Source organism: Blautia sp. An46 (assembly GCF_002161645.1).
Taxonomy (GTDB): Bacteria; Bacillota; Clostridia; order Lachnospirales; family Lachnospiraceae; genus Blautia; species Blautia ornithocaccae.
In genome coordinates this window covers 1-54,878 of the sequence record NZ_NFIF01000009.1, presented here as the reverse complement: position 1 = coordinate 54,878, position 54,878 = coordinate 1, and the positions used below count along the sequence as shown (strand labels likewise).

The 54,878-nt window shown below is 44.8% G+C and carries 67 protein-coding genes, 1 riboswitch and 1 other annotated feature; of the genes, 5 read left to right on the top strand and 62 right to left on the bottom strand.

Annotated elements, in window-relative coordinates; all coding sequences use genetic code 11:
* Positions 1-31: 31 nt before the first annotated feature.
* The 34 genes from B5G00_RS08990 to B5G00_RS08825 form a co-directional block, all read right to left on the bottom strand.
* Positions 32-991 (bottom strand): DNA-directed RNA polymerase subunit alpha, encoded by a 960-nt coding sequence (locus B5G00_RS08990; protein WP_087271740.1) that lies wholly within the window; start codon positions 989-991, stop codon positions 32-34.
* 34 nt (positions 992-1,025) lie between these two features.
* On the bottom strand, positions 1,026-1,619 hold the full coding sequence (gene rpsD / locus B5G00_RS08985) for a 30S ribosomal protein S4 (RefSeq protein ID WP_087271737.1): 594 nt from the start codon (positions 1,617-1,619) through the stop codon (positions 1,026-1,028).
* Between the two features lie 18 nt (positions 1,620-1,637).
* Positions 1,638-2,030: a 30S ribosomal protein S11 gene (gene rpsK, locus B5G00_RS08980; protein ID WP_087271734.1), complete on the bottom strand. Its 393-nt coding sequence runs from the start codon at positions 2,028-2,030 to the stop codon at positions 1,638-1,640.
* A 68-nt stretch (positions 2,031-2,098) separates the two neighbouring features.
* On the bottom strand, positions 2,099-2,470 hold the full coding sequence (gene rpsM / locus B5G00_RS08975; protein WP_087271731.1) for a 30S ribosomal protein S13: 372 nt from the start codon (positions 2,468-2,470) through the stop codon (positions 2,099-2,101).
* A 112-nt stretch (positions 2,471-2,582) separates the two neighbouring features.
* Entirely contained in the window at positions 2,583-2,711 is a 129-nt protein-coding gene (locus tag B5G00_RS19505) for a hypothetical protein (protein WP_275532368.1), read from the bottom strand.
* Between the two features lie 97 nt (positions 2,712-2,808).
* Entirely contained in the window at positions 2,809-2,922 is a 114-nt protein-coding gene (gene rpmJ / locus B5G00_RS08970) for a 50S ribosomal protein L36 (protein ID WP_003022746.1), read from the bottom strand.
* Positions 2,923-3,097: 175 nt separating this feature from the next.
* Positions 3,098-3,316 carry a translation initiation factor IF-1 gene (gene infA, locus B5G00_RS08965; protein ID WP_087271728.1) on the bottom strand — a complete coding sequence of 73 codons (219 nt, stop codon included), beginning with the start codon at positions 3,314-3,316 and terminating at the stop codon, positions 3,098-3,100.
* A gap of 5 nt (positions 3,317-3,321) precedes the next feature.
* Positions 3,322-3,597, bottom strand: a complete 276-nt coding sequence (locus tag B5G00_RS08960; protein WP_087271725.1) for a KOW domain-containing RNA-binding protein — start codon at positions 3,595-3,597, stop codon at positions 3,322-3,324.
* An 11-nt stretch (positions 3,598-3,608) separates the two neighbouring features.
* Positions 3,609-4,364, bottom strand: coding sequence for a type I methionyl aminopeptidase (map, locus tag B5G00_RS08955; RefSeq protein ID WP_087271723.1), 756 nt, complete (start codon positions 4,362-4,364; stop codon positions 3,609-3,611).
* A 5-nt stretch (positions 4,365-4,369) separates the two neighbouring features.
* Positions 4,370-5,014 (bottom strand): adenylate kinase, encoded by a 645-nt coding sequence (locus B5G00_RS08950; RefSeq protein ID WP_087271720.1) that lies wholly within the window; start codon positions 5,012-5,014, stop codon positions 4,370-4,372.
* A 232-nt stretch (positions 5,015-5,246) separates the two neighbouring features.
* Positions 5,247-6,563 (bottom strand): preprotein translocase subunit SecY, encoded by a 1,317-nt coding sequence (secY, locus tag B5G00_RS08945; RefSeq protein ID WP_087271716.1) that lies wholly within the window; start codon positions 6,561-6,563, stop codon positions 5,247-5,249.
* The gene (rplO, locus tag B5G00_RS08940) at positions 6,563-7,003 is read right to left on the bottom strand and encodes a 50S ribosomal protein L15 (RefSeq protein ID WP_087271712.1); all 441 of its coding nucleotides are present in this window, start codon (positions 7,001-7,003) and stop codon (positions 6,563-6,565) included. Before rplO ends, secY begins: the two co-directional genes overlap by 1 nt.
* Positions 7,004-7,029: 26 nt before the next feature.
* Complete coding sequence (gene rpmD / locus B5G00_RS08935) at positions 7,030-7,212, bottom strand: 50S ribosomal protein L30 (RefSeq protein ID WP_087271709.1); 183 nt, start codon at positions 7,210-7,212, stop codon at positions 7,030-7,032.
* Positions 7,213-7,225: 13 nt separating this feature from the next.
* Positions 7,226-7,735 (bottom strand): 30S ribosomal protein S5, encoded by a 510-nt coding sequence (rpsE, locus tag B5G00_RS08930; protein ID WP_087271705.1) that lies wholly within the window; start codon positions 7,733-7,735, stop codon positions 7,226-7,228.
* A 19-nt stretch (positions 7,736-7,754) separates the two neighbouring features.
* Positions 7,755-8,123, bottom strand: coding sequence for a 50S ribosomal protein L18 (rplR, locus tag B5G00_RS08925; protein ID WP_087271702.1), 369 nt, complete (start codon positions 8,121-8,123; stop codon positions 7,755-7,757).
* Positions 8,124-8,140: 17 nt separating this feature from the next.
* Positions 8,141-8,680 (bottom strand): 50S ribosomal protein L6, encoded by a 540-nt coding sequence (gene rplF / locus B5G00_RS08920; RefSeq protein ID WP_087271699.1) that lies wholly within the window; start codon positions 8,678-8,680, stop codon positions 8,141-8,143.
* Between the two features lie 73 nt (positions 8,681-8,753).
* Complete coding sequence (gene rpsH / locus B5G00_RS08915; RefSeq protein ID WP_087271696.1) at positions 8,754-9,155, bottom strand: 30S ribosomal protein S8; 402 nt, start codon at positions 9,153-9,155, stop codon at positions 8,754-8,756.
* Between the two features lie 254 nt (positions 9,156-9,409).
* On the bottom strand, positions 9,410-9,595 hold the full coding sequence (locus B5G00_RS08910; RefSeq protein WP_087271693.1) for a type Z 30S ribosomal protein S14: 186 nt from the start codon (positions 9,593-9,595) through the stop codon (positions 9,410-9,412).
* 18 nt (positions 9,596-9,613) lie between these two features.
* The gene (gene rplE / locus B5G00_RS08905; protein ID WP_087271683.1) at positions 9,614-10,153 is read right to left on the bottom strand and encodes a 50S ribosomal protein L5; all 540 of its coding nucleotides are present in this window, start codon (positions 10,151-10,153) and stop codon (positions 9,614-9,616) included.
* Between the two features lie 20 nt (positions 10,154-10,173).
* The gene (rplX, locus tag B5G00_RS08900; protein ID WP_087271680.1) at positions 10,174-10,479 is read right to left on the bottom strand and encodes a 50S ribosomal protein L24; all 306 of its coding nucleotides are present in this window, start codon (positions 10,477-10,479) and stop codon (positions 10,174-10,176) included.
* Positions 10,480-10,491: 12 nt separating this feature from the next.
* The gene (gene rplN, locus B5G00_RS08895; protein WP_087271677.1) at positions 10,492-10,860 is read right to left on the bottom strand and encodes a 50S ribosomal protein L14; all 369 of its coding nucleotides are present in this window, start codon (positions 10,858-10,860) and stop codon (positions 10,492-10,494) included.
* Between the two features lie 56 nt (positions 10,861-10,916).
* Positions 10,917-11,171, bottom strand: a complete 255-nt coding sequence (gene rpsQ / locus B5G00_RS08890; protein WP_087271674.1) for a 30S ribosomal protein S17 — start codon at positions 11,169-11,171, stop codon at positions 10,917-10,919.
* 39 nt (positions 11,172-11,210) lie between these two features.
* Complete coding sequence (rpmC, locus tag B5G00_RS08885; protein WP_087271671.1) at positions 11,211-11,414, bottom strand: 50S ribosomal protein L29; 204 nt, start codon at positions 11,412-11,414, stop codon at positions 11,211-11,213.
* The gene (rplP, locus tag B5G00_RS08880; protein WP_087271669.1) at positions 11,404-11,841 is read right to left on the bottom strand and encodes a 50S ribosomal protein L16; all 438 of its coding nucleotides are present in this window, start codon (positions 11,839-11,841) and stop codon (positions 11,404-11,406) included. Before rplP ends, rpmC begins: the two co-directional genes overlap by 11 nt.
* A 2-nt stretch (positions 11,842-11,843) precedes the next feature.
* Complete coding sequence (rpsC, locus tag B5G00_RS08875) at positions 11,844-12,500, bottom strand: 30S ribosomal protein S3 (RefSeq protein WP_087271666.1); 657 nt, start codon at positions 12,498-12,500, stop codon at positions 11,844-11,846.
* Between the two features lie 11 nt (positions 12,501-12,511).
* Entirely contained in the window at positions 12,512-12,898 is a 387-nt protein-coding gene (gene rplV, locus B5G00_RS08870; RefSeq protein ID WP_087271663.1) for a 50S ribosomal protein L22, read from the bottom strand.
* Positions 12,899-12,920: 22 nt separating this feature from the next.
* Positions 12,921-13,202: a 30S ribosomal protein S19 gene (gene rpsS, locus B5G00_RS08865; protein ID WP_087271660.1), complete on the bottom strand. Its 282-nt coding sequence runs from the start codon at positions 13,200-13,202 to the stop codon at positions 12,921-12,923.
* 14 nt (positions 13,203-13,216) lie between these two features.
* Entirely contained in the window at positions 13,217-14,062 is an 846-nt protein-coding gene (rplB, locus tag B5G00_RS08860; RefSeq protein WP_087271657.1) for a 50S ribosomal protein L2, read from the bottom strand.
* A 177-nt stretch (positions 14,063-14,239) separates the two neighbouring features.
* Positions 14,240-14,539, bottom strand: a complete 300-nt coding sequence (gene rplW / locus B5G00_RS08855) for a 50S ribosomal protein L23 (protein WP_087271654.1) — start codon at positions 14,537-14,539, stop codon at positions 14,240-14,242.
* The gene (rplD, locus tag B5G00_RS08850; RefSeq protein ID WP_087271651.1) at positions 14,539-15,159 is read right to left on the bottom strand and encodes a 50S ribosomal protein L4; all 621 of its coding nucleotides are present in this window, start codon (positions 15,157-15,159) and stop codon (positions 14,539-14,541) included. Before rplD ends, rplW begins: the two co-directional genes overlap by 1 nt.
* Positions 15,160-15,188: 29 nt before the next feature.
* On the bottom strand, positions 15,189-15,818 hold the full coding sequence (rplC, locus tag B5G00_RS08845; protein ID WP_087271648.1) for a 50S ribosomal protein L3: 630 nt from the start codon (positions 15,816-15,818) through the stop codon (positions 15,189-15,191).
* A 117-nt stretch (positions 15,819-15,935) separates the two neighbouring features.
* A complete protein-coding gene (gene rpsJ / locus B5G00_RS08840) occupies positions 15,936-16,253 on the bottom strand; it encodes a 30S ribosomal protein S10 (RefSeq protein ID WP_087271645.1) in 318 nt (105 codons plus the stop codon).
* A 393-nt stretch (positions 16,254-16,646) separates the two neighbouring features.
* Entirely contained in the window at positions 16,647-17,852 is a 1,206-nt protein-coding gene (locus tag B5G00_RS18880; RefSeq protein WP_162613499.1) for a hypothetical protein, read from the bottom strand.
* A 109-nt stretch (positions 17,853-17,961) separates the two neighbouring features.
* Positions 17,962-19,335, bottom strand: a complete 1,374-nt coding sequence (locus B5G00_RS08825; protein WP_087271639.1) for an aminopeptidase — start codon at positions 19,333-19,335, stop codon at positions 17,962-17,964.
* 141 nt (positions 19,336-19,476) lie between these two features.
* Between B5G00_RS08825 and B5G00_RS08820 the strand changes: the two genes are divergently transcribed.
* Positions 19,477-20,235, top strand: coding sequence for a GNAT family N-acetyltransferase (locus B5G00_RS08820; protein ID WP_087271636.1), 759 nt, complete (start codon positions 19,477-19,479; stop codon positions 20,233-20,235).
* 120 nt (positions 20,236-20,355) lie between these two features.
* Here the strand turns inward: B5G00_RS08820 and B5G00_RS08815 are convergent, their stop codons facing one another.
* The 18 genes from B5G00_RS08815 to B5G00_RS08735 form a co-directional block, all read right to left on the bottom strand.
* The gene (locus tag B5G00_RS08815) at positions 20,356-20,619 is read right to left on the bottom strand and encodes an HPr family phosphocarrier protein (protein WP_087271633.1); all 264 of its coding nucleotides are present in this window, start codon (positions 20,617-20,619) and stop codon (positions 20,356-20,358) included.
* Positions 20,616-21,575 (bottom strand): DNA-binding protein WhiA, encoded by a 960-nt coding sequence (gene whiA, locus B5G00_RS08810; protein ID WP_087271630.1) that lies wholly within the window; start codon positions 21,573-21,575, stop codon positions 20,616-20,618. Before whiA ends, B5G00_RS08815 begins: the two co-directional genes overlap by 4 nt.
* Positions 21,575-22,444, bottom strand: coding sequence for an RNase adapter RapZ (rapZ, locus tag B5G00_RS08805; RefSeq protein ID WP_087271627.1), 870 nt, complete (start codon positions 22,442-22,444; stop codon positions 21,575-21,577). The genes whiA and rapZ overlap by 1 nt, the downstream gene beginning before the upstream one ends.
* An 8-nt stretch (positions 22,445-22,452) precedes the next feature.
* Positions 22,453-23,367, bottom strand: coding sequence for a UDP-N-acetylmuramate dehydrogenase (murB, locus tag B5G00_RS08800; protein ID WP_087271941.1), 915 nt, complete (start codon positions 23,365-23,367; stop codon positions 22,453-22,455).
* 4 nt (positions 23,368-23,371) lie between these two features.
* Positions 23,372-24,142, bottom strand: a complete 771-nt coding sequence (locus B5G00_RS08795; RefSeq protein WP_087271624.1) for a tRNA threonylcarbamoyladenosine dehydratase — start codon at positions 24,140-24,142, stop codon at positions 23,372-23,374.
* Between the two features lie 157 nt (positions 24,143-24,299).
* On the bottom strand, positions 24,300-24,656 hold the full coding sequence (gene spoVAE, locus B5G00_RS08790; protein WP_087271621.1) for a stage V sporulation protein AE: 357 nt from the start codon (positions 24,654-24,656) through the stop codon (positions 24,300-24,302).
* Positions 24,657-24,667: 11 nt separating this feature from the next.
* Positions 24,668-25,681 carry a stage V sporulation protein AD gene (locus B5G00_RS08785; protein WP_087271617.1) on the bottom strand — a complete coding sequence of 338 codons (1,014 nt, stop codon included), beginning with the start codon at positions 25,679-25,681 and terminating at the stop codon, positions 24,668-24,670.
* Positions 25,681-26,157, bottom strand: a complete 477-nt coding sequence (locus B5G00_RS08780; protein ID WP_191385689.1) for a SpoVA/SpoVAEb family sporulation membrane protein — start codon at positions 26,155-26,157, stop codon at positions 25,681-25,683. The genes B5G00_RS08785 and B5G00_RS08780 overlap by 1 nt, the downstream gene beginning before the upstream one ends.
* Positions 26,158-26,211: 54 nt before the next feature.
* The gene (locus B5G00_RS08775; RefSeq protein WP_087271614.1) at positions 26,212-26,622 is read right to left on the bottom strand and encodes a stage V sporulation protein AB; all 411 of its coding nucleotides are present in this window, start codon (positions 26,620-26,622) and stop codon (positions 26,212-26,214) included.
* The gene (locus B5G00_RS08770) at positions 26,619-27,242 is read right to left on the bottom strand and encodes a stage V sporulation protein AA (protein ID WP_087271611.1); all 624 of its coding nucleotides are present in this window, start codon (positions 27,240-27,242) and stop codon (positions 26,619-26,621) included. The genes B5G00_RS08775 and B5G00_RS08770 overlap by 4 nt, the downstream gene beginning before the upstream one ends.
* Positions 27,243-27,305: 63 nt before the next feature.
* The gene (locus B5G00_RS08765; RefSeq protein WP_087271607.1) at positions 27,306-28,019 is read right to left on the bottom strand and encodes a SigB/SigF/SigG family RNA polymerase sigma factor; all 714 of its coding nucleotides are present in this window, start codon (positions 28,017-28,019) and stop codon (positions 27,306-27,308) included.
* Positions 28,020-28,027: 8 nt separating this feature from the next.
* Positions 28,028-28,471 carry an anti-sigma F factor gene (gene spoIIAB / locus B5G00_RS08760; protein ID WP_087271603.1) on the bottom strand — a complete coding sequence of 148 codons (444 nt, stop codon included), beginning with the start codon at positions 28,469-28,471 and terminating at the stop codon, positions 28,028-28,030.
* A 12-nt stretch (positions 28,472-28,483) separates the two neighbouring features.
* The gene (locus tag B5G00_RS08755) at positions 28,484-28,819 is read right to left on the bottom strand and encodes an STAS domain-containing protein (RefSeq protein WP_087271600.1); all 336 of its coding nucleotides are present in this window, start codon (positions 28,817-28,819) and stop codon (positions 28,484-28,486) included.
* A 129-nt stretch (positions 28,820-28,948) separates the two neighbouring features.
* Complete coding sequence (locus B5G00_RS08750; RefSeq protein WP_087271597.1) at positions 28,949-30,439, bottom strand: tetratricopeptide repeat protein; 1,491 nt, start codon at positions 30,437-30,439, stop codon at positions 28,949-28,951.
* An 11-nt stretch (positions 30,440-30,450) separates the two neighbouring features.
* Complete coding sequence (locus tag B5G00_RS19000; RefSeq protein ID WP_164496691.1) at positions 30,451-30,600, bottom strand: hypothetical protein; 150 nt, start codon at positions 30,598-30,600, stop codon at positions 30,451-30,453.
* Positions 30,593-31,894: a bifunctional folylpolyglutamate synthase/dihydrofolate synthase gene (locus B5G00_RS08745; protein ID WP_087271594.1), complete on the bottom strand. Its 1,302-nt coding sequence runs from the start codon at positions 31,892-31,894 to the stop codon at positions 30,593-30,595. Before B5G00_RS08745 ends, B5G00_RS19000 begins: the two co-directional genes overlap by 8 nt.
* 559 nt (positions 31,895-32,453) lie before the next feature.
* Positions 32,454-34,559, bottom strand: coding sequence for an LTA synthase family protein (locus B5G00_RS08740; protein WP_087271591.1), 2,106 nt, complete (start codon positions 34,557-34,559; stop codon positions 32,454-32,456).
* Positions 34,560-34,600: 41 nt separating this feature from the next.
* Complete coding sequence (locus B5G00_RS08735; protein WP_087271588.1) at positions 34,601-37,246, bottom strand: valine--tRNA ligase; 2,646 nt, start codon at positions 37,244-37,246, stop codon at positions 34,601-34,603.
* Positions 37,247-37,344: 98 nt separating this feature from the next.
* Positions 37,345-37,570, bottom strand: a binding site (T-box leader).
* A gap of 209 nt (positions 37,571-37,779) precedes the next feature.
* Between B5G00_RS08735 and B5G00_RS08730 the strand changes: the two genes are divergently transcribed.
* Positions 37,780-38,868, top strand: a complete 1,089-nt coding sequence (locus B5G00_RS08730; RefSeq protein ID WP_087271585.1) for an endonuclease/exonuclease/phosphatase family protein — start codon at positions 37,780-37,782, stop codon at positions 38,866-38,868.
* On the opposite strand, the gene B5G00_RS08725 is transcribed toward B5G00_RS08730, so the two are convergent.
* The 10 genes from B5G00_RS08725 to B5G00_RS08680 form a co-directional block, all read right to left on the bottom strand.
* Positions 38,865-40,265, bottom strand: coding sequence for an MATE family efflux transporter (locus tag B5G00_RS08725; RefSeq protein ID WP_087271582.1), 1,401 nt, complete (start codon positions 40,263-40,265; stop codon positions 38,865-38,867). The genes B5G00_RS08730 and B5G00_RS08725 overlap by 4 nt on opposite strands.
* Positions 40,266-40,644: 379 nt before the next feature.
* Positions 40,645-40,840: riboswitch (cobalamin riboswitch) on the bottom strand.
* Positions 40,841-40,875: 35 nt separating this feature from the next.
* Positions 40,876-41,100, bottom strand: a complete 225-nt coding sequence (locus tag B5G00_RS08720) for a small, acid-soluble spore protein, alpha/beta type (protein WP_087271579.1) — start codon at positions 41,098-41,100, stop codon at positions 40,876-40,878.
* A gap of 83 nt (positions 41,101-41,183) precedes the next feature.
* Positions 41,184-41,369: a PspC domain-containing protein gene (locus B5G00_RS08715; protein WP_087271575.1), complete on the bottom strand. Its 186-nt coding sequence runs from the start codon at positions 41,367-41,369 to the stop codon at positions 41,184-41,186.
* A gap of 15 nt (positions 41,370-41,384) precedes the next feature.
* Positions 41,385-42,281 (bottom strand): DUF4097 family beta strand repeat-containing protein, encoded by an 897-nt coding sequence (locus B5G00_RS08710; protein ID WP_087271573.1) that lies wholly within the window; start codon positions 42,279-42,281, stop codon positions 41,385-41,387.
* Positions 42,278-43,090, bottom strand: coding sequence for a DUF1700 domain-containing protein (locus B5G00_RS08705; protein WP_087271570.1), 813 nt, complete (start codon positions 43,088-43,090; stop codon positions 42,278-42,280). Before B5G00_RS08705 ends, B5G00_RS08710 begins: the two co-directional genes overlap by 4 nt.
* On the bottom strand, positions 43,087-43,410 hold the full coding sequence (locus B5G00_RS08700) for a PadR family transcriptional regulator (RefSeq protein ID WP_087271567.1): 324 nt from the start codon (positions 43,408-43,410) through the stop codon (positions 43,087-43,089). Before B5G00_RS08700 ends, B5G00_RS08705 begins: the two co-directional genes overlap by 4 nt.
* Positions 43,411-43,531: 121 nt before the next feature.
* Positions 43,532-47,257, bottom strand: coding sequence for a helicase-exonuclease AddAB subunit AddA (gene addA / locus B5G00_RS08695; protein ID WP_087271564.1), 3,726 nt, complete (start codon positions 47,255-47,257; stop codon positions 43,532-43,534).
* Between the two features lie 2 nt (positions 47,258-47,259).
* Positions 47,260-50,703 carry a helicase-exonuclease AddAB subunit AddB gene (addB, locus tag B5G00_RS08690; protein ID WP_087271560.1) on the bottom strand — a complete coding sequence of 1,148 codons (3,444 nt, stop codon included), beginning with the start codon at positions 50,701-50,703 and terminating at the stop codon, positions 47,260-47,262.
* Positions 50,704-50,771: 68 nt separating this feature from the next.
* Positions 50,772-51,581, bottom strand: coding sequence for a Cof-type HAD-IIB family hydrolase (locus B5G00_RS08685; RefSeq protein ID WP_087271557.1), 810 nt, complete (start codon positions 51,579-51,581; stop codon positions 50,772-50,774).
* An 86-nt stretch (positions 51,582-51,667) separates the two neighbouring features.
* Positions 51,668-52,531, bottom strand: a complete 864-nt coding sequence (locus tag B5G00_RS08680) for a hypothetical protein (protein WP_140403137.1) — start codon at positions 52,529-52,531, stop codon at positions 51,668-51,670.
* A 336-nt stretch (positions 52,532-52,867) separates the two neighbouring features.
* Here B5G00_RS08680 and B5G00_RS08675 point away from each other — a divergent pair, with 336 nt between their 5' ends.
* The 3 genes from B5G00_RS08675 (at position 52,868) to B5G00_RS08665 (ending at position 54,795) form a co-directional block, all read left to right on the top strand.
* Positions 52,868-53,305: a hypothetical protein gene (locus B5G00_RS08675; RefSeq protein ID WP_087271552.1), complete on the top strand. Its 438-nt coding sequence runs from the start codon at positions 52,868-52,870 to the stop codon at positions 53,303-53,305.
* 370 nt (positions 53,306-53,675) lie between these two features.
* On the top strand, positions 53,676-53,939 hold the full coding sequence (locus B5G00_RS08670) for a CD3324 family protein (RefSeq protein ID WP_087271549.1): 264 nt from the start codon (positions 53,676-53,678) through the stop codon (positions 53,937-53,939).
* Positions 53,940-54,138: 199 nt separating this feature from the next.
* Positions 54,139-54,795: a CatB-related O-acetyltransferase gene (locus B5G00_RS08665; RefSeq protein ID WP_087271546.1), complete on the top strand. Its 657-nt coding sequence runs from the start codon at positions 54,139-54,141 to the stop codon at positions 54,793-54,795.
* Positions 54,796-54,878 lie beyond the last annotated feature (83 nt).

The window sequence follows — 54,878 nt, the reverse complement described above, 5'->3', positions numbered from 1 at the left end:
GTATTGCTTTATTTCCATAATGTTATATGGCTTACTCTTCGCTTGGATTTAACTGTAAGCCTAATTCTTTCAGCTTCGCCAGTACTTCTTCCAGAGACTTCCGGCCCAGATTACGAACCTTCATCATATCTTCCGGCGTACGGTTGCAAAGCTCTTCAACAGTATTGATGCCAGCACGTTTTAAGCAGTTATAGGAACGAACAGAAAGCTCCAGCTCATCAATGTTCATCTCCAGTACTTTTTCTTTCTCATTGTCTTCTTTCTCGATCATGACTTCTGCAGTCTTTGCACTCTCAGAAAGATCGACGAAGAGGCTTAAATGCTCGCTGAGCACTTTCGCAGCAAGACTTACAGCCTCGTCTGCATCCAGTGTTCCGTTTGTATAGATATCCAGTGTCAGTTTATCAAAGTCAGTCACCTGACCTACACGGGTATTTTCTACAGACATATTGACACGCTCTACAGGAGTGTAGATCGCATCTACTGCGATCACGCCGATTGGCATGTCGTCTGTTTTTCCTTTATCAGCACTTACATATCCACGGCCTTTTGTAATTGTCAGCTCTGCATTAAATTTGCAGTCTGCTCCGCCGTTTAAGGTTGCAATCACCTGATCTGGATTCAGAATCTCAAGATCCTGGTCAACCTGGATATCAGCGCCGGTAACAACACCTTCGCCTTCAAACTCAATATAAGCAGTTTTCGGCTCATTGCTGTCGCTTAAGTTCTTAATTGCCAGATTCTTCAGGTTCATGACGATTTCCGTCACATCTTCCTTTACTCCCGGAATAGAACTGAATTCATGGAGAACCCCATCAATTTTCACCTGGCTTACGGCAGCTCCCGGCAAAGAAGAAAGCATGATCCTTCTTAAAGAATTTCCCAGTGTAATGCCATATCCTCTTTCCAGCGGCTCTACCACAAATTTCCCATATCTCTTATCATCAGACATCTCTGTGATTTGAATTTTGGGTTTATTAAAATCGAACATGCAAAGCCCTCCTTGCTACGTGCATAATCCTTAATTATTTGGAGTACAACTCGACGATTAACATTTCATTTACAGGTACGTCGATCTCTTCTCTTGTAGGAAGCGCCTTCACTTCACCTTTCAGAGCTTCCTGGTCAACATCCAGCCAAGCCGGAACAAGACGTCCGCCAGTTACTTCCAGAATATCTTTATATCTCTGAGAGCCTTTGCATTTCTCTTTGATTTCAATAACATCTCCAGCCTTTACCAGGTAAGAAGGAATGTTCACCTGTTTTCCGTTTACTAATACGTGTTTGTGGTCAACGATCTGTCTTGCTTCTTTTCTTGTTCTTGCGAATCCAAGACGGAAGATCACGTTGTCCAGACGTGTTTCCAGCATAACCATCAGGTTTTCACCTGTCTGTCCTGGTTTCTGATCTGCTTTCTTATAGTAGTTGCGGAATGGTTTTTCCAGAACGCCATAGATGAATTTTGCTTTCTGTTTTTCTTTTAACTGAAGTCCGTACTCAGACACTTTTCTGTTTGATCTTTTTAACTGTCTGGTAGATTTTTTATCTATTCCTAAATATACCGGGTCCAGACCTAAGGACCTGCATCTTTTCAGAACTGGTACTCTATTTACTGCCATGATTATTTGACCTCCTAATTAGACTCTTCTGCGTTTTGGTGGACGGCAACCATTGTGAGGAACCGGTGTTACGTCTTTAATGCTTGTAACTTCGATGCCGCATGCTGCCAGTGCACGGATTGCTGCTTCTCTTCCTGAACCAGGTCCTTTTACAAAAACGTCAACAGTCTTCAGACCATGAACAATTGCTGCTTTTGCAGCTGTTTCTGCAGCCATCTGAGCTGCATATGGAGTAGATTTCCTTGAACCTTTAAATCCCAGACCACCGGCACTTGCCCAAGATAAAGCATTTCCCTCAGCATCTGTCAATGTAACGATTGTGTTATTGAAAGAAGACTGGATATGTGCCTGTCCGCGTTCAACGTTTTTCTTAACACGCTTTTTTGTCACTTTTTTTGTAACTTTAGCCATTTCTAAACTAACCTACTTTCTCTAATATTCAAACTCTTGGTAAATTTCTAAATCAAACAGTCCGCTTATTATTTCTTCTTGTTAGCAACTGTTCTCTTAGGACCTTTTCTTGTTCTTGCATTTGTCTTAGTCTTCTGTCCACGAACAGGAAGTCCTTTACGATGACGGATACCTCTGTAGCATCCAATCTCCTGAAGTCTCTTGATATTCAGAGCGATCTCTCTTCTCAGATCACCTTCTACCGGGATCTCTAACTCTTCAATCGCATCACGGATCTTTCCAACTTCTTCGTCAGTGATATCTCTGACACGAGTGTCAGGATTTACGCCTGCTTTTTCCAGGATACGGTCTGCACTTGCTCTTCCGATTCCGTAGATATATGTCAGACCGATCTCAATACGTTTTTCTCTTGGTAAGTCTACACCAGCTATACGAGCCATGTATTTTTTCCTCCATTTTCTGTTAATATTGTTCCTAATTGAGACACATAAAATTGACGGGGTTCTATGCGTCCAGCCGCTGAAAGGAAAGTTCTGCCTTCCTTTTATAATTTTACGCAGCCTTTCCGGTATTGGCGTATACCGGTATTAAGCAATATTCTTCCGCTGTCCTCTCGGTACAGACAGCCACAGGAGATGATACCTTGTGTATCATACTAATATTACTATATTTGATCAGCATGAACAACGCCTCCTGGCGGTTCATACTGCAGCCGCACTAAAATTAACACAAACAAATCGTCAGTAACTAATCTTTGTCATTATTCAGTCTTCAAAAATTAGCCCTGACGCTGTTTGTGTTTTGGGTTTTCACAGATAATTCTGATGCTTCCCTTTCTTTTGATAACCTTGCACTTTTCGCAAATTGGTTTTACAGATGATCTTACCTTCACTGTTCTTCCTCCTTTCTGAGCATAAAAGTACATTTGATATAATAACACCTCTATGACAAGAATGCAAGAACTTTTTTATGAATTTTTAATTTTTGCAGCTTTTCAGGCTAAAAGAAGAATTGAAAACACCCTGTGTGAAGCGGACTGAAACTGCTTCTTACAGGGTGTCTGCAATTTATTTATCTCTCCAGATGATCCTTCCCTTGCTCAGATCGTAAGGTGACATTTCAATGGTAACTTTGTCTCCCGGAAGGATACGGATGAAGTTCATCCTTAACTTTCCGCTGATATGAGCCAGGATCACATGTTTATTTTCCAGTTCTACTTTAAACATGGCGTTTGGCAATTTTTCAACTACCGTTCCTTCTACTTCAATAACATCTGCCTTTGACATAAAACTTAAACCTCCTGTTGATTTTTATAGTCTTTAATGGCTTTTTTTATCTGTTCATCTTTAAGTTCCTGTTCTGTTTCCAGGGCCTTTGCAAGAACCATGGGAATATGATAATTGATCTGAATGTGTTTCTGTTTCTTTTTCTTAGGCTGGCAGACACTGCGGTTCTTTCCGTCTGCAAGATATACATATTCCTGGTCAGCTTTTATCACCACATATAATCTGCCTTTATCATGTCCGGCCTTGGATACAGCCAGCATCCCCGTTTTAAAGTCTCTCATAGTTTCTCCTTCTATCTGGAAAGAGTGAGGATTTCCGGCTCGTCCTCTGTGATCAGAATGGTATTTTCGTAATGGGCAGACAGAGAACCGTCCTGGGTTACCACTGTCCAGTCATCATCCAGCCATTCCACATCGGCTCTTCCCTGATTGATCATAGGTTCGATAGCCAAAGTCATACCGGGGATCAATCGAATTCCCCTTCTCTTCTGAGGAAAATTGGGAATCTGCGGATCTTCATGAAGATGGGTACCGATACCGTGTCCTACCAGGTCCCGTACTACTCCATATCCGAATTGCCCAGCGTAATTGCCGATAGCAGCAGATATATCATGAAGATGGTTTCCTGCTTTGGCATATTTGATTCCTTCAAAGAAGCTCTCCCTTGTCACATTGATCAGCTGCTGAGCCTCCGGGGAAATTTTCCCCACAGCATGAGTTCTGGCTGCATCTGAATGATACCCTTTATAAATCAGTCCTGCATCCAGACTGACGATATCTCCCTCCTGAAGGATCCTGTTCTTTTTGGGAATACCATGGACCACTTCATCGTTTACCGACACACAGATAGAAGCCGGATAGCCATTGTAGTTTAAAAAATTGGGAGTACAGCCCAGGCTCCTGATAAGCTTTTCTCCGAACCTGTCAATATCCAGAGTACTGATTCCCGGTTTGACAAAATCGGCCAGTTCATCATGTACTTTTTCCAGAAGTCTGCCTGCCTCTCTCATAAGTTCAATCTCTCTGGCAGTTTTTATTGTTACTGACATGTTTATTACGCTCCTAATATATCCACGATAGCCTGGAACACGTCCTCCATGTCAACAGTACCGTCAACTTCTTTGAGCACTCCGGCTTTTCCGTAGTAATCGATAAGAGGCTGGGTCTGGTCATGATATACGCCAAGGCGCTTCTGAACAGTTTCCGGCTTATCATCATCTCTTAAAATCAGCTTCTCGCCGCATGCATCGCAGACATCCTCTGTCTTTGGAGGATTATACTTAATATGATAAGTAGCTCCGCAGCCTACACAGGCTCTTCTGCCTGACATACGGTTAATAATGTTCTCATCAGGAACTTCAACGTTGATAGCATAATCTACTTTCTGTCCCATCTTTGCAAGGGCTGCATCCAGGCTCTCTGCCTGGGGGATTGTTCTTGGAAATCCGTCCAGGATATATCCGTTTTTACAGTCTTCCTGGTTTACTCTGTCAATTACCAGATCCACCGTCAGCTCATCGGGAACCAGAAGTCCCTGATCCATATAAGTTTTTGCTTTCTTTCCTAATTCTGTCCCATTTTTGATGTTTGCCCGGAAAATATCTCCGGTAGAAATATGGGGAATTCCATATTTCTGGGCAATTTTCTTTGCCTGTGTGCCTTTTCCCGCACCAGGTGCGCCTAACATGATAATCTTCATACCTTTTCCCCTTTCTGCTACAATGTGGCGGATTTTGGCTGCAGTACGCTCCCAAAGCTCCGCTTTAGCCGGCGCCAGTCAGGCGCCCTGACATCATAATACACCAATTACAGATTTTTCGCCATATAATATTTTAGAGACAGCCACAGAAACTGAAGATTTTACAGTTACTGAAAATCTGCCATTCCTGCGACGGTCTCTTTCCTATAGGGTTTTATCTTTTCAAACCCTCTTATTCACTTAAAAAGCCTCTGTAGTTACGCACCAGCATACGTGATTCAATCTGTTTCAATGTTTCCAATACAACACCTACAACAATGATGAGAGATGTTCCGCCAAAGGAAACATTGGCACCGAAAACTCCGTTAAAGAAGAAAGGAATCACCGCTACGATAACAAGTCCCGCAGCACCTATGAAGATAATGTAACTCAGGATTTTCTCCAGATATTCCTGGGTTGGTTTTCCGGGACGGATACCCGGGACAAAGCCACCCTGCTTTTTCATATTGTCTGCTACTTCCATGGGATTGAAAGTAATAGACGTATAGAAATAAGCAAAAAAGATTACCAGTACAATATACAGTACCAGTCCCAGGGAATATATTGGCTGACTGGGGTTAAACCAGTTGCTGGAAGTCAAACCTCTCATAATCTGGCTTCCAATGCCTGTTCCATCTGTCTTACCCAGAAAACTTGCGATGATCACAGGGAAAGACATCAGCGAAGAGGCAAAGATAATGGGAATAACACCGGCAGTATTTACTTTCAACGGAATAGAGCTGGACTGTCCGCCCATAACTTTTCTTCCAACCATCTTCTTAGAATACTGTACCGGAATTCTGCGGATACCGCCGTTCAGGATCAATACCAGGACTACCACAAGAAGAATGATCGCTGCAATGATCAAAGCCGCTAAAGCGCCTCTGGCAATGGTTTTTCCCTGTACAAAGGTCTGAAACAGGCTAACCAGATCATTGGGGATCCTGGATACGATATTGATCATCAGGACAATAGATATACCATTACCCACACCGTTCTCAGTAATCCGCTCACCAATCCACATCAGCATACTGGAGCCTGCGGTCAGGCAAGCTACTACCACAATACCTTTTACCACTGTCATATCCGGAATCAGCCCTCTGTTTCCGAAGCCTACAGTCATAGCAACAGACTGGAAAAGAGCCAGACCTACCGTAACATAACGGGTAATTGCTGTAAGTTTCTTCCTTCCCTCTTCACCATCGCGATGCATTTCCTCTAACTGTGGAATTGCAATAGTCAAAAGCTGGATAATAATGGAAGAAGTAATGTACGGCGTGATATTTAATGCAAATATGGACATTTCGGTAAAGGAACCGCCAGTGAATGCATCAAAAAAATTGAATGCATCACTGGACTGGCTCTCAAACCATTCTTTAAAGTAATCGCTGTCTACTCCCGGAATGGGAAGCTGGGAACCTATACGGATGATCACCAGCATCAGCAGTACATAAAAAATTCGACGTCTTACATCCTTTATCTTAAAGGCATTTTTAAGAGTCTGCAGCATTAGATCACCTCTACTGTTCCACCTGCGGCTTCAATCTTTGCCTTAGCGCTTTCGCTTACAGCATTAACTTTTACATTCAGCTTCTTTGTTAACTCACCGTTGCCCAGAAGTTTTACACCGTCTCCTAATTTAGAGATAGCGCCGGAAGCCAGTAAAGCTGCTGGAGTAACCTCTGCTCCATCCTCAAATCTGTTTAAAATATCAACGTTTACTGCAATGATCTCCTTAGAGTTTCTGCATTTGAAGCCTCTCTTTGGAAGTCTTCTGTATAAAGGCATCTGACCGCCTTCGAAACCTGGTCTTTTAGCTCCGGAACGAGCCTTCTGTCCTTTATGGCCTTTACCTGCTGTCTTACCGTTTCCTGAACCATGGCCACGGCCTCTTCTGAAGTTATCGCTCTGTCTGGAGCCTTCTGCTGGTCTTAAATTTGATAAATCCATGTTGGCACCTCCTTTTTCTGCTGATCTTAGATTTCTTCTACTTTCACTAAGTGTCTAACCTGCTGGATCATTCCGCGCACTGCTGCGTTATCCGGCATTTCCACTGTTTTGTTCAGTTTTCTTAAACCTAAAGCTTCTACTGTTTTTTTATGTTTCGGAACAGCACCGATTGTAGATTTCACCAGAGTGATTTTTAATTTATCTGCCATTTTTCAATCCTCCTTATGCAAAAATCTCGTCTACAGATTTTCCACGAAGTTTTGCAACTTCTTCCGGAGTCTTTAACTGGCTTAAACCTGCGATGGTAGCCAGAACAACGTTCTGTTTGTTACGGGAACCCATACATTTTGTACGGATATTCTTAATACCTGCAAGTTCAATTACCGCACGAGCTGGACCTCCGGCAATAACACCAGTACCTTCAGGAGCTTTCTTCATCAGCATCTGAGCGCTTCCGAATTTTCCTACGAAGTCATGGGTAATACTTCCGTTTTCATCTCTTGCTACAGTAATCAATTTTTTCATAGCATCTTCTTTTCCTTTGCGGATCGCTTCAGGAATTTCAGCTGCTTTACCTAAACCAGCGCCAACATGTCCGTTGCCGTCACCAACAACAACTAAAGCTGAAAAACGGAAGTTACGACCACCTTTAACAACCTTTGTTACACGCTTGATTGATACTACTTTTTCTTCTAATTCAAGCTGACTAGCATCAATAATAGAACGTTTCATGTGTTCTTTTCCTCCCTTATTAGAATTCTAACCCAGCTTCTCTTGCTGCGTCTGCTAAAGCTTTGATTTTTCCATGATATATAAAACCGCCTCTGTCAAAGACAACTTCTTTGATTCCAGCTTCGATTGCTCTCTTAGCAATAACTGTACCTAAATATGCTGCGGCGTCAACGTTATTGGTTTTTTCTAATTCAGCTTTTACATCTTTCTGAGTTGTAGAAGCAGAAACCAGAGTTTTTCCAACTGTATCGTCAATAATTTGAGCATACATATGATTATTGCTGCGGAATACTGCTAAACGAGGTGTAGCAGCGGTGCCGCTGAGATGATTACGTATTCTTCTATGCTTTTTTGCGCGAACTTTCGCTCTTGATACTTTACTAACCATTTTTACACTCTCCTTAATTATTTCTTACCAGTCTTACCAACTTTACGTCTGATAACTTCATCAGCATATTTAATACCTTTACCTTTGTAAGGTTCAGGTTTTCTCTTATCTCTGATTTCAGCAGCATACTGGCCGACTCTTTCTTTATCGATACCGGATACGATGATCTTATTTCCGTCTACCTTGGACTCCAGACCTTCTGGATCTTCCATTTCAACGGGATGAGAGTATCCTAAGTTCAGGACTAATTTCTTACCCTGTTTTGCTGCTCTGTAACCTACACCGTTTACTTCCAGAGTTTTTTCATATCCCTGGCTGACACCGATTACCATGTTCTGGATCAGGGTTCTTGTTAAACCGTGTAAAGATTTCATTTTCTTTAAATCATTTGGTCTTGTTACAACAACATGACCATCTTCAACTTTGATTGACATTTCAACAGGTAACGCTCTTTCAAGTGTTCCCTTAGGACCTTTTACAGTCACTACATTGTTCTCAGCTACTTTTACTTCTACTCCAGCTGGAACAGCTACAGGCAGTCTTCCAATACGTGACATACCAATTTCCTCCTTACTTAGATTTTCGGAAGGGCCTATTATGGTTCCCTTCTGTTTTCAGTATCTCGATAAATTACCAAACAAATGCCAGAACTTCGCCGCCTACGTGGAGCTTTCTAGCTTCTTTGTCTGTGATCACACCCTGGTTGGTGGAAAGGATGGCAATTCCCAGTCCTCCTAATACTCTTGGAATTTCCTGGCTGCCGGCGTAGATACGCAGACCTGGTTTAGAAATTCTCTTCAGACCTGTAATGATCTTTTCGTTTTTATCTGCACCGTATTTTAAAGTGATACGGATTGTTTTAAAGTTTCCTTCTTCCAGAACGTCATATTTTGCGATATAACCTTCTTTTAAAAGAATATCTGCGATAGCAAGTTTCATCTTAGATGATGGAACATCTACTGTGTCATGTTTTGCAGTGTTCGCGTTACGGATTCTTGTAAGCATATCTGCGATTGGATCGCTCATTGTCATGATAGTTTCCTCCTAATTTAGACTTTTCATGTTAATTACTATACTGTCAGATGGCTTGCATCTGTATAGGGGTGTTGGCAACGGTTCGGCACACCACTCTCACTAAATTCAGCCTTCGCTAAAAGTTATCGGGGTGTCTTCCCTCAACTAAGCTCATCTCTCGCCTTCGGCTCGGCTTCGCTAAGGTTCGGGAAGGGCCTCGCACTAAGTTCAAGCTGCGCCTTTCGGCTTGCTTTCACTAAGTTGCTTTCGGCCTACCAGCTTGCTTTTTTTACTCCTGGGATCTGGCCTTTGTATGCCAGCTCACGGAAGCAGATACGGCAGATACCGTATTTTCTTAAATATGCATGTGGACGTCCACAGATACGGCAGCGGCTGTACTCTCTTGTGGAGAATTTCTGTTTACGCTGCTGTTTTACTTTCATTGCTGTTTTAGCCATGAATTTTCCCTCCTATAATTACTTTGCAAATGGCATGTTGAATAATGTCAATAATTCACGAGCTTCTTCGTCTGTTTTAGCAGTGGTTACGAAAATAACATCCATACCTCTTACTTTATCGACTTTATCATATTCCACTTCAGGGAAAATCAGCTGCTCTTTGATTCCAAGGGCATAATTTCCTCTTCCGTCAAATGCGTTAGGATTTACACCACGGAAGTCACGTACACGAGGCAGTGCCAGGTTGATGAGACGATCTGCAAACTCATACATTTTCTCGCCTCTTAATGTTACTTTACAACCAATTGGCATACCCTCACGGATCTTGAAGTTAGCAATGGAATTTTTCGCTTTTGTTGTCACAGCCTTCTGGCCTGTGATCAGCTCCATATCAGCAACCGCTGCATCCAGAACTTTTGCGTTGTCCTTTGCTTCGCCTACACCCATGTTTACAACGATCTTATCGAGTTTCGGCACTTCCATGATATTTTTATAACCAAACTTTTTGATCATAGCATCTACGATCTCATTTTTATACATATCTTTAAGTCTGCTCATTTGTTGGCCTCCTCTCTCAATTAATCGATCACTTTGCCTGTAGTCTTAGCCACACGCACTTTCTTGCCATCCTCAACTTTAAAGCCGATTCTGGTAACTTTACCTTCATGCATAACCATTACATTGGAGGCATCGATCCAAGCTTCTTTGTTTACGATACCGCCCTGCTGATTGCTCATGGATGGTTTTGTGTGTTTTGTGACCATGTTTACGCCTTCAACCAGAACAGCGCCTTTTTTCGGATTAACAGAGATTACTTTTCCTTCTTTGTCTTTATCTTTGCCGGCGATAACTTTAACAGTATCGCCTTTTTTAATCTTAAACATCAGGCTTACCTCCTATAATACTTCTGGAGCTAAGGAAACAATCTTCATAAACTGTTTCTCACGAAGCTCTCTGGCTACTGGTCCAAAAATACGGGTTCCTCTTGGTGTCTTGTCATCTTTGATGATAACGGCTGCATTTTCATCAAATTTGATGTAAGAGCCGTCTTTACGGCGAACGCCTTTAACAGTACGAACAACAACTGCCTTTACAACGTCACCTTTTTTCACAACACCGCCTGGTGTTGCATCTTTGACCGTAGCAACGATAACATCGCCGATATTGGCATATCTTCTAGTAGAACCGCCCATAACACGGATGCAGAGGATTTCTTTTGCGCCAGTGTTGTCAGCGACTCTAAGTCTACTTTCCTGTTGAATCATGCTGGGATTCCTCCTTCACGAATTTCCAAACTATATTCCAATAACTGGAAGACCAATTATTTCACTCTTTCTACAACTTCTACAAGTCTCCATCTCTTGTCTTTGGACAGAGGTCTTGTTTCCATAACCTTTACGGTATCACCGATGTTGCAGGTATTCTCTTCGTCATGTGCTTTTAATTTATAGGTTCTCTTTACGATCTTTTTGTAAAGAGGATGTTTTACGTGGTCTTCGATAGCAACTACAATAGTTTTGTCCATCTTGTTGCTGACAACTTTACCAACACGTGTTTTTCTCAGATTTCTTTCCACGATTATGCTGCTCCTTTCTATCTAATAGGAATTTCTTCCTTACGCATTTGCCTTCTGAGCAATCAGAGTCTGGATTCTAGCGATGTTCTTGCGAACTTCTTTAATTCTGCTTGTGTTGTCCAGCTGATTTGTTGCATTCTGAAATCTCAAGTTAAAGAGTTCCTTCTTAGCAGCTACTAATTCTTCCTGTAATTCTGCAGCTGATTTTGTTCTTAAATCTTCTACATAATTTTTAATTTTCACTGTTATCACCGCCTTCTAAGTCTGCACGAGAAACGATTTTACATTTAACTGGCAACTTGTGCATGGCAAGACGCAGAGCCTCACGAGCTGTTTCCTCAGGAACGCCTGCGATCTCAAACATTACTCTGCCTGGCTTTACAACTGCTACCCAGTATTCTAAGGCACCTTTTCCGGAACCCATACGTGTTTCTGCTGGTTTTGCTGTTACTGGTTTATCTGGGAAAATTTTAATCCATACTTTACCGCCACGTTTGATATAACGAGTCATGGCAACACGGGCAGCCTCAATCTGGTTGGATCTGATCCAGCAAGGCTCTGTTGCAACCAGACCGAATTCACCGTAGTTGATCTTATTTCCTCTTAACGCTTTTCCTCTCATGGAGCCACGGAATTGTTTACGACGTTTTACTCTTTTTGGCATTAACATAATTATTTATCGCTCCCTTCCTTAGTTCCTTTTGTTGGAAGTACTTCGCCATTGTAGACCCATGTCTTAACGCCAACTTTGCCGTAAGTGGTATCTGCTTCAGCGAAACCATAGTCGATATCTGCTCTTAAAGTCTGAAGGGGAATGGTTCCCTCGCTGTAGAACTCTGTGCGAGCCATATCAGCGCCGCCCAGACGTCCGGATACGGAGGTTTTGATTCCCTTTGCGCCGGCTTTCATTGTTCTGGACATTGCAGACTTCATAGCACGACGGAAGGAAATACGGTTCTCAAGCTGAAGAGCAATGTTCTCTGCTACCAACTGAGCGTCCTTATCCGGTCTCTTTACTTCTTTGATGTCAACAACTAATTTTTTATCTGTAAATTTCTGTAATTCAGCTTTTACTTTCTCGATCTCTGAACCGCCTTTACCGATAACAACACCTGGTTTAGCAGTGTAAACAATAACTTTTACTCTGTCAGATGCTCTTTCGATCTCGATTCTGGAGATACCTGCGCTGTATAATTTCTTTTTCAGAAATGTTCTGATATTATAATCTTCCACTAAGTTGTCAGCGAAATCGCCTTCAGCATACCATTTGGAATCCCAGTCTTTGATAACGCCGACTCTGAGCCCGTGTGGGTTAACCTTCTGTCCCATGATATTCCTCCTTATCTTTCATCCAATACAACTGTGATATGGCAGTTTCTCTTTAAGATTCTGTAAGCTCTGCCCTGTGCTCTCGGTTTGATTCTCTTCATTGTAGGCGCTTTGTTTGCGTAGCATTCTGCAATGTAAAGATTTTCCGGATTCATACCATTGTTGTTCTCAGCATTTGCAATAGCTGATTCCAGTAATTTTTTGATGACGCTGGAAGCGTATCTTGGATTGTATGTTAAGATACCAAGTGCAGTCTGCACGTCTTTGCCACGGATAACATCCAGTACGTAGCAAGCTTTCTGTACGGACATTCTTGCGTAGGATAACTTTGCAGAGGGTCTTGTATCTTTATTAGCATTTCTTGCTCTTTTAATCTGACTTCTATGTCCTTTTGCCATGATAAAAGCCTCCTTTCAAATATTAACGAACACCTGATTTTTTCTCGTCTTTGCCGTGTCCTCTATAAGTTCTTGTAGCAACAAACTCACCAAGTTTGTGGCCAACCATATCTTCTGTAATATAAACCGGCACATGTTTTCTTCCGTCATGAACAGCGATTGTATGTCCAACGAAGGAAGGGAAAATTGTGGAACGACGTGACCAGGTTTTAATAACTGTCTTATCGCCGGCAGCATTCATAGCGTCTACTTTTTTCAGTAAGCTTTTATCTGCGAACGGTCCTTTTTTTAATGAACGAGCCATTGTCTTACCTCCTATTATTTAGCTAATGTTTTGCCATCTCTTCTTCTTACAATTAACTTGTTAGACTGTTTGTTTTTCTTTCTTGTCTTCAAGCCAAGAGCCGGTTTGCCCCATGGAGTACATGGACCTGGGCGTCCGATACCGGTCTTACCTTCACCACCACCATGTGGATGATCGTTGGGGTTCATAACAGAACCACGAACGGTAGGTCTGATGCCCATGTGACGTTTACGTCCTGCTTTACCGATGTTGATAAGGCTGTGCTCGCCGTTTCCTACTACGCCGATAGATGCGCGGCAGTTTAAAGGAACCATTCTCATTTCGCCTGATGGAAGACGAAGTGTTGCATATTTTCCTTCTTTTGCCATTAACTGTGCTCCGTTACCAGCAGAACGAACCAGCTGTCCGCCTTTGCCCGGATACAGTTCAATGTTGTGTACCATAGTACCAACTGGGATATTTGTCAGAGGCAGGCAGTTTCCAGGTCTTACTTCAGCGTTTTCGCCGTTCATGATCTTCATGCCAACCTTTAATCCTTCTGGAGCTAAGATGTAAGCCTTCTCACCGTCTGCATATGCGATCAGAGCGATGTTGGCTGTTCTGTTCGGATCGTATTCGATAGTCTTAACTGTTGCGGGGATATCGTCTTTTCTTCTCTTGAAGTCAACGATTCTGTATTTTGTTCTGTTTCCGCCTCCGCGGTGTCTTACTGTGATTTTACCTTGATTATTACGTCCAGCATTTTTCTTTAAGGACACAACCAGAGATTTCTCTGGAGTTGAGGTTGTGATCTCACTGAAATCAGAACCTGTCATGTGTCTTCTGGAAGGTGTATATGGGCTGTAGGTTTTAATTCCCATTACTGTCTCTCCTTTCATGTTCGCCAGTCTGCAACATATCCTGGCGTTTCTTTGCCGCAGCCAAATATCGGATTATTTTTTCTTGACTGCTGTAGTTGTCATCATAGTTTGTACGGGTATGTTCGCTCAACTAAACTCGGCTGTCGCCTTCGGCTCTGCCTCGTTAAGGTTCGTGAATTATAATCCCTCAAAAATTTCAATATCTTTGCTATCCTCTGTAAGAGTTACGATAGCTTTCTTTGTCTTAGCTGTTTTTCCGAAGGTCATTCCTCTTCTCTTTGTCTTACCATCTAAGTTCATGGTGTTGACAGATTTTACTTTTGTTCCTTCGAACATTTTTTCAACAGCTTCTTTGATCATGGTCTTGTTAGCCTCTGTGTGTACTAAGAAAGTATATTTCTTTTCGCCCATGGCTGCCATGCTCTTCTCTGTTACAATCGGTTTCAGGATTACATCATAATACTGTACGTTTGCCATTATGCGTATACCTCCTCAATTGCTGCTGCAGAAGCCTTTGTCAGGATCAGAGTATTGTATTTCAGTACATCGTATACATTGATAGTACTTGGTAATGCTGTGATCACATCCGGAATGTTTCTTGTAGATAATACTACGTTCTGATCATTGTCAGCCAGTACTACCATTGCTTTAGAAACGTTCAGGTTATTTAAAACATTCTGCATTGCTTTTGTCTTTACTTCATCTAACTTCAGATCTTCCAGAACGATGAGCTTGTTCTCCTGTACTCTGCTTGTAAGAACAGATTTCAGAGCAGCTCTTCTTTCTTTCTTATTCATTTTCTGAGAATAATCTCTTGGTGTTGGTGCGAATACTACACCGCCGCCTGTCCACTGTGGAGCTCTTGTTGAACCCTGTCTTGCATGACCAGTTCCTTTCTGTCTCCAAGGTTTTCTTCCGCCGCCAGATACTTCAGAACGTGTTTTTGCTTTCTGTGTACCCTGACGATTATTTGCAAGCTGGCGAACAACAGCTAAATGTACTAAGTGGTCGTTGATTTCTACACCGAACACCGCATCGTTTAATTCCATTGTTCCAACTTCTTTGCCTTCCATATTATAAACAGATACGTTTGCCATTTGTATGGTCCTCCTTTCCAACGAAAACTTTATTTGCCGGCTTTCACTGTTTCTTTAATTGTAACTAAGGATTTCTTAGGTCCTGGAACAGCGCCTTTAACCAGAAGCAGATTGTTTTCAGCATCTACTCTTACGATCTCAAGGTTCTGTACAGTCACTTTTACATGTCCCATCTGTCCTGGCATTCCTTTTCCTTTGAATACTTTGGACGGATCAGAACAAGCACCGTTGGAACCTGCATGACGATGGTATTTAGAACCGTGAGTCATAGGTCCTCTGGACTGTCCATGTCTCTTGATAGCACCCTGGAATCCTTTACCTTTGCTGATTGCAGTAGCGTCAATCTTGTCGCCTGCAGCAAAGATGTCAGCTTTGATTTCCTGTCCTAAGGAGTATTCGCCTTCCAGCTTTAACTCTCTTACATATCTTCTGCAGGAAACTCCGGCTTTGTCAAAGTGTCCTTTCATTGGCTTGTTCACAAGGTTTTCTCTCTTGTCGCCAAAGCCAACCTGTACTGCTTCATAGCCGTCATTGTCCATGGTCTTAACCTGTGTTACTACACAAGGACCAGCCTGCAATACAGTTACTGGAGTTAACACTCCGTCTTCGTTGAAGATTTGAGTCATTCCGACTTTAGTAGCTAAGATTGCTTTCTTCATTTTTTACCTCCTGTGAATCTACAGCGGATTACACTGTGTTGTGCAATCATCCTAGACAAACAGTCGATATATATTTCTATATCAACCTTGTAAGGATAATCTCTTCATCAAACAGAATTATTTCTGTTTCATCTTGATATCAATGTACACACCTGCAGGCATCTCCAGTCTTGCCAGAGCGTCTACTGTTTTCTGTGTTGGTGCGATGATATCGATCAGTCTTTTATGAGTCCTCTGCTCGAACTGTTCTCTGGAATCTTTGTATTTGTGAACCGCACGCAGGATTGTTACAACCTCTTTCTTTGTAGGAAGGGGAACCGGTCCGCTAACAGTTGCTCCATTCTTCTTAACAGTTTCGATGATTTTGCCTGCAGACGCATCTACTAACTGATGGTCGTAAGCTTTTAAAATGATTCTCATTACTTGACTTGCCATAAAAAAAGTCTCCTCCTTTTCGCACTTTTTGTAGTACGACAAGCGGCGACTGTACACATTCCCGTGTGTGTCATCTCAAATCTGCACACACTCCCACTCATTCGTGGTAAGTCTCTTGATGTTATACAGTGACTTGTCGTCAGTTTCCTAACTTGACATTCGCTCCACGGAAAACCTGCCACATAGGCAGCAACCTCGCGCTTCACAGCTATCATGTCACAGCACTTGTTAGTATAATAGAAGTTTTTCCAGATTGCAAGCTTTTTTTCTTCTGTTTTGTATTTTTTTTGTATTTTTTCTTATACATAAAAGAAAGCACCGGAAAGGAGAATTTCTCTTTCAGATGCTTTTCTTCTATATATAATATATTGTTCGAAACATAAGTGGATGAAATCAAAGGATGTCTGAATAATCCAGCAGTGTCACCTGATTATCTTTATCTTCTTTTACTTCCGGTGCATCTCCTGCAGCTCTTGCCTTTGCCAGGAGTTCTTCTACAGAAGGAGCATTTGGAACAGCTTCCGGATTTAGCATCCTTTCTTCCTCCTCAACCTCAGGAATCATGATTGTATCGCCTGGATCTTCAGAAGATTCCGGCTCTTCTATCTCATCCTCAGCCTCATTCTCAGACATATCCATTTCCTGAGCGTCCTCAAGTTCTGTCTCTGGCTCAGTTTCAGGAACTTCTGTTTCTACGGTTTTTGCAAGAACTTCTTCAGGGCTTTCTTCTGTCTGCTCTATTTCCTGGATATCCGGCATGACAATGGTCGCATCAGGTACCTGCTCAGGCTCACTTATCTGTGAAATTCCCATAGCTACAGAGGACATGGCCTCTTCCATTGCCTTATCAAGCTCTTCTATCTGAGAATCTCCTTCCCCGCTCTCTTCTGTCTCTGTCTCAAAAGTTTCCGGAATGTTTTCTTCCAGCTCAGCTGCTGTTTCCTCTTCCTCTTCGTCCTCCAGATAACCTTTCTTCTCCAGCTTTCTGCGGCGCTTCTCTTCTTTCTTCAGTCTTCTCCGCTCTCTCCGTGAAAGTACTTTCTCTTCATCCTCGTCGGATTCTTCCTCTTCCTGGGAGTCTTCCTCAGACTCATCTTCCTCTTCGTCCTCATCCTCTTCTTCATCTCTATCTTTTCTCCAGATTTCAGAAAGAATGAAAAGAATAATAAGAAAGACAATTCCCAATCCTACTACAATAAGACCTTCTGTACTCTGAAGAGCTATAGCCCCATATCCAATAAATGGAACTACAACTATCACACGTGAGATTGATTTCTGAATCGTAACGCTCTGGTCATCACTATTTTCATTATATGGATCCCTGACTCTGTAAGCTCCTGCACTGGCATCCATATCTGTAATCTCATAGACATAATCGCTGGAGCCTTCGCTGTAAATGATACGGTCTCCAACCTCAAGTTCCTGAGAGTTTATAGTTCTGCCGTAAGCTACAGAGCCCACAGGCAAGTTTGTATCAGTTTCTGTATTATCATTCATAACTGTATCAATGCCTGCAAAGGGCGGTACCAGCAGGGCAGCAGCTACTGCAATAGCCGCAATAACGACTAGATTCACAATTATTTTCAAAAATTTTGACATTTCTGTACTCCTTACCTTACAGCCTGGCTGCTATTTTTTGTAATTTGTTTTATCTTAACATTTTTCAGCCAAGATGTATAGAGTGAATTTTCAGTCTGAATTTTGATGGTTACATTTCTTTCAGGAAAGCACAGTAGCCTTTGTAAGCTTCATAGATGTCTACCTTGCTGGCAATTTCCCATGGAGAATGCATGTTCAGAACAGCTACGCCGCAGTCAATTACTTCCATATTATAGTTTGCCAGAATATAGGCGATGGTCCCGCCGCCTCCCTGGTCGACTTTCCCCAGTTCCGCAGTCTGGAAAGCTACCTGATTTTCTTCCATGACTTTCCGGAGTCTTGCTATGTATTCTGGATTGGCATCGTTGGAGCCGCTCTTACCTCTGGAACCTGTATATTTATTGAAAGTAATACCATGTCCCAGATAAGCTGAATTCTTTTTCTCCATTACTTCCGGATAGTTGGGGTCAAAGGCCGCACTGACATCAGAGGAAAGCATCATAGAATTTTTCAGGGCTCTTCTCAGACTCAGCTCGCTGTACTGTCCTGCTGCGTTCATAACCTCTGCTGTTGTATTTTCAAAGAAACGTGACTGCATTCCTGTAGCGCCCACGCTTCCAATTTCCTCTTTATCAACCAGAAGACACACGGAAGTATATTCCACCTTATCCTGGGCCAGCATAGCCATAAAAGAAGGATATGCGCAGACACGGTCATCATGTCCGTATGCCATGATCATACTTCTGTCCAGGCCGTAATCTTTTGCAGGCCCTGCAGGAACTACTTCTAATTCTGCTGATAAGAAATCTTCCTCTTCGATTCCATACTGTTCTTTCAGAAGCTCCAGTATCTGAGCTTTTACCGGTTCTTTTTCCTCATCGGTCAGAGGAATGCTTCCCACCAGGACATCCAGATTTTCACCTTCTACTACTTCTGCAGCATTTTTCTGCATCTGCTTACCGGAAAGATGGATCAGAAGATCGGAAATTCCTACTACCGGGTCATCTTCCTTTTCCCCGATCACTACCTGGACCACTTCGCCATCCTTCTTAACTACTACGCCGTGAAGGGCCATTGGCAGAGTCACCCACTGGTATTTCTTCACGCCTCCGTAATAATGGGTATCCATCATCGCCAGTTCTGTATCTTCATATAATGGATTCTGTTTCAGATCCAGTCTCGGAGAATCTACATGAGCTCCCAGAATCCGCATTCCCTTTTCCATAGGCTCCTGGCCTACAATGTACATGGCAAGGGTCTTTCCCATATTGTTGGCATACACTTTGTCTCCCGGCTTCAGTTCTATTCCCTGAGCAGTAATCTCATCCAAGTCTCTGTATCCTGCCTTCCGGGCCATATTTATCATTTCAGCAATACATTCCCGCTCTGTCTTACAGCGGCTCATAAACTCCTTATAGGCTCCGCAGAAGTCAAAAATTTCTTTTTTATCCGTATATTTTTTCCATGCATTTTCAGTCTTCATCCTTGTCTGCCTCCTGTCATTTGTTTTTCAGAACTATCTCGATTCTACTACAACTTCCTTCTGAATGCAAGGCAGGGCTTGCTTCTTCCTTCCTTATCTTATATAATGGGCATTAATCCCAAATGAAAGGTGGAATCTGTTTTGAAAAATAAGATTAAAACCATTGAAGACCTGTCTCTGAATGCATGGCCTTCTCACCAAATGCAGATTTATGACGGCTGGATCCTTCGTTTTTCTTATTTTTATACCCACCGGACCAACTGTATTGAACAAATCGGCCCCTCCTCTATCCCCTTGGTGGATAAGCTGGATTACTGTGAGGAAGTTTACGAAAGGTGGGGAACTCCCGCCATTTATAAGATTACTCCATTGATCAACAGTTCCTTTGATCAAAAACTTACAGAAAGAGGATACCATATTGCCCATATTACAGAAGTCATGACCATGGAGCTTGGCGGCCCTCTTCCCGGACACATCTCCTGTGAGGTAGTCCTCAGCCCCCATATCACTCCTCAGTGGCTGGAGGCACTTTTCAACATGAAAGGAACAGTTAATCAGATTCACAGAAAAATCGTCCCTTCTATGTATGCAGCCATTCCTAAGGATGTTATCGCTGCTTCTGTGTATGATAAAGGAGAGATGATCGGCACTGGACTTGGCATATTGGACCGGGACTATGTGGGACTCTATGCAATACATGTGGCAGATAAATATCGAGGGTCCCATATTGGCCGCTCCATCTGCCTTTCCCTTTTAAACGCAGCCACCAGGCAGGGGGCTTCTTCCGCCTATCTTCAGGTAGTGCAGGGCAATATACCAGCCAAAAACCTGTACCGTTCCCTTGGATTTGAAGATTTCTATACTTACTGGTTCCGGCAGCAGTATCCTGTAAAAAACTAGTACATAGCAAAACCCCGGCAGCAGCAGAAAGAATTTTCATCTCTTCCTGACTGACTGCCGGGGCATTTTTTCACATTATTCTATATCAGGGCTGATTGGTCCAAGTAAGACATTCCACCATTATTTATGGGACTTCTTGCTCAGGTATTCCTCAATTCCTTTCATGGCCTCTTCTTCATCTGCGCCTTCAATGGATACCGTTACCTTTTCTCCAGCATCAAGTCCAAGGCTCATCATTCCCATAATACTCTTCGCGTTTACCCTCTTCTCCTCATTTTCCAGATAAATACTGCTGGAATACTGGCTGGCAATCTGAACGAGCATGGCAATCGGCCTTGCCTCTAGTCCATTTGAAATTCCAATAGTTATCGGTTTCCTAATCATACTTGTTCCTCCTTGAATCCTCTAAGCTGTTCTGCTATGCTGCTGATCTTTCTGAGTCTGTGATTCACTCCCGACTTACCTATGGGAACCGAGAAAAGAGCTCCCAGCTCCTTCAGGGACGCCTGAGGGTATTCCAAACGCAGCAGCGCCGTTTCCTCCAGATTTTCAGGCAGTCTGTGAAGACCTACCGTATCTCGGATATACGCAATATCCTCCATCTGTTTTACCGCAGCATTTACAGTCTTGTTAATGTTTGCCGTTTCGCAGTTCACCTTTCTGTTCACCGTGTTCCGCATTCCCTTAAGTATCCGGACATTTTCCAGATTCATCAGAGAAACACCAGCTCCCATAAGGCCTAAAAGTTCTACGATTTGTGCGCCTTCTTTCACATAAACAACATCATACTTTTTGCGTTTCACAATCTTGGCATCAATTTCAAAAGACTGAATCAGCTCCTGCAGCTGCCGTGCCTTTTCCTGGCTGGTACAGACAATCTCAAAATGATAAAATTTTGTAGGATCGCTGATAGACCCGGAGCACAAAAAAGCCCCCCGCAGGAATGCCCGCCTACAGCAATTCTTCTGAATCACCATTTGACTGACCAGGCCCTGTACAGCCGCCGGCCTCCTGTCTGCAGTGAATAATTTCACAGTCTGGAGAACCTTTACCGTAATATCCTGATTTCCCACGTCAATTGTAAACCGGTTGTTTTTTTTGACTATTCTTTCATCAATAGAAACTTCGCCATTTATTTTAAACGTTTTTTCCAGCAATGTAAAGCACTTTCTTACAATAGCCGAATTTTCCGAGGATATTCTCAGATTTATTTCTCCCTGGGGGTCTGTATATATTTCCCCACTAAAAGCTATGATCGCAGACAATTCCGCTATCCTGCAGTGTCTGGCGCTGTCTATTTTCTTCAGCAGCTCTTCTTTTACCTCTCTGGAAAAAGACATTACTTCCCATCCTTTTCTATATCTCTATGTTCTATACGCAGTCCATATTCTTCGCTCTTCTCCAGGCGGCGGTAAAGTTCATTTGCCAGAGTCACAGAACGGTGCTTTCCTCCAGTACATCCCACCCCGATCACAAGCTGAGTCTTTCCCTCCGCAATATAATTAGGTATGAGAAAGCGTATCATGTCCTCCAGTTTATCGGAAAACTCATGGGCAAGGTCAAACCCCATTACATAATCCCGCACATGCTGATCATTCCCGCTCAGAGGCCGGAGCTGTTCTATGTAATAAGGATTTGGCAGAAAACGTACATCAAAAACAAGGTCCGCATCCTGAGGGATTCCATACTTAAACCCAAAGGACAGTACCGTCACCATAAGGTTTTTAAAGTTCCGGTTGTCTACAAAAATCTTTTCCAGCTCTTCTTTCAGTTCTCTTGTAAGGAGTTTACTGGTATCCAGGATATAATCTGCATACTGCTTCAGATCTTTCAGCCGCTCCCTCTCTCTTCTGATACCTTCGTCCACCCGTCCGCTGCCAGCCAGAGGATGGCTTCTTCTTGTCTCTTTATAGCGTTTTACCAGAGCCCTGTCATCGGCATCCAGAAAAAGGATTTCCACTTTTGTTCCCGGATACTTAATATTTTCCAATACAGATTCCAGCTCATCCAGTGACTTGCCGCTCCTCACATCAATTCCTACGGCAACCCTCTCGATTTCTCCAGGACCACCGTCTCGGATAAGCTGGATAAATTTTTCAATCAGAGGCACTGGGAGATTATCCACACAAAAGTATTCCATATCCTCCAGCATTTTTAATGCCGTACTTTTGCCTGCCCCTGACATTCCTGTAACAATTACAAACCGCATAGCCCCTCCTAAAATTCTCCCAGAAATTTCACTTCTGTTTCTAACTCCACTCCAAATTTATCCCGAACACGCTTCTGTACTTCCCGGATCAGTGTCAGCACATCATTTGCTGTGGCTTTACCAGTATTTACCACAAATCCACAGTGCTTCTCAGATATCTGGGCGCCTCCCACAGAAAAGCCCCTGAGACCTGCATCCATGATCAATTTTCCGGCAAAGTATCCCTCAGGACGCTTAAAGGTGCTGCCGGCACTGGGCATATCCAGCGGCTGTTTCTCTACCCTTCTCTGCTTCAGCTCATCCATCTTTTCTTTGATTTCTTTCCTGTCTCCTGGTTTCAGTTCCAGTGCAGCCGCCAGAACAATATATCCCTTTTCTTTTATAATACTGGTTCGGTAACCTAAATGCAGTTCTTCCTTTTTCAGAGTAAAAATTTCTCCCTGTTCATCCATGACCAGAGCTTCCTGGAGAATATCTTTCATCTCTCCTCCATAGGCTCCTGCATTCATTACTACTGCCCCTCCCAGAGTTCCGGGAATTCCTGCTGCAAATTCCATTCCGGTGAGCCCTTCTTCCAGAGCTTCCCCGGCTATTTTGGCAAGACTGGCTCCGGCCTTGGCCCGTATCCGGCATCCTTCTACAAGAATATCGCTGACATTTTTCCAGAGCTGGATCACTACGCCTCTGTAGCCCTGATCACTGACCAGAAGATTGCTGCCATTTCCAAGGATAAAATACGGCAGCTCCTCTTCCCGGCAGATTGCCACTGTCTTCTGTATTTCTTTTGCGCTGTGGGGGCAGAGATAGAAATCTGCAGGACCTCCAATGCGAAAAGTGGTATGTTTTCTCATAGGCTCATTTCTATATACATTATCGCTGCCCAGACAGGCGCAAAATTTATTTTCTATTTTATTATAATCCATTTTCCTATAATAATCCCCTTTTATCATTTTTAAAAACCAGGTCTTTTATGACTTCTCCCGCAATCATAAGGCCTGCCACTCCTGGAACAAAGGACACACTGGCCGGAACCGGCCTTCCTGTACCGCCTCTTGTCTCGGCAGGAGCTTCCTGCTCCTTTTCCTGCTGTCCCTGGCGTCTTTTTCTTTCTTTCGGCAATGGCTCTGTTGAAAAAAGAACCTTTACTTTTTTAATTTTACGCTTCTTCAGCTCTGCCCTCATTACTTTCGCCAGAGGACACACGCTGGTCTTGGAAATATCCGCGATCTGAAAACTGGAAGGATTCAGTTTATTGCCTGTTCCCATACAGGAAATAACCGGAACTCCTGCCTCTTTCGCTTTTTCTATCAGCAGCAGCTTTGCAGACACGGTGTCCACTGCATCCACAATATAGTCATAGGATGAAAAATCAAAAAGATCCGCAGTCTCAGCCCCAAAAAAGGTATCGTATGTATGCACTACCGCATCCCGATTAATATCCATTATCCGTTCTTTTGCCACCTGGACCTTCTTTCTCCCCATGGTAGAACGCAGTGCAACCAGCTGTCTGTTCAGGTTCGTCAAGCTCACTACGTCATGGTCTACTAAAGTAAGGCTCCCTACTCCGGCCCTTGCAAGGGCTTCTACTACATAAGAGCCTACTCCGCCAATCCCAAACACAGCAATCTTGGCCTCTGCCAGTATTCTTAATCCTTCTTTTCCCAAAAGTTCTTCTGAACGTGAGAATGCATGGAGCATCTTCAGTTTCCTCCCGTAAATATAGTTCAAAATCCAGCCGTGTATAAGGGGTTGCCACATGAACCCCTGCTCTATCCGCTCATGTGACAGCCCCTCTTCTCATCACTGACCTTTATACTGCTTTTTATTATACTATCATTTTGAAAAAAAGTATAGCTTAGTTTTTCATCTTAGGTTTAAAAATAAGGCTGGCCAGATATCCGAAAATAAGGGCCGCCGAAATTCCCACCGCACTGGCAGTAAAACCGCCCATAAAAATCCCCAGAAATCCGTGTTCCAGTACTGCTTTTTTCACACCATTAAAAAGTGTGTTTCCAAAGCCCAGCAGCGGTACACTGGCTCCCGCTCCGGCAAAATCAATAAGCCTGTCGTAAATTCCCAGGCTGCCCAGAAATGCCCCTGTACATACCAGAAGCACCATAACTCTCCCCGGAAGCAGCTTGGTCTTGTCCAGAAGGATCTGGACCAGGGCGCAGATAAGTCCACCTACCCAGAATGCCTGAATATATTCCATTTTCTTCTCCTTTAACAATGTTCTACTACTACAGCCTGGGCAATGCCCGGGACACTTTTTCCCTCATTATAGCTGACTTTTGACAGAAGAGCCCCTGTAGGAATAAAAAGAACTCTTTTCCATTCTCCCTTTTCTACTTTCGGAAGGATATAAGAGGCAAATGTAGCTGCGGAACATCCGCATCCGCTTCCCCCGGCATGAGTATCCTGGGTTTCATTGTCAAAAATTTCTATGCCGCAGTCCATATGCTGTCCTTCTATATCAATTCCCTGCTTTTTCAGCAGGTCGAAAAGAATCTTCTGGCCGATTTCTCCCAGGTCTCCTGTAATAATCCTGTCATAATCCTCCGGCTTTCTTCCAAAATCCCTGAGGTTTGCCTCTATGGTGCTGGATGCTGCAGGCGCCATACAGGCACCCATATTATAAGAATCTTTCAGTCCGAAATCTACAATTTTACCAGTAGTGATGCCGGTTATCCTGGCACGGCTTTTTCTGGTTCCCAGAATACAGGCGCCACTTCCTGTTACTGTCCAGGTGGCTGAAAGAGGCCTTTGGCTGCCGTAGGCCAGGGGAAAACGGAACTCTTTTTCCGCACTGCAAAAATGGCTGGAAGTAACTGCACCTACATATTCTCCATATCCTCCCGCTACCGCCATAGATGCCAGAGACAGAGCTTCTCCCATGGTGGCACAGGCACCATACAGACCATATACCGGTCTGTGAAATCCCATGATCCCGAATGATGAGGCTATAGTCTGGGCCAGCAGGTCTCCCGCATAGATCAGGCGCAGCTTCTCTTTTTCAATCCCGGATTTTTCCATAGCAATGGTAAGAGCATCTTTCTGAAGGGTACTTTCTGCCTCTTCCCAGGATGCACACCCAAAGAGGCCATCCTCTGGTCCAACCTTATCAAAATATTTACCCAGAGGTCCCTCTCCTTCTTTTTTACCCACAACTGACCCGGCGCCCAGAACATATACACTAGTGTCAAATTCTATACTTTGTGTTCCTATGGTATGTCCCATTATACAATCCCCCACATATGAAGAAAATAATAAATCAGTCCCAGAAAAGAAGATACCAGTATTCCGTAAAGAATAACCGGACCGGCGATAGTAAATATCTTACAGCCGATACCGAATACCTGGCCTTCCTTCTGATACTCAATTGCAGGCGCCGCCACAGAATTGGCAAAACCGGTAATCGGCACCAGTGTTCCGGCACCGCCCCATTTAGCCAGTTTTGGATAAATGTTCAGGCCGGTAAAAAGCACACTGAGGAAGACCAGAATCAAAGAAGTCCAGGCCCCTCCTGTCTCTTTATCCATTCCCTGCCATTGACAAAAGTTCATAATGGCCTGTCCCAATGTACAGATAAGACCTCCGCTTATAAAGGCCGCCGCCATATTTTTTGCCAGATTGTGAACTGGGGTTTTCTTTTTTACATATTCCTCATATTGCTTTGCTTTTTTCTTTTCCTGTTCTTCCTGCGACAGTTCCATGGCCTTTGCCCTCCTTGTACTGATATACTGGTAGTATGCGGACTGAGGGCTGTTTTATACACAAAACTGAAGCAGACTGCCTAAAGTTTTTCCGAAAGCTATAGACAGGATAATAAGCCCGGCACCTTCCTTCAGACCCAGATGCCTGGCTGCAATGGCAAATGCATTTACCACTTCTCCCAGGGCAATGATCCAGCTACCCAGAAAAATCCCGAAAAAAAGGCCTGCAAAAGCAGCTCCTGGATTGCCTATTCGTATAGCAAGATTATATACAGAAATAAGATTTCCTGCTATGCATCCCAGAATCAGAAAATCTTCATACAAAAGAATATGCCTTCCTGTATGAGTAATGCCTGCATATCTGGGAATAATACCCAGTCCTATGATAAAAGCTGACAGGGCTGCAGCAGCCACAGCTCCGCCGCAGAGGCCTGTGATCCCGGTAAGCAGCAGTCCCAGACTCATGTCTTTTTCTCCTTTCCTCCTCTGTTTTTCTCTGCGATCAGTGCTTTGTCCACATCCTCCTCATAGGTTCGCATCTGCACTTCTATGGGAGAAGGATCTTTTGTAGTCTTTCCATGTCCAAAGTGATTGAAAAAAAAGATAACCCCAACGCCAATTCCAATAGAATAGGCCGCTTCCAGGATTGTCCATCCCTGGGGAGTGGTTCCGGTAAGCTGATAATAAAGCCGGGGGAAAAGGGTCTGGATGTCTACATCCGTATTAAACGTCATAATAGAAAAAGCAGCGCCAAAAAAAGATAGTATACATACAAAAGCCGTCTTCATATGGTCTTTCCATCTGCCTCCCGACGGCGATTCCTTATAGGTAACTATGATATTTGCCTCCCCGATGTGAGTCACATCCACATTCTTTTCTTCCCTGGCAACGGCCCTTACCAGATCTACTGCAGAAACCACATATCTTCCCTGGGCCTTTCCCGGTATAATCATAATCCGACGTACCCTGTTCCGGTCCAATACCTTCTGGTCATTACAGGCCAGCTTGGCTACATCACCCAGGCATATCTGGGGACTGTGGACTTCCACGTTTTTTTCTGTTTGAATATACAGCATTTCGCTCATAGAAAACCTCCCTGATTTACTACGAATAGTATCTCTGTTCAGGGAGGAATTATTCCTGTCCGTCTAGAGTTTCTCTCTGAGACGGCTGAGTATTTTTTTCTCCATCCGGGAAACCTGGACCTGAGACAGTCCCATTTTTTCTCCAATATAGGCCTGTGTCTTTTCCTGAAAGAAACGCATATAAATCAATTCCCTCTCTTTAGCGCTGAGGCTTCCCAGGATTTCTTCCAGAAACATTTTGTTCAGGATTTCCTCCTGCTGGCTTTTCTCCTGAGGCAGTTTGTCTTCCAGAGAAATATCGCTGCCGTCGCTTTCATAAATGGTTTTCTGAAGAGATTCAATCTGAGCTCCTGACTCCAGGGCCATGACCAGTTCTTCTCTGGATATCCCCACTTCCCTGGCCAGTTCCTCCATGTCCGGTTCCCTGTTGTTTTTCTGCAGAAAAATTTCTCTGGCCCCGTAGGCTCTGGCCGCAGTTTCCTTCAGAGAACGGCTGACTTTCACCATCCCGTCATCCCGAAGATAACGTTTGATCTCCCCTGTGATCATAGGCACTGCATAAGTAGAGAATTTCACATCATAAGAAAGATCAAATTTATCAATGGCTTTCAAAAGTCCGATACTTCCAATCTGAAGCAGGTCCTCCATCTCTACGCCCCGGTTCTGGAATCTCCTGGCAATGCTGTGGACCAGTCCCATATTTTTCTCTACCAGTATATCTCTTGCTTCCTTATCACCTTGGTGCACACGCCCGATAAGGGCAAGGATATCGTCCATACGCCCTCCTATTCAAAAACCGGATTCTGCCGTCCTATAACTTTTTTCATGATTACCGTAGTCCCCTTTCCGGGAGTAGATTCTACCGTTACCTGATCCATAAAGGCCTCCATAAAGGCAAATCCCATTCCAGACCGGTCCTGTTCCGGCCTGGTAGTATATAAGGGCTCCATAGCCCTTTCTATATCTTCTATCCCTTTCCCGGTATCCTTCACCACCACAGTCAGCTCTCTCTTATTATTCCTGCACTCCACCCGGATTTTTTCCGTGGACGTATCATAGGCATGTACGATACAGTTGGTGATTGCTTCAGAAACTGCAGTCTTAATATCCGCTACCTCTTCCAGTGTAGGATTCAGCTGTGTGCTGAAGGCCGCCACTGCAATACGCACCAGCCCTTCATTACAGGATCTGCTCTCCACTTCTAAGATCATCTCATTTTTATTCTCCATGTTCCTCTCCTCCTATCTTTTCCTGTAATTCCATACGGGTTCCTGGCTGATCTCGATGTGTTTATAAATCCCTGAAAGCTGCATGATCCGCAGTATCCTGTCATTGACATGAATGGCGCTGACTGTGCCTCCGCTGTAGCTCAAAAGTCTTTTTCTTCCCATGATCATTCCGATTCCCGAACTGTCCATAAAATCTGTATTTGAAAAGTCAAAAACCAGCTGCCTGACCGCTCCCCTTTCCAGCTCCTGATCTATGGCTCCGGTTATCTGTTCCGCAAAATGATGATCCAGTTCTCGCGGAATATAAATAATAAGCATGGTCCCTCTTTTTTTCATATATTCTTCCATAACCCATTCCCCTTTCTATACTCTCCTCCGATTTTAAAGTCTGTCTCCTTATGTACGGAAAAAGGAGCCTTCCTTCTTTGGAAAGCCCCTTTATCTCAAGGTTTCTCTTATGCATCTGTTTATTTCAGATTATTCTTCTGTTGTTCCTTGAACGGCATCTTCATTTCCGGCAGTACTGCTGCTGTCACCCTCATTCTGGGTATCATCTTCACTGTCTGCAGAACTTATTTCATCGCTGTGGGCATCTATATAGTCCTGGGCATCCAAAGCATTCTGGGTTCCCGGATAGTTGTCCACCACCTTCTGATACCAGGCAGCAGCATTTTCCACATCGCCCTTCCCTGCATACGCCTGGGCCAGGTAATACATGGACCTTCTGTCCTGGGTTCCGATATTCACAGCTTTCTGCAGACTCTCGATGGCCGAGTCATAGTCCCCTGCATTTATATAGTTGATTCCTTTATTCCGATACTGCTGCTTCAGCGTATCTCCCACCTGGTTCATGATAGTGTCATAGATGCTCTTCCCTTCTACAGAAAGATTATCCGAATTTACCTCTGCAATGGCATTGGCTGCGTTGGTAAAATTCCCCTGCTGATATTCATCCCAGGATTTTAAAAGGTTTTCATAGTCTGTAGTCTGCTGCTGCGCCGCTTCAATCTGGCTCTGGGCTGTATCCACAGACTCCTGGGAGGCATTCATCTGCTCCTGAAGTCGCTCCAGCTCCGCTGCCTGTGTAGCCATCTGGTTGCTGTAGTCCACCACCTTTTCATTAGCCGCCTCGTTTACATTCTGAGTAATGGCAGGCACTACCAGAAACCAGAGAGCGGCAGCTCCTACAACCAGTCCAAGGATCAGGTTTATCAATGTATTGGTAATGGTCTTTTCCCGGAATTCTGGGGGCTGGATAACAACATCATTTCCCGATTTATAGATCAGACTTCCGTCTTTTCCTTCCCTCACTTTTTCTCTCATGCCGAACCTAGGTTCCAGATTAGTCCTTCTTCCTGTCTGTTCTTCCACTTCTCTCAGAAACCGGAGAGTGGTGGTATTGCTTTTATCTATTTTAGCTGCTGCTTTCAGCTGTCTTCTGGCTTTCTCATACTCTTCCTCATGGATATAGATCAGAGAGAGGAGATGATACCCTTTGATCAGCTTAGGATTGCTGGCCAGCACTTTTTTCAGCTGCAGTTTTGCCATATCTATATTGCCGCTTCTGCAGTATTCCAGGCACTGATTATATTTCTTTATGCTGTTATTTATTTCTTCCAGCCGGTTTCCGTCTTTTTGAAGCTTCTCGATATAGCCTATTGCAACATTATTCTGAGGCATCATATTCTTACTGATTACCCACTGGCTGAGAGCCGCTACCACTTCTCCGGTCTCAAAGTATACCAGTCCGAGGAGATTCCTGGCCTGTATATTCAGTTTGTTCATTTTCAGGCTTCGCTTCAGACAGGTAATGGCTCCTGACAGGTCCCTTACCTGAGCCTTCTCCAAACCCTGATTATAATAAAGGCCTGACAGAGCCCAGGCTTTTTTCTGGGCTGTCACTTTGCATCCACACTTTGGGCAATGGTCAGAGGCGTTTAGCGGCGCGTTGCATATCATACAATTCATAAATTTCACCCCTATTTATCTGAAGTGCTGCTGTTATCTTTTATCATTTCTTTCAGAATATCAATGACATCTGTCAGGTCCTGCCTGTAAATGGCGCCCTCTGCATCATCCACTTCCAGACATGGCTGAAATTTTTTCAGTTCTTCTTCAAAATTAATCATGGAACGTCCTCCTTACATAATCCTTTATCTCCCCTGCAAGATAAAGAGAACCGGCCACAAACATCAGGCCTTTTCCCTTCTGAGCATATGCCCTGTCGAAAGCTTTTCCCGGATCCGGCTCTGCATGAACATCTTCGCATCCCTCTTCTTTAAAAAGCTCTGCAAGTTCTGCTGCCGACTGCTTTCTGCTTCCCCATATCTCTGTAGTCACTACACTGGAGAAATGAAGACCCCTGCAGATTTCATGGATCATATCCCGGAAATCTTTATCTGATACTGTGGAAAACAGTAAAGTAATCGGATAGTCTTTCTGAAAATATTCCACAGTCTCCACAAATTTTGCGATTCCGTCTTCATTGTGAGCCCCATCTACGATCACTCCGGGAAGTATGGTCTCCATTCTTCCCTGCCAGCGGGTATTCCTCATTCCTCGTATCAGAGTATCTTTTTCCAGATGATGGATATTTTTCAAAACTCCCATAGTCTCAAGAGCCAGAGCCGCATTCATCATCTGATACCTGGCGATAAAAGGAATAAACAGTTCCGTTTCTCCATACACTCTGGAATCAGATACAAACTCTATGCCTTCGGGGGTAAAGTCCAGCATTCTCTGATTCTCTTCCTTCATGGCATACCACGGGCATCCCAGGCTTTCTGCCCTGGCTCTTATTACCTCAGCAGCCTCAGGATTATTTCCATCAAAGATCACCGGAACTCCTGGCTTTATGATTCCTGCTTTTTCCCCGGCTATCTGTCCTATGGTATTTCCCAGATATTCCACATGATCCAGACTGATCGATGTGATCACACAGGCTACAGGCTCTCTCACGGAATTGGTGGCATCCAGCCTTCCTCCCAGACCTGTCTCCAGTACAATATAGTCTACTTCTTCTTTTTGAAAAATCAACATGCCCATAAGGAAAAGAAATTCAAAATATGTGGGATGGTATTCTCCTCTCTCTACAAGAGAATCTGACATTTCCTTTACTCTGGAAAAAGCCTCCAGAAAGGTTTCATCAGAAACCATGACCTCATTGATCTGAAAACGCTCGTTGATCTTCATAAGATGAGGAGAGGTAAAGAGTCCGCATTTATAGCCCCCTTCCTCCAGCATGGTGGAAATAAAGGCACAGACACTGCCTTTCCCATTGGTCCCTGCTACGTGTATGATCTTCTTCCCTTTATCGGGACTTCCAAGAAGATCCAGGCACTGTCTGGTATGTTCCAGTTTATTCTTTGTTGTAAACTTTGGTATATCTTCGATATATTGAACCGCTTCTTCATAAGTGAACAAGCCGTATCCCTCCTGTTCTGTGAAATGGTAAGCAGACCTCTCGTCTCAAAAACATAGCCGTCCTGGGCTGCAAGCAGCCCGTCCGTCTCTGTTTTGAGACTTTCCGCTGCTATGAAAGCCCACGGATTGCTCCGCGCTCTGCGCTCCTGCAATCCTATCCATATTCGCAATCCGGCCTACCAGCCTTCTTGCTCATATGGATTAGCGTCTCGAAAACACAGCCGTCCTGGGCTGCAAGCAGCCCGTCCGTCTCTGTTTTGAGACTTTCCGCTGCTATGAAAGCCCACGGATTGCTCCGCGCTCTGCGCTCCCGCAATCCTATCCATATTCGCAATCCGGCCTACCAGCCTTCTTGCTCATATGGATTAGCGTCTCGAAAACACAGCCGTCCTGGGCTGCAAGCAGCCCGTCCGTCTCTGTTTTGAGACTGGGCTTTCATAATAAAATCACCACTTCTGTTATAATGGTTTGGCCCTGGCGGGCTGCCGGGGTCACTTATCATTATAATGAAGTGGTGATAATATGCAAGCAAATTATGTCGCCTGAGAAAAAAAGCTTTCTATTCTTCCTGGGTCTCTTCTGTCTGAGAATCTGTTTGAGATTCTTCCGCTGTCTGTTCCTGACTGTCTTCTCCCTCATCTGTAATCGGAGTCAGAACGGCCTCCTGGCTGCCTGCTTCAGGCTCGTGATAAATATAGCTTTCTGTTCTGGTCAGGACTCTGTGGGTAGAACTGTTGCTTCTGGTAGCAATATCCACTTCATCTCCATCCTGGAGAAGGTCCGTAAGCACAAGCAGGGTGTTCTCGTCAATAAAGGTAGCTTCTACAAGTTCCCCGTTTATTTCCAGATAAGAAGACTGGGTAAAATTAGCGCCCCGTATATAGTATCTGCCATCTGAAATTTCCTCAATGCCCTCAAACTGGGTATCCACAACGCCTAATTTCATAGCTGTTTTTTCATACGGAGTCTCTCCGTCATATACATAGTGCTCTCCGTAGAGGATATCATACTGGAGCATTTCCAAATCCACCTGATAATCCTGTGTATTCTTTCTTGCCTGATGGAAACGGAAAACATTTCCTTCATGGATTCCTACCCGGTCCATAACTTCTGCAGCCATCTGGTAGGCAGCTAAATTCTTATCCTGCTTTTCCAGTCCCATATTATCCCAGATTACATATTCTGTCTGGAAAAGATAACGGTTTTTCACGTCAGTGACTGTAAGATCCATAGTCGGCAGGTGGTCTCCATACATAACCAGTACTACATCTTCATCAATTTGAGAAAGGGCATCGATTAATTCTCCGATGAACTGGTCCATCTCATAAATCTGGTTGCAGTAGTATTCCCATTTATAATCCTGGGCCTCTGTGCTGCTGCCGGATACTGTAATCTTTGGATCTTCCAGCACCGGCTCTTCCGGATAGTCTCCATGGCCCTGTACAGAAATAGTGTATACATAATCCGGTCCTTCTGTGGATTCCATAGCCTGAAGAATGTATTTCGTCAGGTTCCGGTCACGGATCCAGTCGTTAGGGTTCGTATCATCCTGTTCTGACATATATTCTGATGAAGTAAAGGTGTCAAATCCCAGATTGGCAAACACACGTCTTCTTCCGTAGAAGTTCGCTTCGTTATTATGGATGGCATGGGTGCCGTATCCTAGTTCCTTAAGTACATAAGCTGCACTTTCACAGGTCTCTGTTTCCAGGATTCCCTTATAAGGATACTCGCCAGGTCCAAAGTAATGCATACTCATTCCTGTGATTGATTCAAACTCTGTGTTAGCCGTACCGGCTCCAACAGAAGGCACTTTATAATATCCGGAAGAATATTCCTCCATCAGTTTCCGGAAGTTCGGAATGGGATCCTCTGAAACATTCAGGTAATTTACCAGGGTAGGATCAAAAAAGGACTCCAGCTGAAGAAAAAGGATATTCGGTCTGCTTTCTCCTGTCTCCGGCAGAGACTCCGTACTCTCTGTGATATCAGCCATAGCCTCCTCTGAATAATCTCTGGGGCAGCTGATTCCTGTGTTAAAAATCGTTGTAGCCAGACAGTAGGGATAACCGTAATCCTCATAAGCAAATGCAATATTTCCAAAATAGTTGGACAGTACCCTTTTTTCCAAAGCCAGCTTTGTGGTTCCTGCAAAGGCCAAAGCTCCCACAATGATCAGGGGAATATTTACTTTATATCGAAGCTTTCCTTTATACTTTGGCCCTTTTATGAACAACAGGACCAGACCCAGCACAGCCAAAACTGCCAGGACAACCACTACCCAGAAAAAGAAAGCCGGCAGATACCGGTCCGCGATCTCAAAGGCATCTGTGATCATATGCAGGTCCGGCCCGGTAAAGGGCGTTACTCTGGTAGTCAGAAGCACGCCATTGATAATACCAAGGCCCATCCAGAAGATGGTAAGGATCACTCTCCAGAAAACTCTTCTTCTGAAAAGATATACGATCAGGGTCGTTGTAAAGATTAAAAATGTGTTATACAGAAAGACCAGAGGCCTCTCTGTCAAAAAATCCATGGCTTCCCATATAGAATGTCTGGAAATCGCTTCTATAAAGAAGTAGCCCACAAATACCGCCAGGAACTGCAGCGGTACAGAAAACATATTCAGATATTTCAGGCATAATACCTTCCTGATTTCTTTCATACTCTCTCTCCTAAACCTCTATGTGGCAGCCCCCCTGCGCATTACTGCAGCTGCGCTAATCTCTCTTTTACCTGTTCCATCATAGCGGTATAGCGTTCCAGTTTGGCCCGCTCTTCGTCAACCTTTGCCTTAGGCGCCTTGCTGATGAAACGTTCATTACCAAGCATGCCGTTTACACGAGCCAGCTCTTTTGTCAGTTTCTCTTCTTCTTTTTTCAGTCTCTCAATCTCTTTTTCCACATCAACCAGTTCTGCAAAAGGCATGTAGATTACTGCCTTAGCTGTAACGGCAGATACCGCATCATCCTCAATGCCTGTCTTATCCTTCTGAACGATTACCTGGCTTGCATGAGCCAGAGGCACAAAGAAGATTTCTCCGTTTTCAAAGATTTTCCGTATCTTCTCATCCTCGGCTGTTACAAATACCTTCGCTTTTTTGCTTGGAGGAACATTCATTCCTGTGCGTACATTTCGGATGCTTCTTACAGCCTCCTTAATGATTTCTACAGCTTCCTCCTCATTGGCAAAATTCCACTCTTCTTTAAATACCGGCCAGGAAGAGATCATAATGGATTCTTCCTCTGGATGAAGAGTACAGTAAATTTCCTCTGTAATAAAAGGCATATAGGGGTGCAGCAGCTTCAGGGCATTGCCCAGAACTGTCTTCAAAGTCCAGAGAGCTGCCCCTTTGGTGCTGTCTGTATCGCTGTAAAGCCTTGGCTTCACCATCTCAATATACCAGTCGCAGAATTCTTCCCAGATGAAATCATATACTTTCTGAACAGCAATACCCAGTTCATATTTGTCCATGTTTTCTGTCACATCTTTTGCCAGAGTATTGACTTTGGACAAAATCCACTTATCTGCTCCTGTAAGTTCTGCAAGGTTCATTTCTCCAGGAACTTCTGCTTTTTCCAGGTTCATCATAATAAATCTGGAAGCATTCCATACCTTATTGGCAAAGTTTCTGCTGGCTTCTACTCTCTCCCAGTAGAAACGCATATCATTTCCAGGAGCATTTCCTGTGATCAGAGTAAGTCTCAGTGCGTCTGCACCATACTTGTCGATAACCTCCAGAGGGTCGATACCATTTCCAAGAGACTTGCTCATCTTTCTTCCCTGAGAATCCCTCACTAATCCGTGGATCAGCACATGATGGAATGGTGTCTTTCCAGTCTGCTCCAGACCGGAGAATACCATACGGATTACCCAGAAGAAGATAATATCATATCCTGTTACCAGCACATCTGTAGGATAGAAGTACTCCATCTCCGGAGTCTTATCCGGCCATCCCAGGGTAGAGAAGGGCCACAGGGCAGAGGAAAACCAGGTATCCAGAGTATCCTCATCCTGGTGGAAATGGATACAGCCGCATTTCGGGCATTTCTCCGGCATTTCCCTGGCAACTATAGTCTCACCGCATTCGTCACAGTAATAAGCCGGGATCCGGTGTCCCCACCAGAGCTGACGGGAGATACACCAGTCTCTGATATTCTCCAGCCAGTGAAGATAGGTCTTGTCAAATCTCTCCGGTACAAATGTAAGATTTCCTTCTTTTAAAGTATCAATGGCAGCCTGAGCCATTTCCTTCATCCGTACAAACCACTGAGGCTTGATCATAGGCTCTACGGTAGTACCGCAGCGGTCATGGGTTCCTACACTGTGTGAGTGAGGAACTACCTTTACCAGAAGTCCCTGTTCTTTCAGATCTTCCACCATGGCTTTTCTGGCCTCATACCGGTCCATGCCTGCATATTTGCCTCCCAGCTCATTAATGGTGGCGTCATCATTCATAATGTTGATCTCTTCCAGATTGTGACGTTTTCCTACTTCAAAGTCATTAGGGTCATGGGCCGGAGTGATCTTTACACAGCCGGTTCCGAACTCTTTATCTACATACTCATCAGCGATCACAGGGATTTCTCTGTCTGTAAGAGGCAGCTTCAGCATTTTTCCGATGAGATGTTTATATCTTTCATCTTCCGGATTCACTGCCACTGCAGTATCGCCCAGAAGCGTTTCCGGACGGGTGGTTGCGATTTCCACAAACTGTCCTTCTTCTCCTACTACCGGGTAATTGATGTGCCAGAAAAATCCGTCCTGATCCTCATGCTCTACTTCTGCGTCAGAAATAGAAGTCTGGCATACAGGACACCAGTTGATGATCCTGGAGCCTTTATAGATATAGCCTTTCTCATAAAGCTTGATAAATACTTCCTGAACGGCCTTGGAGCAGCCTTCGTCCATGGTAAAACGCTCTCTGTCCCAGTCAGCAGAAGCCCCTAATTTCTTTAACTGATTGATGATCTTTCCGCCGTACTCTTCTTTCCAGGCCCAGGCATGTTTCAGGAATTCTTCTCTTCCGATTTCGTTTTTATCAATCCCCTGCTCTTTTAACTTTTCAATAACCTTTACCTCTGTGGCAATAGCCGCATGGTCTGTTCCCGGCTGCCACAGGGCTTCATAACCCTGCATCCTTTTAAAACGGATCAGGATATCCTGCATGGTCTCGTCCAGGGCATGTCCCATGTGAAGCTGGCCAGTTACATTTGGCGGGGGCATCACAATGGTAAAAGGTTTTTTATCTTTGTTTACTTCTGCGTGAAAATATTTGTTATCCAGCCATTTCTGATAAATGCGGTCTTCCAGACCTTTTGGGTCATAAGTTTTTGCAAGCTCTTTGCTCATAGTCTCCTCCTCTTAGTTATGTCCGGTATTTTATATCCAAAAACTTTTTTGGGAATCTGCATAAAAAATACCCTCCATAACCATCTCATTAAATAGTTACAAAGGGCGACAAAGCCGCGGTACCACCTTTTTTTATCACTCAAAGGTCCTGTAACGGGGACAAACCGGGAAAACCTACCAAATCTTACCTGCTGTCAGGTGATTTCCTTCAGTATTCCGGTTCAAAAGCTACCTTCCGCCCTTTTTCCTTAAACAATCTTTCAGCCGACGAATTGTTCTCTCTGCAAGTTCCCAGAGCGTACTCCTCTTTCTCATTACCTTTTTCTTTCGATGTCACAGATTTCTCAGCACTGCCTGCTTCCGAAATCTTTACATCTTTTCATTTCATTTATCATAGACATATTGAAAAATTTTGTCAAGATGGGAAATTGTGAATTTTTGCGGAAATTTAACAGAAGATAAACAAAAGATTTTCAAAAGAATGAGATTTTTTCCTTTTCCTATGTTACTATAATTCCATGAGGAGGATGAGCATGAAATCGAAAAAACTTTTACAGAAAACCGGGGAAAAATTCATACTTTCTTGTCTGACCGGGGCTCTGGGGGCCCTTTCCTGGTATACGCTGCGTGAATATCGCCCCCAAAAGGCAGAGTCCCTATCCCCGCCCAAAGGCCGCCGGCTCCTTTCCCCAGCAGATCCATTCCGGCTGCTTACCTGGAATATCGGATTTGCAGGTTTTGACAGTTCCATGGATTTCTTCATGGACGGAGGAAAAATGGTACGCCCCAGAAGTAAAAGTCAGGTTTTCCGAAATATGAAAGAAATTGGAAAAATCCTGACCTCCTGTACAGCCGATGCATATTTTCTCCAGGAGGTAGATCTGGATTCCTCCCGTTCCTATCATATGGATCAGCAGGATTATTTTGAGAAACGTATGGGCCTTCCTGGCGTCTTTGCCTGGAACTATAAGTGTGACTTTATCCCCTTCCCCCTTCCCCCTCTGGGAAAAATGAGCAGCGGCATCAGTACTTTTACAGATTTAAAGGTCCGTTCTGCCCGGCGTCTTGCTCTTCCCGAATCTTTCTCCTGGCCGGTAAAGACCTGTAATCTGAAACGCTGTATTCTTGAAGCCAGAATACCTGTCAAAGGCAGCAGCCGGGAACTGGTACTCCTGAATTTTCATCTGGAAGCCTATGATAAAGGAGAAGGAAAGCTGGCTCAGAGTCGGCTGCTCTCCCAGATCCTTTCCCGGGAATATGAAAAAGGCAATTATGTCATCGCCGGCGGGGATTTCAATCAGATTATAAAAGGAGAGGACAAATATCCTCTCCGTAAAAGCAAGAACTGGACCCCTGGTCTCCTGGAAAAAGACTTTCTTCCGGCCCACTTTTCCATAGCCGCCGATGATACCTGGCCCACCTGCCGGCTTCTGGACCGGCCTTACGACGGTTCTTCAGGGAAGTCCCTGGCATATGTGCTGGATGGGTTCCTGGTATCCGATAATCTGAAGATATCCCGTGTTTCTGTGATAAACACAGATTTTGCATATACGGACCACCAGCCTGTGATCCTGGAAGTGCAGTTTCTGGACAAAAACCCATACTGCCCTCAAAGTCTTTAGGATTTTCCTTTCCCAGATGTTTCTCTATACCCTACTTTGCTGGTCTGCTGGCGGAATAAGAGCAGCAGACCTCTTACGCATAATTCAATACACATTGCAGTCCACACTCCATGAAGTCCCCATTTTTCCACCAACAGCAGAGCCAGTGTAATACGCACGCCCCAAATACTGATCAGATTCAGGATACTGGGGACCAGGGAGTCTCCTGCTCCCCGGAGAGCTCCTGCAGCCACAATGGACACTCCATAAAGGGGCTCTGCAAAAAGCTGTATCCGCAGTACTTCCGCGGCAAGCTGCCGCACCTGAATATCCGGTGTCATCATATGAAAGATCCCAGGACATATGAAAAACATCAGAGATCCCGTTACTGCCATGATTCCGCCTCCCAGAAGCACAGAAAGATTGGAAAAACTTTTTGCAATCTTTTCCCTCCCGGCTCCCAGGCTCTGTCCTACCAGAGCAGTAGCTGCCTCAGCAATCCCATACCCTGGCATATAGCAGAGGCTCTCCGCTGTTACTGCAAAAGAGTTTGCTGCAATAGCCACAGTTCCCAGGGGTGCAATGATCCTGGTAGTAACGATCATAGCCCCACAGACAGCCACATGTTCAAAGGCCAGCGGAGCTCCCACCTGAAAAGCAGTGGTAAAAATCTTCTTATCCATTCCTCCCTTTTCTCCTCTGAATCGAAACACAGGGGAGCGGAAGCAAACCGCCCGGAGCATAAAAATACATACTACAGCCTGAGCAAGGGCTGTTCCTATTGCTGCTCCCAGCACACCGTAGTGCCGTATAAAGATCATATTGAAAACAATGTCCAGAAGACACATACTGGCGTTTAATATACTGGGCGTCCGCATATTTCCGCTGCACTGAAGCATGGAGCCTGCCAGCCGGTTTATCTGCACTGCAGGAAGAGAACATGCATAGACAAAGAAATAGCCTGATGCATCTGTCCAAAGCTCTTCTCCTGCTCCCAGCCATACAGGAAGTTTCCCGCTGATGGCTATTCCCACTGCCATGAGGATAAGGGAAAAACAAAGGGCTGCGGCAAGTCCGTGTTTCAGGATTTTTCTGGCATTGGCCTCTCTGCCCGCTCCAATCTGGTGTGCAGCCTGTACAGAAAAACCTGTAGCCACGCCGCTGCACAGTCCGCTAAGAAGCCAGGTGCTTGTGGAGACAACTCCAATAGATGCTGACGCCTGGGCCCCAAGGTTTCCCACCATTGCCTGGTCAATATACTGCATTAAAATAGAGGTTATCTGAGCCATGATGGCGGGAACGCTCATCTGCCAGACAATCGACAGTTTTTCCCTTCTTGTTATCTCTCCCTTTTGCCGAAAAAAAGCGGCAAGCCGCTCTTCTGGTCTGATTTTTCTCTTTTCTGTATATTCCGTCATTTTATCTGTCTCTTTCTTTTCCTTATCCTGCCCTCAATACACTAAGGACCTCTGTACAAAAAGAAGAGGGCGATAATGACCTCTTCTTTTCATAAATAAGAAATAATATGAAGTTTCCGGCGTTTCTCCCGGTTTTGTCACGATTTCTCTGTCCTGCGGAGGATGTGTATGTTCCGTTTGTTGCGGGAAAACGGATTGGATATACAGGACAACATTTAGAAACCGGGAGAACCGTCTGCCATTTAATCATGCATAATTCTATAAATTCAGGCGTTTACCTTTCGGCACTATTCCATAAAAAATTCCGCCTTCACATGAAAAGCGGAAACATATAGCCCCATCCAGGGCTACAGGGATTTCAAACTTTGCACGGAAGTTTTCACCTTACTGCTATTAAGCAGGTTTCCTGACTTATGGTTCTCCGCTTTGCCTCTCCTTCTCATACTTTCGTACAATGGATTTTGCTGACATTGCTCCCCAAATACAGTGACCGGATCGCTCAGGATTCTCACCTGATTCCCTTTTCACCAGTGTTGTGCGGTCAACGCTGATGCACTCAATAGGTTTATGGAATTACACACTTGTATAATACCACCAGCAGAGATTTGCGTCAAGAAATATTACTGTTTTCATCCACTTTTTCTTTCATCTTTTCCTCTCGTCTTCTCTTGGTCATAAGTCCTCCAATCCGTCCAGTTTCCTTAGCGGACAGACTTTTCCAGCCCCTTTCCAGAACTTTATCCAGAACCCCCAGTTCTTCTGCTATCTCATATTTCAACTGTTCCTCCTGAGGAATCTTGTTTAAATCAATTTTTTCTTCTTTTTTCTTAGACATCAAAAGCCACACTCCTTTTTCTTAGAGTATGGCCCTTTTCTTTCCCTTTATTCAGCTTTTTCTGCTTTCTGTCATATATTCTTCTATTTTGGAATAACAATGGCTGCAATAATATAAGCGATGATCCCGGAGCCAAAACTCATACAGGTCACAATAACCCAGGCAAGGCGGATCAGGGTAGGATCTATGTTAAAATACTCCCCGATCCCTCCGCAGACTCCCGCCAGCATATAATTTACAGAAGAACGATATAATCTCTTATCTGACATGACACATACTCCTTTCTATTGATCCTCAAAATCTATTCTGATATTTCCTGCATTGTTCTCTATGTCCATGGTCTTATCTGAAGATACTGCTCCAAATGTTCCTTCATGAAAGCCATCTATACTTTCTCCGCCCAGGTCCAGGGCGCCGGAGTCCACACGGACATCTGCCGTATAGTCCTCCAGTCTTCCGGTATATTTTATCCGTAGCCGTCCGGCGTCACAGTTCAGAGTGGAATCGTCAGCCTCCATCAGTTCCACCTCCAGATTACCTGCCGCCACATCTATATCACAGCTCCCGGCCGCAAGTTTTCCTTCTGCTTCCAGGCTTCCTGCGCTGGAGTTCAGGTACAGCTCCTCAAATACCTTAGCCTGAGGGATCTGGATCAGTAAAGACCTGCTGCTGTCCACAAGCCCATCGCTTCTGGATACAGTAAGGACTCCTGTATCAATGTCAAAATCTGCCACATACAGACTAGAATCCAGTCCGGAACCTGAAACCCATATTTTTTCATCCGGAGAGGGCTGTATCCGGATTTCTCCCGCTTCTGCTGTCACATAAAGACTTTTCACCCTTGAAGCCTCAATGCTGCCCCTCTGGCTGGCCTCGGACCAGTCCATATTGCGGACACCGGTTTCATCAGACCAGTCTCTGGTCCAGGATTCTCCTCTTTCCTGCCAGTAATTTTCCCATTCCTCTCCCATCTCTTCCAGATCGTCCAGGTCCGTCAGCCGTTCCAGCCAGTCAGTTCCAAACCAGCGGTAAAAAACATGATTATTTTCTGTGCTTCTTTCCAGGCCGTCCAGAAATGCCTTTGGGGAAGCCCCGAAAAGGATTCCCCCTGCTGTCAGGATCCCTCCTGTGACCAGCATGACAAGAGCTGTGATCAAAGCAATTTTTGTAAACTTTTTCATGAATTTTCACCTCCCCGGATACCTCTGTGCAGGACCCTCTGGATCAAATCCACCGCCCAGCGGAATACAGCCGGAAACGCCCGGAAGATCAGCCAGATGAAAGCCAGAAGCAGCAGAATACCAACTGCCGTCATCATAAGAGCCCCTCCCACACAGGCAACTGCCGTAGGGGGAGAAGCCAGCTGGAACACCAGGCTGTGAATCAGAAACATAAGGCCGCCTACGGTCAGGCCGATCCCTCCTGCCAGGAGTCCGATGATCCCTCCGATGATTCCTATCAGCAGGCCCAGGGCCCCCATTCCGAAACCAAACACAAAGGGGAGGGCCACTACAGCAAAAATGATCAGCAGAATCCAGCCGGCTCCGCTTCTGGAATGTCTTGGATTCTGTCCGTAATTTCTTCCGTATCCGGCTCTGCTGTAAGGGCCGTCATAGCTGTGCTGCCTTCTCTCCCCCTGGGGATCTCTGTATCTGGTGCCGTCCCAGTTATTTTCTTCCTGGCCGGTTTCAGATCTCTCACTGTTTTCTTTCATTTCCGAAGGTTCCGGCACCTTTTTCTCCTGGAATCTCTCGTCCGTATATCCCGTCTCTGTATATTCTCCGTACTGTATCCCTTCATTTTCCAGATCTGACCGGATGATGGCCGCTACCTTACCGGGGCTTCCCAGCTCCTGGATCACTTTTCCTTCATTCTCTGCTCCGGCGTCTTCAAAGTAATCCTGATAATATTCCAGAGCCTCCTTTCTCTCAGACTCCGGTATATCCCACAGCAGCCGTTCCAGCTGCTCTAAAAATTCTGTTCTGTTCATTTCAGTTCCCCTCCCTCAAACAATCTGCTGATTTTCGTTGAGTAGCTTTTCCATTCTTCCCTGTATAGATTCATTTGTACCATACCTTTTTCGGTAACTTTATAATATCTCCTGTTCCTGCCTGCGAATTCCCGGTCATAGGTTTCCAGGCACTCATCTTTCTGAAGGCGCCTCAGAACCGGATACAGGGTGGATTCTGAAACTTCCAGTACCCGGCGCACATCCTGAGTAATCTTATAACCATAGGTCCCCTCCTCCTCTCTGGACACAACTGCCAGAACGATGGCATCCAGAAGGGCTGCACCTGTATTGAAAATCATTTCCTCACCCCTTTGCTATTTCTTATTTAATACTATATGTCATATAATATAATTTTGTCAACAATATTATATTAAGAATTTCTAAAGATTTATGGAAGAAAAGTAAAAAACCCCGGCACTCTCACACCGGGATTTCTTTTTTCAGATAAAAGGAGTAGATGTATTTTTCTTTTACTTTTTTCCCTGTCATACGCTCCAGGGCTTCCTGATAATACAGAAGCTGTATCCTGTATTTTTCTGTCAGCTCCTGGGGATTTCCTGAGGGTATTCGGTCTGTCTTATAGTCTACCAGCACCAGGCCGTCTTCTTCCTCAAAGAAAGCGTCGATAATTCCCTGGACCAGGATTTCTTCTTCTGATTGATACTCCCTGCTTACTGAAGAAGCAGGCACTCCTATGACAAAGGGCTGTTCTCTCTTTAAGAGCCCTTTTGCCGCTGCTGCTTTCATTCTCTGTCCCAGGCTGCTTTCGGCAAGGTCATAAATATCTTTGGGCCATACGGAGCTTTGCACTGCCTGGGAAATCTTTCCCATACGGCAAAGTTCCTGTATCTGTCCTCTCACCTCTTCCAGACTGCCAGTTTTCTCATAATCCAGCCGTTCCAGAACTGCATGATAGGCAGTCCCTCTTTCTGCACCCTTCAGCTCCTCCTGCTCCGTTCTCATAAATGCCGGAACATAACCCTCTTCTGGTTCTTCTTCACCAGAAACCGTTTTCTGATCTTTCCCGCTGTCCGGATAGAGATTCAGACTTTCCTCGTCCTCTTCTGTCTGAATCCTTTTTACCTCAGATACCGTCACCTTGGCCGGAATCCTGGCAAGGTCTTTATAAGGATACACATAGGAAAAACTTTCTTCCAGTTCTTTCTTCGTATCAGAGTCGTAGACTTTTCCAGTATCCCAGTTCAGGTATCCTTCCTTTTCTTCCAGCTCTCTGGTTCTGGCATCCAATTCTCCCCTTACCAGCTCCAGAGGCGACACCTTCCGGATCTTAAAATCTCCGGAGCCTTCATAAAGTGGGTTCAGGGGATATACTCCAAGATTCACTGACTGGTACAGCTCCTTCATAACTCTGTGTCTGGCCAGGGCCGACAAAATCCAGTCCAGATAACTTTTGCCCTTCATCCGCACCCCATAGGGCAGCCGGGTCTGTTCCCGCCGCTTCAGCATTTCCTGCTGGGAAAGCCTCTCTGCCAGCTTTGAAATCGTCCCTGTAAGAATCAGTTTTTCTTTTGCCCTTGTAAGGGCTACATAGAGGATCCGCAGCTCCTCTCCCAGACTTTCCAGAGTAATCTCCTGCTGAATGGCCCGCTGGAGAATGGTTCTGGTCCGGATTCGCAGTTTTTCATCTACACAAGGCGCACCGATCCCCAGATCCGGATGGAGTACAATACTCTCTCTGGCATCCTGCATATTCATCTGTTTTCCCATACCTGCCACAAATACCACAGGGAATTCCAGGCCTTTGCTGCCGTGGATACTCATGATCTTCACCGTATCCTCTTTTTCTGAGAGAATGTTGGCTTCCCCAAAATCCACCTGATATTTTTTCAGATTTTCAATATACCGGACAAAGTTGAACAGCCCCCTGTAGCTGGTGCTCTCATAGTCCCTGGCTTTTTCCAGGAGCATGAGAAGATTGGCCTTTCTCTGCTCTCCGGAAGGGAATGCCTGCTGCCAGAGAAGAAAGCCTGTCTGGTCAAAGAAATCCCAGATAAGCTGATGGATAGGAGTATAAGGCACTTCCCGGCGCAGTTTCCGATAGGTTTTTAAAAAACCTATCACCTTATCCTGGAGGGGATTGGGAACCTTTTCTGTCTCCAGCAGCGCCTCATAAAGAGTAATCTTCTCTCCTGCGTTTCCCAGATTCCGGATCTGGGTCAGTTCTTCAAAGGTAAATCCCTGAGACTGGTTTTTCAAAGCCCCTGCCAGAGGGATATCCTGAAAGGGATTGTCCAAAATCTGCAGGTAGTCCAGCACAGCCGCTACCTCAGGGGCAGAGAAATATCCTGTCTTTGTGGTAACACTGGCCGGAATATTGCAGGAATTCAGGATCTTTTTAAAAGTCTCGGACCAGCCGGTCATGGTTCTGAGAAGAATGGTGATATCCGAATATTTCACCGGTCTTAACTCTCCGGTTTCTTTGTCTGTCACCTGCCCTGTCTCTCTCAGTTCCCGGATACGCAGGGCAATCATCCTTGCCTCCAGCTCCCGGGCAGTTTCCGGACTGTCCTGTTCCTGCCATACCGGGTCGTCTTCCTCCAGAAGAAGGACTTCCGCTGCAGGCTCTGTTTCCTTTGGAAGCTCTGGAAACTGTCCCTGGGGATAAAGCGCTGCATCTTTATCGTACTCTACCCCGCCCAGGTCCTCTCCCATGATCTGGTAGAAAATATAATTCACACTGTCCAGCACTGTTCCCCGGCTGCGGAAATTTTTATGAAGGTCGATGCGGTAAGTCTTTCCTCCCGGGATCACCGGATAACTGTGGAATTTTTCCATAAACAGGTCCGGACGGGCCAGTCGGAACCGATAAATACTCTGCTTTACATCTCCTACCATAAAGATGTTGTATTCCCCTTCTTCCACACGGGAAACAGAGGTAAGAATCTTCTCCTGGACCAGATTGCTGTCCTGATACTCGTCGATCATGATTTCCGCAAACTGGTCTGCCAGTTCCCTGGCTGCCCCAGTCCGCTCATCCTTTTCCGGGCTGTGATTTACCAGGATTTCCAGAGCATAATGTTCCAGGTCTGAAAAATCCAGGATATTTTTCTCCTGCTTTTTCTTTTTGTAAGCTTCCATAAAAGCCAGTGTCAGATCCACCAGCACTCCTACGGGCTGGGCCGCTGCCTGAAGGTGTTCCACCATTTCCTCTGGGGATTCCTGGAAGTACCTGGCCTTCAGATCATTTAATAGATCTTTTGCCTGGCTGCGAAGGTTCTTGGCCAGCTCCTGTTTTTCCTCAGCCACCAGCTCCTTCTCCGCCTTTTTCCCCGGAGGAAGGCGCTTAAATTCCAGATGATCCGCAGCCTCTTTCCAGTCAAAAAACTTCTCCATAGAAAGAAGCTTCTCCACAGATTTTTTTTCTTCTTCCAGGAGAGGGATATAAAAGCCGGGACCGTCTCCCTCTTCTGCCACTTCCAATGCCTGAGTAAGAAGCTCCCCTGCTTCTTCTATCTGCTTGCTGATTTCTCTTTTTACTGCCTCCATCCAGGCGGAATTTTCCAGGTCCTCCTGACTCTTTACATCATAGGCTCTGCGGCAATCCTCCAGCCATTCTTCCGGATAGGGATAACTCATGGAAAACTCATAGAGCTTCAGCACCAGGTCTTCAATATTCTCATCGGATTTTCCCTGAGAAAAGCCCTCTACAAAAGAAGCAAATTCTCTATAATCCTCTCTTCCATAGGCTTCTTCCAGGATTTTTCCTGCCACGTCTGCTTTCATCAGCCGCATCTCCCCTTCATCTCCCATACGGAAGGAAGGGTCCAGGTCAATCAGATGGAAATAATTCTTTACCACATAGGAACAAAAGCTGTCTATGGTAGTGAGCTGGGCATGATGGACCAGAGTGCTCTGTCTTAAAAGGTGTTCGTTTTCGCTGTCCTCCTCCAGTCTCTGCTCAATAGCTCTGGCAATCCGCTCTTTCATCTCTCCTGCTGCCGCTCTTGTAAAAGTCACTACCAGCAGCCGGTCAATATCCACAGGCCGGTTCTTATCCAGGATCCGCTGAAGGATCCGCTCTACCAGCACCGCAGTCTTTCCGCTTCCTGCAGCGGCGCTGACCAGAATATTGCAGTCTCTGGTGTCAATGACCCGCTGCTGTTCTTCTGTCCATGAAACTGCCATATCTATTCCTCCTCCCTGTGGGTTGTATTTTTCAGTGCTGCTTTCATCTTTTCCCAGATTTCCTCTGGCTTACAGGTTCCAAGCCTCCGATAGGAATATCCTGGGATTTTCTCATCAAAGCCGCAGACATTCCGGTAAGGACAGTAATCACAGGCACATTCCTTTTGATAGGCAAAAGGATTCACCTCCACCTTTCCCTGAAGGATTTCCTGACCGATTTCTGTAGCTTTATAGTTTACATAATTCATAATTATAGAGAACTGTTCCTGGTCTGCCACCCTGGAGTTTCCGGCCAGGGTGCCTTTTGCCGTATATTTTACCGGAACTGCCAGAGACTCTATACTTTTTCCTGCAGCCAGGTCTTTGTCCAGCCGCTCCAGGATCTCCGGCTCCCGGGCTGCCAGACCGTCCATCTTCAGCTTCTTCAGGATTTCCCGATCCGGATGCTCCGGGTCTTTTACATCTTCCCGGTTCAGCACCGGATCTTTGATATTATAGTAAAAAATTCCCGCAGGAATGATTTCTTCGTTTGGAAAGCGCCTCTGTTCCAGCTCCACTGCCGCACTTAAGTACAGGGCAAGCTGTAACTGAAGGCCATAATACATTTTTACCGGATCTAACTGGGTATTTCCAGATTTATAATCAATAACTTTCACATAGACTTTGCCATTTTCTCTGCACAGGTCGATCCGGTCAATCCTTCCTGTAAGATGAAGGATTTCCTCCGGAGAAAGCTCCAGATCCAGGCTGGAAATATTATCCCAGGGACCGAAAGCCCATTCTGTAAGGGCCGGGAAAAACCGTCCCTGGCGAAGCTGGAACTGAAGGGCCCACACCGTTCTCTTTACCATTCTTTTCGCACGTTTTACGGTATAGGCGTTTCTTGCAGAGGAAAGAAGCACCGTCTCTCCTGCCTGGGCTACTACCTGATCCACACAGGCCTCTGCCAGCCGGTCTCTCTCCCCATCTTCCAGCTGAGTCCAGGAAATCCCTTCTTCCCGAAGCTTTCTGGCAAAAAGGTCCAGACTATTGTGAAGAAGGGTTCCTAGATCTGCCATAGTAAACTGGTACCGGACGCGTTCCTTAAAAGCCAGGCCGTAGGTCAGAAAATGGGCACAGGCGCACCGGGCAAACTGTTCCAGCCGGGTGGCGCTGTTTTCCAGCTCTCTGCCGTAAAGGATCTGAGCCGCCGCCTTTCCAATGGCGTCCTGTGGGTTGACATAATAGGCAGTCTCCACCAGCCGGTCTGCCCAGGTCTTCCACCTCTCCTCTTTCTGAAACCATGTATACAGTTCCTGAAAAACCGGGCTTTTCCCCTGTCTCCCTCCCAGTTCCCTGGCCACCTGCTCCAAAGCTCCCTGGATATTTTCTGTATACATAGGAACTTCCTGGGTCTGCCTTGCCTGGGGGAACAGCTTTTCTGTCTGGCTGACCAGATAGGAAGGAGAAATCACATCTCCATTGCCGTTTAACCGGCTATAAGTAAGGTATACTCTTTCGCTGGGCTTTGTAAGATTCAGATAGAGATAAAACTTCTGGGTATAAAGCTCCTCTCTAGCTGTGGGCGCCAGAGCCAGTCCCAGTCTTTCAAGAGGTCCTTCCAGTTCCTCCCTGTTTAAATCCGAGAGAATCTTGCTCCCAGACTTTTCTTTGGGGATTTTCCCCTCATTGACTCCCACAAAAAAAAGAATCTTAATATCCTTCAGCCTGGTCCTTTCCATATCTCCTACCAGAACCTGGTCTGCGGCAGGAGGGATCACGCCCACCTTTGCTTCGGAAAGCCCTGCCTCCAGAATCTCCTTAAAGGCCCCTGGCCGTACCTGCTCATCTCCCAGCACTTCCACCAGCTTATCCAGAAGGTCCATGACGATCTGGTAGATCTGACTGTATTCTTTGGCCATGGCCATTTCCCCGGCTGCGGTAAATCCTTCTTCATAAAGCTTCAGCTTTTTCTCGATCTGATTCCTGCAGATAAATTCATAAAGAGCCTGGCAGCAGGTCCTGATGGTACCCTGAGGACTCTTCAGCCCTTCCGCAAAAGGCCGCCACATATCCACAAGACGCTGTCTTACCGGGTTCAGTTTTACACATTCTTCCGGATCTTCTCCACGATAAGAGCGCACCCACTCCTGGTCCCACCGGTCAAGTCCCCGGATTCCCATAGCGATGACATAATTCTCCAGCCGGTCTGTTTCTTCTTCGGTTATATCTGTGAGACCACAGCGTAAGAACCGAAATACACTTTCATAGGTAAAATTTTCCACCACCATATCCACGGCGCTGCGGATATATTCAATAAAGGGATTCATGAAAAGAGAATGTTTCTCATCTACAAAACAAGGAATCCCATATTTTTCAAAAGCTCTTCTGGCTGCCGGGGAATAAACCTCCATATCTCCTGTAACCAGGGCAAAATCCCCGAAACGATAGCCTTCCTTCCGGACCATATGACGGATCCGGCAGGCTGTCTCCTCCATTTCTTCCTGGGGGTTCAGAGCTTCCCGGATAAAAACTGCTTTTTCTTTGCCTGCATAAGGCCGGTAATTTTTTCGGAAAATATTTCTTTCCAGATAGTCCAGGGCTTCATTATTCCGGAATCTCCCCTGATACTTCTCACCTTTTTGGGGAATCCAGATTTCACTCCAGGAAGTCCCCGTCTCCTCTGCAAGTTTACATAATCTATTCACCGTCTGCCGGGTAAGGTAAAAAAGTCCATAAGGGCTTCCCAGACGATAGGGATCCTCTCCTCTTCCCATAGTGAGGGGGATATATACCTGCCTGCAAAGCTTCAGCAGCTTTTCCATTACCTGAATCTGGATAGGAGTAAATCCAGTATAGCCATCCAGGACCACTGTGCTGTCCTTCAGTTTTTCTGACTGGTCCGCCCGCTGGGCCAGAACATCCAGGACTTCCTCCTGGGTAATAAACTTTCCTTCCAGATAATCAAAAAAGCCTTTGTACAAAGTCTGAATATCTTTCAGCTTGTAAAAAAGCTCTGGTTTATCCTCCACATCCTCCAGAAGTTTATCCAGGTCCTCTACCTGTATCTCATACTGCCGCAGTTCTGAAACCATAGATTTTAACTGGGAGACATAACCCTGTTTATTCATCTTAGAGCCCAGTATCTTCAGCTCCTTCTTTTTCTCCTGGGCTACCTTCCGAAGGACCATACTCTTTCCGGTTTCTTCCAAAAGCTCCTGTGAAAGAGCTCCTGTCTCCTCCAGAACCCGGAAGGCCAGACGCTCAAAGCTCAGAACGTCAATATTCATGATCCCCTTCCTGGGATGGAGCATGACCAATTCCTTCTGGGTCTGCATGGTAAACTGCTCCGGCACCAGTATCAGATACTGTCTTTTGGGGTTTTCCAAAGATTCCTCTATGATTCTGTTGTAAATATAATGGGATTTTCCCGAACCAGAGGGTCCGAAAATAAACTGTAACGCCATTCTGTTCTTCCCTTCTGTCCAAAAGCAGCCTCGTAAATAGACTGTTAAGAATATTTATTCATGGGCTGCTACTGAAAAAATTTTTCAATAACTTCTGCCACACCGTCATGGTCATTGTCATTTACAGTAATATAGTCCGCCACATCCTTTACTTTCTCCTGGGCGTTGGCCATAGCTACTCCCAGCCCAGCAAACTGGATCATGGACACGTCGTTGAACCCATCTCCGCAGCATACCATCTCCTCCCTGGAAATTTCCAGAATCTCCAGAAGGTGACGGAGGGAATATGCCTTGTCCACATTCTTGGGAGTAATCTCCAGGAAATAAGGCTCCGAGCGGAATACCTGAGCTTCATGCTGATACTTTCTGGCCATCATAGGCTCTAAAGCTTCCAAGTCCTGGGGTTCTCCGGTAAGCAGACACTTATTGACAGGGAAATCGATAAAAGTGCCAAAGTTCTTCCGGTATTCAATAGGAATCTGGTTGATCCTGGATTCAATGGCCATGTACTGATCCGGCTCCGTTCCAGAGTAGATCACATCTCCACGGTAAGTAATGATCCCGATTTGATTCTCCAGCGCATCTCTCCACAGTCTGGCCGGAAGGCTTAAAGGCAGTGTCCGCTCAAAAACACACTCCTTTGTTTTGAAGTTCAGGATCCTTGCTCCGTTAAAAGGCAGGATATAACTTCCATAAGTCTGAAAACCCAGAGCCTCTGCCACATAGGAGACTCCCTGAGGGGGCCTGCCGGAAGCGATTGCCACAGGCACCCCCTGCTCCTGAAGGCGGATTACCGCCTTCCTTGTCTTCTCACTTACCTGTTTCTGTGAATTGGTCACAGTACCATCTATATCTAAAACCAATAATTTATATTTCATAATCTTCCTCTTTTTCTGCCGATAAATATTGTACGGAAACCCTGTTCAGCAAATCCATAATATGGATTAGTTCCTATTTGCTGTACTTAGATTCCATACTCCTGGAATAGTTTTTCCAACAGCTGGGGATCGGACGCAGCCTTTACCATTAAAGATGTCTTTCCATCTTTATCCAGACACAAGATCAAACGGTTGTATCGTTCCTGGTTTTCCTGTCTTCCCTCTATCCTGCCCTCTTCCATAAAATCTTCTCTCAACATTTGTCCCAGTATTGTCATTTTGACTTCCTCCTTTATTTTTTCCAGTTCTGCTCTGCTAAGCAATTTGTTAGCCAGTGCATAGAGCATGGCTTCCATTTTTTTCGCTTCTTCTCTGCTGATCAGCTTATCCTCTCTATTTATGGTTTTAATTCCCTCAAGTATCCTGGTTTTGATCTCAGATTTACCTCCCATAAGAGGGCTTAGGAGCATTGGAACGAGGTCTTTTCTTTTCAGATTTTTCTTCTTTTGTATTTTTCGGAGAATTTTATCCCCATCTTTCTTCTTCATTTGTATCAGCTTAACCCGATAGGTATTAATCCCTTCAGTAAGCTCAGTGCGTATGTGTTTCCCGTTTGCTGTACAGATCACACAGGTAAGCACTTCTACACCATAGGTTCTGCTGGTAGCTGCTTCGTACTCCCGGAACCTTCGCAGATCATCTTTTGTAATGGGATCGCTTTCGAATTCAATATGATACCACCAGCCATTTTTCATTACATAGTTAAAATCCTGATACATTTTCCTAGTTTCCAGATCTACCAGCTCCGTAGGGGCGATTCCTTCTACAGGTTCTTTTACGCCCAGCCACCTCAGTAATTCTTCACCGAAAAACTGAGCTCCCGTCTTCATGATCTCGTCTTCTACCTGTCCCAGGGGTTTTGATGGTTCCTGACAGTTTGTTTCCTTCAAAAGGCCTCCTTTCGGGCCTGCAGAAACTGTATCTGTAAAATCATTATACACAAAAGAAATGGTCCTGCCCAGATTAATCTTTGTTTTCCTGATTGTTTTATTATTTGAGAAATATGTCCGAATTGGACGGATGTGATATAAAAATACTATTAGACTGTTTTGAAAATTTTACAGATACCTCTGCTTTTCCATTTCCCGTAATTAAATGGTAGCACAGATCACACGGAATGTACAGAATTTCTGCCCTCCATCCCCTCCGCTGGAAGAATCAAAACTTCCGTCATATTTTCCCCATTTCTATAATATGCTATAAAAAGAAATGCAGGAGGTGCAGCCATGAGCTCAAAAACAAAAATTGTGGTACTACATATGAAAGAAGTTATCTATACCGGTATTTTCGTGGTCTTTGCCATTGTACTGGCTGTTCTGCTCTTTATGATGTTCGGAAAAAACAAAGAGGCGGATCCGGCCAGCGCAGATGCAGTTTATCATGCCGGTGTATACACAAGTCCCATAACCTTAAACGACAATACCTTTGACGTAGAGGTCACTGTGGACGAAGACCACATTAATTCCATCTCTCTGAAAAACCTCAGCGAGACCACCACCGCCATGTATCCTCTTATGGAGCCAGCCCTGGATGCCCTCTCCACTCAGATCTGCCAGTCCCAGTCTACGGAAAACATCACTTATTCAGAAGAAAACAAATATACCTCTATGCTGCTTCTGGATGCTATCAACAAGGCGCTGGATAAGGCAATAATCACAGAATAGAAAGGGAGCTTTCACAGCTCCTTTTCTGCTTCTCTGTTCATTTCTCTCCCATTTTCTCTCATACTCCCCAGTATACAGTCCCACCTACATTTTCCATAACAGCCAGGCTGAATTTCAGGCGATATTTCTTGAGCCCTTAAGTTCTTAATGCTATACTGCTTTTATACAGAGGCACTGCCCTCTCTGTCAAAAGTATTTGCCCAGCATCAAGGTGGTGAGATTTATGTGCGGAAATAGAAAAAAGAAGAACCAGGCTTATCTCCACGCAAAGCCAGTATCCTAAGCGGCCTTTACGTGGAGTAACCAGAGAAGCCGCTTATGTAAAATTGCTGGCTTTGCTCCTTGGCATGATCAAGAAGGAGGCCTGCATTTGAAATATATAAATGCAAAGACAATTCTTCCCAAAGCATTGATCGAAGAACTGCAGAACTACGTTCAGGCCGGCTATATCTATGTACCGGCAAAAGAAGAGCAGCGAAAATCCTGGGGAGAATTATCTGGTTATCGAAAAGAGCTGGAAAAGCGCAATAGAAAGATTCGCGCCGAATATGACCAGGGCATTTCCCCAGAGGATCTAGCCTGCCGCTATTGCCTTTCCATATCTGCTATACGTAAAATTATTTATCAAAAATAATAAAGGGACTGCCGTATCAAAGAAATCCAGAGATGCGGCGGTCCTTTTCTACAAAACAGTACCGTATTATTCTGTAGATTGCAGAAAAGAAAGTCCTCCAGGTAAAATATTCTCAGAACATTCCCCCAGGCAGCCAACGATATAGGACTTCAGAAATCACTGACTGCGGGGAAATCTTTTACTTAAGGAGGGTATCAGAATGGCTACGGCAGATAAAGTCTATCCCCGGACTGGAGATGGGGAAACTGTTTATTTAAAAAATGTGATCACAGATTCCAATATCGAAATAGGGGATTTTACTATCTACAATGATTTTGTCAATGACCCCAGAGAATTTCAGAATAACAATGTTCTGTATCACTATCCCATCAACGGAGACCGGCTCATTATTGGAAAATTCTGCTCCATTGCCTGTGGTGTAAAGTTTCTTTTTAACAGTGGAAATCACAAAATGTCATCTCTTTCCACCTATACTTTTCCTCTGTTTTTTGAAGAATGGGGACTTGAAAAAGACAAGGTTACTGAAGCCTGGGATCACAAAGGGGACATCGTAATCGGCAATGATGTGTGGATCGGTTATGAGGCTGTGATACTTTCAGGAGTTTCTATAGGAGACGGCGCCGTTATTGGCTGCCGGGCTGTTGTTACCAGGGATGTTCCCCCTTATACCGTTGTAGGAGGAGTCCCTGCAAAGCCTATCCGAAAACGATTTGATGAAAACATCATAGAGGAACTCCTGGAAATAAAATGGTGGGACTGGCCGGAAGAAAAAATCGCCGAAAGGATTAAATCCATACAAAATGGAGATTTAAAAGGATTAAGAAAGCTTCCTGTATACTATAAATCAAGGAGTTGACCAAAGAAAATACCTCAAGTAAATTTAGATTATTACTGACCTGGCGAGTTGGTAAAATCTAAAAACACAAGAGGTATCTGAAA

What these genes read in the sequence shown, in the direction of transcription:
- B5G00_RS08990 (WP_087271740.1), bottom strand. Translation starts at nt 991, where the DNA reads ATGTTCGATTTTAATAAACCCAAAATTCAAATCACAGAGATGTCTGAT.
- rpsD (WP_087271737.1), bottom strand. Translation starts at nt 1,619, where the DNA reads ATGGCAGTAAATAGAGTACCAGTTCTGAAAAGATGCAGGTCCTTAGGT.
- rpsK (WP_087271734.1), bottom strand. Translation starts at nt 2,030, where the DNA reads ATGGCTAAAGTTACAAAAAAAGTGACAAAAAAGCGTGTTAAGAAAAAC.
- rpsM (WP_087271731.1), bottom strand. Translation starts at nt 2,470, where the DNA reads ATGGCTCGTATAGCTGGTGTAGACTTACCAAGAGAAAAACGTATTGAG.
- B5G00_RS19505 (WP_275532368.1), bottom strand. Translation starts at nt 2,711, where the DNA reads ATGCTGATCAAATATAGTAATATTAGTATGATACACAAGGTATCATCT.
- infA (WP_087271728.1), bottom strand. Translation starts at nt 3,316, where the DNA reads ATGTCAAAGGCAGATGTTATTGAAGTAGAAGGAACGGTAGTTGAAAAA.
- B5G00_RS08960 (WP_087271725.1), bottom strand. Translation starts at nt 3,597, where the DNA reads ATGAGAGACTTTAAAACGGGGATGCTGGCTGTATCCAAGGCCGGACAT.
- map (WP_087271723.1), bottom strand. Translation starts at nt 4,364, where the DNA reads ATGTCAGTAACAATAAAAACTGCCAGAGAGATTGAACTTATGAGAGAG.
- B5G00_RS08950 (WP_087271720.1), bottom strand. Translation starts at nt 5,014, where the DNA reads ATGAAGATTATCATGTTAGGCGCACCTGGTGCGGGAAAAGGCACACAG.
- secY (WP_087271716.1), bottom strand. Translation starts at nt 6,563, where the DNA reads ATGCTGCAGACTCTTAAAAATGCCTTTAAGATAAAGGATGTAAGACGT.
- rplO (WP_087271712.1), bottom strand. Translation starts at nt 7,003, where the DNA reads ATGGATTTATCAAATTTAAGACCAGCAGAAGGCTCCAGACAGAGCGAT.
- rpmD (WP_087271709.1), bottom strand. Translation starts at nt 7,212, where the DNA reads ATGGCAGATAAATTAAAAATCACTCTGGTGAAATCTACAATCGGTGCT.
- rpsE (WP_087271705.1), bottom strand. Translation starts at nt 7,735, where the DNA reads ATGAAACGTTCTATTATTGATGCTAGTCAGCTTGAATTAGAAGAAAAA.
- rplR (WP_087271702.1), bottom strand. Translation starts at nt 8,123, where the DNA reads ATGGTTAGTAAAGTATCAAGAGCGAAAGTTCGCGCAAAAAAGCATAGA.
- rplF (WP_087271699.1), bottom strand. Translation starts at nt 8,680, where the DNA reads ATGTCACGTATTGGAAGACTGCCTGTAGCTGTTCCAGCTGGAGTAGAA.
- rpsH (WP_087271696.1), bottom strand. Translation starts at nt 9,155, where the DNA reads ATGACAATGAGCGATCCAATCGCAGATATGCTTACAAGAATCCGTAAC.
- B5G00_RS08910 (WP_087271693.1), bottom strand. Translation starts at nt 9,595, where the DNA reads ATGGCTAAAACAGCAATGAAAGTAAAACAGCAGCGTAAACAGAAATTC.
- rplE (WP_087271683.1), bottom strand. Translation starts at nt 10,153, where the DNA reads ATGAGCAGACTTAAAGATATGTATAAAAATGAGATCGTAGATGCTATG.
- rplX (WP_087271680.1), bottom strand. Translation starts at nt 10,479, where the DNA reads ATGTTTAAGATTAAAAAAGGCGATACTGTTAAAGTTATCGCCGGCAAA.
- rplN (WP_087271677.1), bottom strand. Translation starts at nt 10,860, where the DNA reads ATGATTCAACAGGAAAGTAGACTTAGAGTCGCTGACAACACTGGCGCA.
- rplP (WP_087271669.1), bottom strand. Translation starts at nt 11,841, where the DNA reads ATGTTAATGCCAAAAAGAGTAAAACGTCGTAAACAATTCCGTGGCTCC.
- rpsC (WP_087271666.1), bottom strand. Translation starts at nt 12,500, where the DNA reads ATGGGACAGAAGGTTAACCCACACGGGCTCAGAGTCGGCGTTATCAAA.
- rplV (WP_087271663.1), bottom strand. Translation starts at nt 12,898, where the DNA reads ATGGCAAAAGGACATAGAAGTCAGATTAAAAGAGCAAGAAATGCTAAT.
- rpsS (WP_087271660.1), bottom strand. Translation starts at nt 13,202, where the DNA reads ATGGCTCGTTCATTAAAAAAAGGACCGTTCGCAGATAAAAGCTTACTG.
- rplB (WP_087271657.1), bottom strand. Translation starts at nt 14,062, where the DNA reads ATGGGAATTAAAACCTACAGCCCATATACACCTTCCAGAAGACACATG.
- rplW (WP_087271654.1), bottom strand. Translation starts at nt 14,539, where the DNA reads ATGGCAAACGTACAGTATTATGATGTAATCCTGAAACCGATTGTAACA.
- rplD (WP_087271651.1), bottom strand. Translation starts at nt 15,159, where the DNA reads ATGGCAAACGTATCTGTTTATAATATGGAAGGCAAAGAAGTTGGAACA.
- rplC (WP_087271648.1), bottom strand. Translation starts at nt 15,818, where the DNA reads ATGAAGAAAGCAATCTTAGCTACTAAAGTCGGAATGACTCAAATCTTC.
- rpsJ (WP_087271645.1), bottom strand. Translation starts at nt 16,253, where the DNA reads ATGGCAAGTCAAGTAATGAGAATCATTTTAAAAGCTTACGACCATCAG.
- B5G00_RS18880 (WP_162613499.1), bottom strand. Translation starts at nt 17,852, where the DNA reads ATGTCAAAATTTTTGAAAATAATTGTGAATCTAGTCGTTATTGCGGCT.
- B5G00_RS08825 (WP_087271639.1), bottom strand. Translation starts at nt 19,335, where the DNA reads ATGAAGACTGAAAATGCATGGAAAAAATATACGGATAAAAAAGAAATT.
- B5G00_RS08815 (WP_087271633.1), bottom strand. Translation starts at nt 20,619, where the DNA reads ATGATTAGGAAACCGATAACTATTGGAATTTCAAATGGACTAGAGGCA.
- whiA (WP_087271630.1), bottom strand. Translation starts at nt 21,575, where the DNA reads ATGTCTTTTTCCAGAGAGGTAAAAGAAGAGCTGCTGAAGAAAATAGAC.
- rapZ (WP_087271627.1), bottom strand. Translation starts at nt 22,444, where the DNA reads ATGCGGTTTGTAATTGTTACAGGAATGTCAGGGGCAGGCAAAAGTACG.
- murB (WP_087271941.1), bottom strand. Translation starts at nt 23,367, where the DNA reads ATGGATTATAATAAAATAGAAAATAAATTTTGCGCCTGTCTGGGCAGC.
- B5G00_RS08795 (WP_087271624.1), bottom strand. Translation starts at nt 24,142, where the DNA reads ATGCTCCATGCATTCTCACGTTCAGAAGAACTTTTGGGAAAAGAAGGA.
- spoVAE (WP_087271621.1), bottom strand. Translation starts at nt 24,656, where the DNA reads ATGGAATATATTCAGGCATTCTGGGTAGGTGGACTTATCTGCGCCCTG.
- B5G00_RS08785 (WP_087271617.1), bottom strand. Translation starts at nt 25,681, where the DNA reads ATGGGACATACCATAGGAACACAAAGTATAGAATTTGACACTAGTGTA.
- B5G00_RS08780 (WP_191385689.1), bottom strand. Translation starts at nt 26,157, where the DNA reads ATGGAACTGTCGCAGGAAGAACAGGAAAAGAAAAAAGCAAAGCAATAT.
- B5G00_RS08775 (WP_087271614.1), bottom strand. Translation starts at nt 26,622, where the DNA reads ATGAGTCTGGGACTGCTGCTTACCGGGATCACAGGCCTCTGCGGCGGA.
- B5G00_RS08770 (WP_087271611.1), bottom strand. Translation starts at nt 27,242, where the DNA reads ATGAGCGAAATGCTGTATATTCAAACAGAAAAAAACGTGGAAGTCCAC.
- B5G00_RS08765 (WP_087271607.1), bottom strand. Translation starts at nt 28,019, where the DNA reads ATGGACGATATCCTTGCCCTTATCGGGCGTGTGCACCAAGGTGATAAG.
- spoIIAB (WP_087271603.1), bottom strand. Translation starts at nt 28,471, where the DNA reads ATGGAGAATAAAAATGAGATGATCTTAGAAGTGGAGAGCAGATCCTGT.
- B5G00_RS08755 (WP_087271600.1), bottom strand. Translation starts at nt 28,819, where the DNA reads ATGGAAGAATATATGAAAAAAAGAGGGACCATGCTTATTATTTATATT.
- B5G00_RS08750 (WP_087271597.1), bottom strand. Translation starts at nt 30,439, where the DNA reads ATGAATTGTATGATATGCAACGCGCCGCTAAACGCCTCTGACCATTGC.
- B5G00_RS19000 (WP_164496691.1), bottom strand. Translation starts at nt 30,600, where the DNA reads ATGATTAATTTTGAAGAAGAACTGAAAAAATTTCAGCCATGTCTGGAA.
- B5G00_RS08740 (WP_087271591.1), bottom strand. Translation starts at nt 34,559, where the DNA reads ATGAAAGAAATCAGGAAGGTATTATGCCTGAAATATCTGAATATGTTT.
- B5G00_RS08735 (WP_087271588.1), bottom strand. Translation starts at nt 37,246, where the DNA reads ATGAGCAAAGAGCTTGCAAAAACTTATGACCCAAAAGGTCTGGAAGAC.
- B5G00_RS08730 (WP_087271585.1), top strand. Translation starts at nt 37,780, where the DNA reads ATGAAATCGAAAAAACTTTTACAGAAAACCGGGGAAAAATTCATACTT.
- B5G00_RS08725 (WP_087271582.1), bottom strand. Translation starts at nt 40,265, where the DNA reads ATGACGGAATATACAGAAAAGAGAAAAATCAGACCAGAAGAGCGGCTT.
- B5G00_RS08720 (WP_087271579.1), bottom strand. Translation starts at nt 41,100, where the DNA reads ATGTCTAAGAAAAAAGAAGAAAAAATTGATTTAAACAAGATTCCTCAG.
- B5G00_RS08715 (WP_087271575.1), bottom strand. Translation starts at nt 41,369, where the DNA reads ATGTCAGATAAGAGATTATATCGTTCTTCTGTAAATTATATGCTGGCG.
- B5G00_RS08710 (WP_087271573.1), bottom strand. Translation starts at nt 42,281, where the DNA reads ATGAAAAAGTTTACAAAAATTGCTTTGATCACAGCTCTTGTCATGCTG.
- B5G00_RS08705 (WP_087271570.1), bottom strand. Translation starts at nt 43,090, where the DNA reads ATGAACAGAACAGAATTTTTAGAGCAGCTGGAACGGCTGCTGTGGGAT.
- B5G00_RS08700 (WP_087271567.1), bottom strand. Translation starts at nt 43,410, where the DNA reads ATGATTTTCAATACAGGTGCAGCCCTTCTGGATGCCATCGTTCTGGCA.
- addA (WP_087271564.1), bottom strand. Translation starts at nt 47,257, where the DNA reads ATGGCAGTTTCATGGACAGAAGAACAGCAGCGGGTCATTGACACCAGA.
- addB (WP_087271560.1), bottom strand. Translation starts at nt 50,703, where the DNA reads ATGGCGTTACAGTTTATTTTCGGACCCTCTGGTTCGGGAAAATCCCAT.
- B5G00_RS08685 (WP_087271557.1), bottom strand. Translation starts at nt 51,581, where the DNA reads ATGAAATATAAATTATTGGTTTTAGATATAGATGGTACTGTGACCAAT.
- B5G00_RS08675 (WP_087271552.1), top strand. Translation starts at nt 52,868, where the DNA reads ATGAGCTCAAAAACAAAAATTGTGGTACTACATATGAAAGAAGTTATC.
- B5G00_RS08665 (WP_087271546.1), top strand. Translation starts at nt 54,139, where the DNA reads ATGGCTACGGCAGATAAAGTCTATCCCCGGACTGGAGATGGGGAAACT.